This window comes from Micromonospora radicis (genome assembly GCF_003583405.1).
Taxonomy (GTDB): Bacteria; Actinomycetota; Actinomycetes; order Mycobacteriales; family Micromonosporaceae; genus Micromonospora; species Micromonospora radicis.
Map to the genome: position 1 here is coordinate 57672 of NZ_QXEC01000013.1, position 57671 is coordinate 115342.

Genomic DNA, 57671 nt, shown 5'->3' on the forward strand with positions numbered 1-57671 from the left:
AGAGCGCTCCCGCCGCCGCACTGCACGCCGGCACCAGCGACCCCCGTACGCTGATCCTGAACAACCTGCGACAGAGTGGCATCTTCGTCGCCCTCGTCGTCATCGTCGCGCTCTTCGCCTTCCTGACCGACGGCCTCTCGCTGAGCCCGGGCAACATCACCAACATCGTCCTGCAGTACTCGTACATCCTGGTGCTCGCCATCGGCATGGTCATCGTGATCATCGGTGGCCACATCGACCTGTCGGTCGGCTCGGTGGTGGCGCTGACCGGCGCGGTCTCCGCGGTGGTCGTCATCCGACAGGGCCAGCCCTGGTGGGTCGGCGTGCTGGCCGCGTTGGCCGTCGGGCTGGCGGTCGGCGCCTGGCACGGCTTCTGGGTGGCGTACGTCGGCATTCCCGCCTTCATCGTGACCCTGGCCGGCATGCTGCTGTTCCGTGGTCTCACCCTCCGGGTACTGGACAACATCTCGCTGTCGCCGTTCCCGACCGAGTACAACCAGATCGCCGCCGGGTTCCTCAACGGACTGCTGGGCGGCGACGGCTTCGACGCCTTCACCCTGCTCATCGGCGGCATCGCGGTGGCCGGCTACGTGGTGAGCTGCTTCCGTACCCGGGTGGCCCGGATCCGCTACCAGCAGCCCGTCGAGTCGTTCGTGCTGTTCGTCGCGCGGATGGCCCTGGTCGGCGGGGTGGTCATGTGGTTCGCCTGGCAGCTGGCCCACGCCCGCGGCCTGCCCATCGTGCTGATCATCCTCGCCGCGCTGGTGCTGGTGTACGGCCTGCTCACCCGCCGTACCGTGTTCGGCCGGCAGGTCTACGCGATCGGCGGCAACCTCTCCGCGGCGATGCTGTCCGGCGTGAAGGTCCGTACCGTCAACTTCTGGATCTTCGTCAACATGGGCTTCCTGTCCGCCGTGGCCGGCATCATCTTCTCCTCCCGCTCCAACGGTGCCCAGCCCGCGGCCGGCAACATGTTCGAACTCGACGCGATCGCCGCGGCGTTCATCGGCGGCGCGGCCGTCACGGGCGGCGTCGGGACGGTCGTCGGCGCCATGGTCGGTGGCCTCATCATGGCCGTGATGAGCAACGGTATGCAGATCATGGGCGTCGACCAGTCGATGCAGTCCGTGGTCAAGGGCCTGGTCCTGCTGGTCGCCGTGGCCTTCGACGTCTACAACAAACGCCGCGCCGCCGGGGCCTCCCGCTAAACCCCCTTCCCCCGCACCCCTTCCCCCGCCTCCGCCCCTCCACCCCCTCGATCTTGCACTCGTGGTCGCCGTTTCGTCCGGCATGGCGGCACTTGCCGGGACAGCAAGTGCAAGATCAGCGGGTCGGGCTGGGGTGGGGGCATCGGGGGAGGGGGAAGAGGGGTGGGGGGTGGGTTCAGGTGCGGGTCCAGCGCTGGTTGGGGGCGGTGTGGCAGGACCAGACGATGACGGGGGTGCCGTTGGCGGTGCCGTTGTTGTTGACGTCCAGGCAGAGGTTCGGGAAGCGACCGTTGCTGATGGTGCCGTTGGCGTTGAAGGTCCACTGCTGGTTGGTGCCGCCGTTGCAGTCCCAGATCTGTACCGGCGTACCGGACGTGGCGGTCGGCGCCAGGTCCAGGCACTTGCCGAGCACCTGCAACGCCTGACCGTTCTGGGTGAAGCTCTGGTTGCTGCCGGTGTGGCAGTCCCAGATCAGCGTGGCGGTGCCGTTGGCGGTGGCGCTGTTGTTGACGTCGAGACAACGGCCGGCCGACTCGCTGCGTAGCCGGAAGGTGGTCGGGGGTGGCGGGTTGGTCGTGCCGCCGCCGCTGACCCGGTAGACGACGGTGCCGTGCGCCGGCACGCTGGCGGAGATCGTACCGGTGCTGGTCGAGGTGCCGTTGGTCCACGCGTCGCGCAGAGTGAACGAGCTGCCCGACTTGCCGACCGCCGCCGCCGTGGTGGACACGGTGGTGGTGGCATTGCCCTGGTTGAACAGGGCGACCGCGACGTCGCCGTTGGCCAGCCGCTTGGCCAGCACCCGGCGGGTGCCGTCGTTGGAGACCTGCACGGCCTGCAACGCCAGGGGATCCTGGTTGATCGCGACGAGGTTCTGGTTGCGCAGGATGTTCAGCGTCGCGGTGCTGGCGTTGCGGATGTCGTTACCGGCGATCAGCGGTGCCGCCATGACGGCCCAGAGGGCGAAGTGGCTGCGCATCTCGGTGTCGGTCATGCCGCCGTTGCCGACCACGAGCATGTCCGGGTCGTTGAACGACCCGGGCGAGGCGTACGAGGCCAGCGGCACGTTGACGTTGACGATGTTCTGGATGCCCATCGGGTAGCCGTTGGTCTGGCCGGTGTTCCACGCGTTGGTGATGTCCTCGGTGGTGCGCCACATGTTGGCGATGTCGCCCCAGTTGCGTTGTGGGCCGGTCTTCTCGTGGATGCTGTTGGGGTTGATGCTGTAGACGATGGGTCGGCCGGTGGCCGCCAGGGCGTCGCGCATCAGGGAGAAACCGGCGATCTGGTCGTTGATGGTGCCCCAGGGCGAGCACCAGTCGTACTTGAGGAAGTCGACGCCCCAGGCGGCGAACTGCCGGGCGTCCTGGTACTCGTGGCCGAGGCTGCCGGTGGAACCGGGCCAGGCCCCGAAGTACTGGGCGCAGGTCTTCTCCCGGGGCACCTGGTACAGGCCGAAGAGCAGTCCCCGGGCGTGCAGGTAGTCGCCGAGGGCCTTCATCCCGCTGGGGAAGCGTCCCGGATCGGCCTGCAGGTTGCCCTGCGCGTCGCGGTTCGGGTTGAACCAGCAGTCGTCGACGACGACGTACTTGTAGCCGAGGTCGCGCATGCCGGTGCTGACGATGGCGTCCGCCATCTGCCGGATCAGTGCCTCGTTGATGTTGCAGCCGAAGGTGTTCCAGGTGTTCCAACCCATCGGCGGCGTGCGGGCCACGCCGTTGTTGAGGGCCTGGGCGGGTTGCGGGGAGTGCAGCCCGCCGACGACGCCGGCGGTGAGCGCCAACATCAGGACGCTCAGGACGGTCAGCCATCGTGGTCGTGCGCGCATTCGATCCTCCTCGGATCACGGGACGGGCGGTGCCGGTCTTCGCTGGCTGGACGCGATCGGGCGGCGGATTCCGGCATCGTCGAGGGGGAGTGGCGCGAGTTGCCTTGCCGGCCCGCCCTCAGGGTGAACGGTGCAACGGATCGTGGCGTAGTGGCCGCCGCCGACGGTCCGCTCGCGGTCGCGTCAGCCGTTACCGTCGCGCCGGCTGTGACCCGGTGACGGTGGTGGTACACCCGGACACGGGGGCGCATCGATGTCAGGGATGTTATCGCTGACATCTAATCCTGTAAATCGGCGCGGTTGGTCGCGGGTGGGTGCCGCGCCATCGTTGATCCGCCAGTCAGGAGCGAAGGAGCACGTCAGGGCGCTTGTGGCGCCTTCGAGGGCCGAGCCGATTCCCGGTCGGCCGGGACGGTGGGTGCTCCCGCCCGCCCGTCCTGCGGATCGACGATTGTTAACGCTCATGTGGATCCGGTCGGCCCGACGGCGGCTTCTGCTGGCGATGCCGCGCGACGCCGTGGGGCCGCATTGCGGCGGAGCGCGGGTCGGGGTGGCGACGGGGATCTCGATCACGACCCCGGCTTGCCGGGGTGGGTGCGGCGGCCGGTCGGTCGGCCGGCCGAAGCGGCCACTACGGGCGGCTGGACCAGGCAGTGCACTCCGTTACGGACCTGTTGCCGGCAGGTGTCTTGACGACGCGGGATGTGAGCGTTAACACTGAGGTCCGTCATCGGCCGGAGGTGAGCATGAGCGGTGTGGACGAAGCGGGCGACCGGTACGTCGTCGGGGTTGACTACGGCACCCTGTCCGGGCGGGCCCTGGTGGTCCGGGTACGCGACGGTGCCGAGCTGGGGACTGCGGTGCACGAGTACCGCAACGCGGTCATCGACCGCGCCCTGCCCGACGGCGGCACGCCCCTGCCACCCGACTGGGCGTTGCAGGACCCCGAGGACTACCGCGACGTGTTGCGGCACGCGGTGCCGGCGGCGGTCGCGGCCGCCGGCGTGGACCCGGCCGACGTGGTCGGCATCGGCATCGACTTCACCGCCTGCACGGTGCTGCCGACGCTCGCCGACGGCACCCCGCTGTGCGAGGTGCCCGAGCTGCGCCAGCGACCGCACTCCTGGGTGAAGCTCTGGAAGCACCACGCTGCACAGCCGCACGCCGACCGGATCAACGCGCTGGCCCACGAGCGCGAGGAGCCGTGGATCGGCCGGTACGGCGGCAAGATCTCCGCCGAGTGGCAGTTCGCCAAGGGCCTGCAACTCCTCGAGGAGGATCCGGAGGTCTACCGGCGCGCGGACCGCTTCATCGAGGCCGCCGACTGGATCGTGTGGCAACTCTGCGGTGTCGAGACCCGCAACGTCTGCACCGCCGGCTACAAGGGCATCCGGCAGGACGGGCAGTACCCGTCGAAGGAGTACCTGACCGCCCTCAATCCCGACTTCGGCGACTTCGTGGCCAAGCTGGACGGTCCGCTGCTGCCGCTGGGCGACAAGGCCGGTGAACTGACCGCGCAGGCCGCGACCTGGACCGGCCTGCCGGCCGGGATCGCGGTGGCCGTCGGCAACGTCGACGCCCACGTCACCGCCGCCTCCGCCCAGGCGCTGCACCCGGGGCGGCTGGTGGCCATCATGGGCACCTCCACCTGCCACGTGGTCAACGGCGCCCATCCGGCCGAGGTGGCCGGGATGTGCGGTGTCGTCGACGGTGGCATCAGTGCCGGAGCCTGGGGCTACGAGGCCGGGCAGAGCGGCGTCGGGGACATCTTCGGCTGGTTCGTCAAGCACGCCGCCCCGGCCGGTGCCGACTCGCACGAGCGGCTCACCGAACTGGCCGCGGCCCAGCCGGTCGGCGCGCACGGGCTGGTCGCCCTGGACTGGTGGAACGGCAACCGCTCCCTGCTGGTCAACCACGATCTCAGCGGAATGATCGTCGGGCTCACCCTGGCCACCCGCCCGGAGGACGTCTACCGGGCACTGCTGGAGGCCACCGCGTACGGCACCCGGATGATCATCGAGGCGTTCGTCGAGGCGGGGGTGACCGTCGACGACCTGGTGATCGCCGGTGGCCTCACCTCGAACGAGCTGCTGATGCAGATCTACGCCGACGTCACCAACCGGCCCCTGGGCATCATCGGCTCGGCGCAGGGCCCCGCGCTCGGCTCGGCCATCCACGCGGCGGTGGCCGCCGGTGCGTACCCCTCGATCCACGAGGCGGCGCAGGCGATGGGCCGCGTCGACGAGGCGGTCTACCGGCCGGACCCGGAGCGGGTACGCGCCTACGACGCCCTCTACGCCGAGTACCGAAGGCTGCACGACCACTTCGGTCGCGGCGCCAACGACGTGATGCTGCGCCTGCGGGCGATCCGGAACGCGGCCGTCGAGGCGACCGCGTCGCAGCAGGAGACCGCGTTGGAGGTGGTCGCATGACCGAGCGAGAGTTGCGCGAGACCGTCGCCCGCCTGCACGGCGAGCTGACCCGCTACGGCCTGGTCGCCTGGACCGCCGGGAACGTCTCCGCGCGGGTACCCGGCCGCGATCTCATGATCATCAAGCCCAGCGGGGTCGACTACGACGACCTGTCGGCGGACAACATGGTGCTCTGCGACCTCGACGGGTTACCCGTCGAGGGGGAACTGTCCCCGTCGAGCGACACCGCCGCACACGCCTACGTCTACCGGGCGATGCCCGAGGTCGGCGGCGTGGTGCACACCCACAGCACGTACGCGACCGCCTGGGCGGCCCGCGGCGAGTCGATCCCCTGCTGGCTGACCGCGCAGGCCGACGAGTTCGGCGGGGAGATCCCCGTCGGACCGTTCGCCCTGATCGGCGGCGACGACATCGGCAAGGGGATCGTCAGCACCCTCACCGGACACCGCTCACCCGCGGTGCTCATGCGCAACCACGGCGTCTTCACCATCGGACGTACCGCCCGCGCCGCCGTCAAGGCCGCGGTGATGTGTGAGGACGTCGCCCGTACCGCGCACCTGGCGCGCGCGCTCGGGCAACCGGTGCCGATGGCAGCGGCTGACATCGACGCCCTCTACGACCGCTACCAGAACGTCTACGGCCAACGTCCCTCGCCTCCGGCGAGCACCTAGCCGGGTCGCGGACCCCGGCGGTCCGCGACCGAGTTCGCACCATCACGCACAGGATCCACACCACCGGTAACACCACGCCGCCCCACTTCGGTGGGCGGCGCGGAGACCCGCACCCACCCGAGGAGATCCGATGAGAAACATGCGAATGTCCCTCGCGCCTCGGCGCGCTGTCGCGGCGCTCGCCGCCGTGCTGCTGGCCGGCAGCGTGGCCGCCTGCGGCAACAGCGACACCGGCGCCAGCGGAGGCGGCGACGACAAGATCGTCCTGGGCTTCTCCCAGGTCGGCGCGGAGAGCGGCTGGCGGACGGCCAACACCAACTCCATCAAGGAGGCGGCTGCCGAGGCGGGCATCGAGCTGAAGTTCGACGACGCCCAGCAGAAGCAGGAGAACCAGATCAAGGCCATCCGCAACTACATCCAGCAGAAGGTCGACGTGATCGGCTTCTCGCCGGTCGTGGAGTCGGGCTGGGACACGGTGCTCAAGGAGGCCAAGGACGCCGGGATCCCGGTCATCCTGACCGACCGCGCCGTGGACTCGGCCGACAAGTCGCTGTACAAGACCTTCCTCGGCTCGGACTTCGTCAAGGAGGGCCGGCTCTCCGGTGAGTGGCTGGTCGAGAACTCCAAGGACGCGACCGGCGACGTGAACATCGTCGAGCTGCAGGGCACCACCGGTTCGGCTCCGGCCAACGACCGCAAGAAGGGGTTCGCCGAGGCGATCGCCGCGGACCCCAAGCTGAAGGTCATCGCCTCCCAGTCGGGTGACTTCACCCGGGCCGGCGGCAAGCAGGTCATGGAGCAGTTCCTCAAGGCCCACCCGAAGATCGACGTGCTCTTCGCGCACAACGACGACATGGGTCTGGGTGCCCTCGAGGCGATCACCGCGGCCGGCAAGGAGCCGGGCAAGGACATCACCATCATCACCATCGACGCGGTCAAGGACGGCATGCAGGCCCTGGCCGACGGCAAGTTCAACTTCATCGCGGAGTGCAGCCCGCTGCTCGGCCCACAGCTGATGGAGCTGGCCAAGAAGGTGCACGCCGGTGAAGAGGTGCCGCCGCGGATCGAGACCGAGGAGACCACCTTCACCCAGGAGCAGGCCAAGGCGGCCCTGCCCGACCGCAAGTACTGATCGACGCCCGGGGCCGCCACGCTGACGGTGGCGGCCCCGCCGCGTCGGCCACCCGCCCGACGGACCGGGCACCCGGCCCGGCCATTCCGGTGCCACGTCCGCCCGATCGACCTCGCCGGTCGGTCGGGCGGACGCCACGGGCCCGCCGTAGCCCTCCGTATCGACATAACCCAGAAGAAGGTCTGATGGGATGACGGATACCCGTCCGGTCCTGACAATGACCGGGATCAGCAAGTCCTTTCCTGGGGTGCGCGCACTCCACAACGTCGACTTCCGGCTCTTCCCGGGTGAGGTGCACGCCCTGATGGGCGAGAACGGCGCCGGCAAGTCGACCCTGATCAAAGTGTTGACCGGGGTCTACGGCATCGACGAGGGCACCGTCACCCTGGGCGACGAGCAGGTGGCCTTCAGTGGGCCGATGCAGGCGTCGGCCGCCGGCGTGAGCACGGTCTACCAGGAGGTCAACCTCTGCCCGAACCTCTCCGTGGCGGAGAACATCTTCATCGGCCGGGAACCCCGACGCCTCGGCGCCGTCCGATGGGGCGAGGTACGCCGCCGGGCCCGGCAACTGCTCGCCCGGCTGGACCTCGACATCGACGTCACCGCCCCGGTGGCCAGCTACTCGCTGGCGGTGCAGCAGATGGTCGCCATCGCCCGCGCGATCGACGTGCAGGCCCGGGTGCTGATCCTGGACGAGCCGACCTCCAGCCTGGACGCCGGCGAGGTGGCACAGCTGTTCCGCATCATGCGTCAGCTGCGCGACGAGGGAATCGCCATCCTGTTCGTGACCCACTTCCTCGACCAGGTGTACGGCATGGCCGACCGGATCACCGTGCTGCGCAACGGCACCCTGGTCGGCGAGTACCCGACCGCGGAACTGCCACAGCTCGCCCTGGTCGAGAAGATGATCGGCAAGGAACTCGACGTCCTCGAACGGATCGAGGAAGAGCCTCGGCGGGAACTGGCGGTGCTGGAGGACGGCACGCCGTTCGTGGCGGTCTCGGAGCTGGGACGCAAGGGCGCGGTCGCCCCGTTCAGCCTGAGCATCCACGCCGGTGAGGTGGTCGGCCTGGCCGGCCTGCTCGGCTCCGGCCGTACCGAGGTGGCCCGGCTGTTCTTCGGCGCCGACCGCGCCGACCGGGGCGAGGTGGCGCTCAGCGGCAAACCGACCAGCCTGCGCAACCCGGTGCAGGCCATCGAGCACGGCATCGGGTTCTGCTCGGAGAACCGGCGCGCGGAGGGGATCATCCCCGACCTGACCGTCCGGGAGAACATGATCCTGGCGATGCAGGCCGCCCGGGGCTGGCTGCGGCCGATCCCCCGCCGCCGGCAGGACGAGCTGGTCCAGCAGTACATCAAGGCGCTGAGCATCCGCCCGGCCAACCCCGACCTGCCGGTACGCAACCTCTCCGGCGGCAACCAGCAGAAGGTCCTGCTGGCCCGTTGGCTGATCACCGAGCCCCGGCTGCTCATCCTGGACGAACCCACCCGCGGCATCGACATCGGCGCCAAGGCCGAGATCCAGAAGCTGGTGGTGCAGCTCTCCGACGGCGGCATGGCGGTGCTGTTCATCTCCGCCGAGCTGGAAGAGGTACTGCGACTGAGCCACAAGGTCGCGGTGATGCGGGACCGGGAGATGGTCGCGCAGCTCGACAACGACGACACCGTGGACGCCGACCGCGTCATGCAGACCATCGCCAGCGGATCCCAGGGGGAGGAGGCGAACCAGTGAACGAACGTTTCAAGACGGCCCTGAGTCACCGGCTGTTCTGGCCGGTGGCCGTCCTCGTGGTCATGCTGGCGGCGAACACGATCTACCGCCCCGGCTTCCTGGCCGTCGAGGTCAACAACGGTCACCTCTACGGCACCCCGATCGACATCCTCCGGCTGAGCGCCCCGCTGATCCTGGTCGCGCTGGGCATGACCCTGGTCATCTCCACCGGCGGCATCGACCTGTCCGTCGGCTCGATCTGCGCCATCAGCGGGGCCATCGCCTGCCTGCACATCAGCCAGGCGGCGGACCAGAACAACCCGGTCACCGTCTTCACCGCGCTCGCCATGGCGCTCGGTGCCGCGCTCGCGCTCGGTGCCTGGAACGGTGTGCTGGTCTCCGTGATCGGCATCCAACCGATCATCGCCACCCTGATCCTGATGGTGGCCGGCCGCGGACTGGCCCAACTGGTCACCGAGGGCCAGATCATCACCATCAACTCCGGGCCGTACCGGGCCATCGGCCTGGGGCACTTCCTGACCCTGCCGCTGGCGATCTTCATCGCCCTGGGCGCCGCCCTGCTCGTCGCGGCGTTGACCCGCCGTACCGCGCTCGGAATGATCATCGAGTCGGTGGGCGGCAACCGCGAGGCCAGCCGGCTGGCCGGTATCCGCTCAGGACGGATGGTCTTCCTCGTCTACGTGGTCAGCGCCGTGTGCGCGGCGATCGCCGGCTTCATGATGACCGCGAACGTCTCCAGCGCCGACGGCAACAACGCCGGCCTGTGGGTGGAACTCGACGCGATCCTCGCCGTCGTCATCGGCGGCACCTCGCTGGCCGGTGGCCGGTTCTACCTCAGCGGCACCATCCTCGGCGCGCTGATCATCCAGACCCTCACCACCACGGTGTACGCCATGAACATCTCCCCGCAGACGGCACTGCTGTTCAAGGCGGTCGTCGTCATCGCCGTCTGCCTGATCCAGGCACCGGCCTTCCGGGCCCGGCTCGCCCGACGCAGGCGCGGTAACCCACCCCCGTCGGCACCGACCCCGCAGCGGCAGAAGGAAGAGGTGACGGCGTGAGCACGACCTCGCTGACCGCCGGCCCGCGCTGGGCGCGACTGCCCCGACGGCACGTACCGGTGCTGGTCACCCTCGCCCTGCTGCTGGTCATGTACGGCGTCGGTGTCTCCCAGTACCGGGCTTTCTCCAACGTGCAGGTCATCTTCAACGTCTTCATCGACAACGGTTTCCTTCTCGTGGTCGCGGTCGGGATGACCTTCGTGATCCTCACCGGCGGAATCGACCTGTCCGTCGGTTCGGTGGTCGCGATGACGGCGATGGTCTCGGCATGGCTGCTCCAGTCCGGCCTGCCGGCGCCGCTGGTGCTGGTCATCGCGCTGCTCATCGGGCCGACCCTCGGCTTCCTGATGGGCTGCGCGATCCACTTCTTCGAGATCCAACCGTTCATCGTGACCCTCGCCGGGATGTTCTTCGCCCGCGGCATGTGCACCTTCATCAGCGGCGCGTCGATCCCGATCACCGACGGTTTCTGGACCACGATGTCGCAGTACCGGATCGGGGATCCACGCGGGAACTTCGTCTCGGTCAGCGTGTTGATCGCCTTCGCGGTGGTCCTGGTCGCCGCGTACGTGCTGGCCTACACCCGCCTGGGGCGCAACGTGTACGCGATCGGCGGCAACCCGCAGTCGGCGTTGCTGATGGGCCTGCCGCTGGGGCGGACCCGCATCGCCGTCTACACCATCAGCGGGCTCTGCTCGGCGATCGGCGGCATCCTGCTGTCCTTCTACACCCTCTCCGGGGCGCCGCTGATCGCGATCGGCATGGAACTCGACGTCATCGCGGCCGTGGTGATCGGTGGGACGGTCCTCACCGGCGGGGCCGGGTACATCTTCGGCACCGTGCTCGGTGTGCTGGTGCTCGGCGTGATCCAGACCCTGATCACCTTCGACGGCAGCCTCAACTCCTGGTGGACCAAGATCGTGATCGGCGGCCTGCTCTTCGCCTTCATCCTGTTCCAGCGCCTCATCGGCATCCGCTACAAGTGACCGCCCCTCTCGCGGAAGGCAACTCCCATGGCAGCACAAGCTGAACCCGAGGTCTGGTTCCTCACCGGAAGCCAGTCCATGTACGGCGAGGACACCCTCCGGCAGGTGGCCGAGCAGTCCCGGCAGATCGCCGCCCTGCTCGACGACTCGCCGCACGTCCCCGCCCGGGTGGTCTGGAAGCCCGTCCTGACCACCAGCGCCGACATCCTGAAGGTCTGCCAGGACGCCGCCGTACAGGGTGTGGTCGGGGTCATCGCCTGGATGCACACGTTCTCGCCGGCCAAGATGTGGATCACCGGCCTGGACGCGCTGCGTACGCCGCTGCTGCACCTGCACACCCAGGCGAACGTCCAGTTGCCGTGGGGCGAGATCGACATGGACTTCATGAACCTGAACCAGGCCGCCCACGGCGACCGGGAGTTCGGGTTCATCCAGACCCGCCTCGGTGTGGCCCGCAAGACGGTCGCCGGGCACGTCACCGACCCCCGGGTCGCCGCCCGGGTCGGTGCCTGGACCCGCGCGGCGATCGGCTGGTCGGCGATGCGGTCGCTGCGCCTGGCCCGCTTCGGCGACAACATGCGCGACGTCGCGGTGACCGAGGGCGACAAGGTGGAGGCGGAGCTGCGCTTCGGCGTCTCGGTCAACACCTACGGCGTCAACGACCTGGTCCTGGCCGTCGACCAGGTCGCCGAGGCGCAGATCGACGACCTGGTCAAGGAGTACGACGACACCTTCCGGGTGGCCGCCGAACTGCGACCCGGTGGTGACCGGCACGACTCGCTGCGCTACGCCGCCCGGATCGAACTGGGCCTGCGGACCTTCCTGGAGGCCGGCGGGTTCCGTGCCTTCACCACCAACTTCGAGGATCTGGGCGGACTGCGCCAGCTGCCCGGTATCGCGGTGCAGCGGCTGATGGCCGACGGCTACGGCTTCGGTGGCGAGGGGGACTGGAAGACCTCCGTGCTGGTGCACACCGTCAAGGCGATGTCGGCCGGCGCCCAGGGCGGTACCTCCTTCATGGAGGACTACACCTACGACCTCACGCCGGGCGAGGAGCTGATCCTCGGAGCGCACATGCTCGAGGTGTGCCCGACGATCGCCGCCGACGTGCCGAACGTGGAGATCCACCCGCTGGGCATCGGCGGCCGGGAGGACCCGGTCCGGCTGGTCTTCGACGCCGAGCCCGGCCCGGCGGTGGTGCTCGGCCTGGCCGACATGGGTGAGCGGTTCAGGCTGGTCGCCAACGAGGTCGACGTGGTGCCGCCGCCGCAGCCGCTGCCCCGGCTCCCGGTGGCCCGCGCCGTCTGGCGGCCCCGCCCGCACCTGGCCGGCTCGGCCGAGGCGTGGATCACCGCGGGCGCACCGCACCACACCGTGCTGTCCCAGGCTGTCGGGGTGGAGGAGCTGCACGACCTCGCCGAGATGGCACGTACCGAACTCGTCGTCATCGACGCGGACACCACCCCCCGTCGCTTCGCCGACGAGCTGCGCTGGAACCAGGCCTACTACCGGCTCGCCCGGGGTTTCTGAGCCGGCCCGCCCTGCCGGGTCGACCCTCGTCCGAGGGTGACCGGGCACGTCTGCCCACGGCCGCCACCAGGTCGGTGTCGTGGCCGGCACGACCGCGCCGGATGCCCGGCCGTCGCCTCGACGACGGCCGGGCATCCGTGTCCCTGACACGCTCCCCGCGCCCGACCTCGAAGCGGCTGTGTTACGTCTTGACTAACGGCGTGTTATCGCTCACAGTCGACAGTGAAGGCGGACGATATCTGTGGCTTGCCGGGCTGCTCGCGTCACTTCACCACCAGTGGATCACATTCATCCCCCCGGGCAAGCGGATGAATGTTAGCGATCACACGGTCGTTTGAAGATCACCACGACGCTCGCCGCAGTGGAGAAACCGTCCCCGGTCGTACGGCTCTTCGTTCCGGAAGGAGGATCATGGTTGCCATTGGCGAGGTCTCGTGGCCCGCGTCGAATCGGCGCGGCTGGTGGTCACGGGTGGTGGCCGCCGCGGCGGCGGTGGTGGTGGGTGGCACGTTGGTGGCGGTGGCACCGACACCGGCTGCGGCGGCGACGGTGGACACCAACGCCTGGTACGTGCTGCTCAACCGCAACAGCGGCAAGGCGTTGGACGTGTACAACCTGGCCACGAACGACGGCGCGCGGATCACCCAGTGGGCGCGCAACAACGGTAACCAGCAGCAGTGGCAGTTCGTCGACTCCGGCGGCGGCTACTACCGGCTGAAGTCCCGGCACTCGGGCAAGGTGCTCGACGTCTACAACTTCTCCACCGCCAACGGCGCGTCCATCGTGCAGTGGAGCGACGGCAACGGCACCAACCAGCAGTTCCGGCTGGCGGACTCGGACGGCGGATACGTCCGGCTGATCAACCGCAACAGCAACAAGGTGGTGGAGGTGCAGAACGCCTCCACCGCCGACGGCGGCAACATCGTCCAGTACGACGACTGGAACGGCGCCAACCAGCAGTGGCAGCTCGTCCGCGTCGACGGTGGTGGCACCAACCCGCCGCCGAGCGGGACCTTCACCAACCCGGTGGTCTGGCAGGACTTCGCGGACGTCGAGGTGATCAGGGTCGGCGAGGTCTACTACATGACCGCCTCCACCATGCACTACTCGCCCGGAGCCCCGATCCTGCGCTCCTACGACCTGGTGAACTGGGAGTTCGCCGGGCACTCGGTACCCCGGCTGGACTTCGGCACCAAGTACGACCTGCCCGCCGGACAACAGGCGTACGTGGACGGCATCTGGGCCTCCACGCTGGCCTACCGGCAGAGCAACCGGACGTACTACTGGGCCGGCTGCATCGACTTCTCCCAGACCCACATCTACACCGCCTCGGCCGTCGACGGCACCTGGAGCCGGCACGCCACCATCCCCAACTGCTACTACGACGCGGGGATGCTGATCGACGACAACGACACCATGTACGTGGCGTACGGCAACGGCACGATCAGCGTCGCGCAGCTCTCCGCCGACGGGCGCAGCCAGGTCCGGTCCCAGCAGGTCTACCAGACCCCGTCGAGCATCGGCACCCTCGAAGGAGCCCGCTTCTACAAGCGCAACGGCGCCTACTACATCTGGCTGACCCGACCCGCCAACGGCCAGTACGTGTTGAAGTCCACCAACGGCCCGTTCGGTCCGTACGAGCAGCGCCAGGTGCTGCTCAACATGCAGGGCCCGATCTCCGGCGGCGGGGTGCCCCACCAGGGCGGCCTGGTCCAGCTGCCCAACGGCTCCTGGTACTACATGGCCTTCACCGACGCGTACCCGGGCGGCCGGATGCCGACCCTGGCGCCGATCACCTGGACCGCCGACGGGTGGCCGCAGGTGCAGACGGTCAACGGCGCCTGGGGAGTGAACTACCCCAACCCGCTGCCGCTGCGCCCGGTCAAGCCGCTCACCGGCGTGGACACCTTCGCCGGTACCACCCTCGGCCCGCAGTGGGAGTGGAACCACAACCCGGACAACAGCCGCTGGTCGGTGAACAACGGCCTGCGCCTGCAGACCGCCACCGTGACCAACGACCTCTACCGGGCCCGCAACACGATCACCCACCGCATCCAGGGGCCGACCTCCACAGCGACCGTGGAGCTGGACTACTCGACCATGCGCGACGGTGACCGCACCGGCCTGGCCATGCTGCGCGACGTCTCCGCCTGGATCGGGGTCAGACGCGACAACGGGGCGACCCGGGTCGTGATGACCAACGGGCTGAACATGAACAGCAACTGGGACACCAGCAGCACGGGCAGCGAGATCGCCAGTGCTGCGGTCTCCGGCGGCCGGATCTGGCTGCGCGCCAACGCCGACATCCGACCTGGATCGGGCCGGCAGGCACGCTTCTCGTACAGCACCGACGGGGTCAACTTCGTCTCGCTGGGCAACGCCCTGACGCTGAACAACAACTGGACGTTCTTCATGGGATACCGGTTCGCCATCTTCAACCACGCCACCCAGGCACTGGGCGGCGCGGTGACCGTGCGACGTTTCGAGCTGGCCACGCCGTGACCTCGGTGCACAGGCGGCCCTCGGAACGGGTGCGGCGCTCTCCTCCGGCAGCGCCGCCCACCGGGAGGAAGGTCACCGGACACCGGTGACCCGCGGGTGGCGCCCGATGATGGGCGGGCGCCACCCGCGCACGTCGCGCGGGCCCGCGTCGCACCCCGGTCGGGGATGCGGCCCGGGCCCGTCGCGCGGGGCGGCGGCTCCGCCCGAGGTGTACCGATCATCCGGCGTCGATCCCGGCCCGGCCCGGCCGGGCCGGCCGCCCGTCGTCGGTGACCGGTATCCGCCACACCCGCCTGACCTGCCAGCGATCGATCTCGTCGCTGGCGTAGACTGTGCGTGATCTAGCGCCACCCCGGCGGGCACGGGCCGGCGTGGGCGCCGCGAGAGGGATCGTGAATTCAAGCCGCTCCGGTCAACGTCGACGGGCCGCGGCGACCCACGGGCATGCGGGAGTGTGAGATGGCCGTACGCGATCCTGCGATGACGGACGTGGCTCGCCTCGCTGGCGTCTCCCACCAGACGGTTTCGCGAGTGCTCAACGGCCACCCCAACGTGCGGGAACAGACCCGGCTGCGAGTCCAGGCGGCAATCGCCGAACTGGGCTACCGGCCCAATCGAGCGGCCCGGGCGTTGGTCACCGGGCGTTCCCAGGTGATCGGCGTGGTCGCGCAGAACACCACCCTCTACGGGCCGGCGTCGCTGCTCGCCGCCCTCGAACAGACCGCCGCCGAGGCCGGCTTCGCCGTCAGCGTCGGCAGCGTGCGGGACCTCGACCATCGGTCCATCTCGGCGGTGGTCGAGCGGCACCTGGCCCACCGGGTCGCCGGCATCGTGGTGATCGCCCCGGTGGAGTCGGCGGGCGAGGCGCTGGAGCACCTGCCGAAGGAGGTGCCACTGGTCACCGTCGACGGAGACCCGCGCCGGCCGATGCCGCTGGTGACCGTCGACCAGGCCGCCGGGGCCCGGGCCGCCACCCAGCACCTGCTCGACGCCGGCCACCGTACGGTCTGGCACGTCTCCGGGCCGTCCGACTGGTTCGACAGCGCGGGCCGCATAGAGGGTTGGCGCGCGGCGTTGCTCGCCGCGGGTGCGGAGATTCCGCCGCTGGTGCCCGCGGACTGGTCGGCCGCGGCCGGCTACCGCTGCGGGCAGATGCTGGCCCGGATGCCCGACGTCACCGCGGTCTTCACCGCCAACGACCACCTCGCCCTCGGGGTGCTGCGGGCGCTGCACGAACACGGCCGCCGGGTGCCCGACGACATCAGCGTGGTCGGCTTCGACGACGTGCCGGAGGCGGCGTACTTCATCCCGCCGCTGACCACCGTGCGGCCCGACTTCGACGCGGTCGCCCGGGCCAGCCTGGAGATGTTGCTGGCGCAGATCGAGACGGACAGCGGCGGCGCACTGCGGGAGACGATCGCCCCGTCCCTGGTCGCTCGCCAGAGCGTCGGCAAACCCCCGCGCCGCTGACCCCCGACCCGGCGCGCCCAAGCGCGGTGTTGATCAGGAGGTTCTGGTCGAGGAACGCTCCGGTCCCGACCAGAACCTCCTGATCAACCTGTTCCGGGGTGGTGCGGGTCAGGTCGCGGTGCAGGTGGGCGTGCCGGACGGGGCGGCGCCGGTGCCCTGGAAGCCGAACTCGGTGCTGCCGCCCGCGCCGACCTGGCCGTTGTAGCTGACGTTGCCGAAGTTCACCGTGCCGGTGCTGCCGCCGGCCTGGGCGTTCCAGGTGCCGGTGACCGCGGTGCCGCCGGGCAGCGTGATCCGTACCGTCCAGCCACGGATCGCGGCGTTACCGGCGGTGACCCGCACCGTGGCGACGAAGCCGCCGTTCCACGTGTTCAGCGACACCGAGGCGCTGCAGCCGGCCCCACCGGGCGGCGGCGGGGTGGTGGTCGGTGGCGGGTTGGTCGGCCCGGAGACGCTGTTCAGTGCGTTGAGCACCGAGTTGTACGCGGCCTTCTTGTTGCCGTTGGCGTCGAACAACAGCGGGTTCTCCCCGCGCCGCCACGAGTCGTTGTCCCGCACGCCCCAGACCGTGATGCCGTTGCAGCGGGCCACCGCGAGGCAGGCCCGGGTCACCCGCTCGTAGATGCTGGCCTGGCTGGAGCCCTGGGCGACGTCCAACTCGGTGATCTGCACGTCCACGCCCAGGTCGGCGAAGCGCTGCAGGTTGGCCTGGTAGTCGCTGGACAGCGTGGTACCCAGGTGGGACTGGAAGCCGACGCAGTCGATCGGCACCCCACGCGCCTTGAAGTCACGCACCATGTTGTAGATGCCGGTCGACTTCGCGTTGATCCCGTCGGTGTTGTAGTCGTTGTAGCAGAGCTTGGCGTTCGGGTCGGCCGTGCGGGCGGTACGGAACGCCACCTCGATCCAGTCGTTGCCGGTGCGCTGCAGGTTCGAGTCCCGCCGCCCGCCGCCGCCACCGTCGGCGAACGCCTCGTTCACCACGTCCCAGGAGTGGATCTGACCCCGGAAGTGGCCGGCGACCCGGTTGATGTGGTTGATCATGGCGTTGCGCAACGCCGTACCCGAGAGGTTCTGCGCCCATCCGGGCTGCTGGGCATGCCAGACCAGGGCGTGTCCGCGTACCGACATGCCGTTGGCGCGGGCGTGCGCCACCAGCCGGTCGGCGCCGGTGAAGTTGAAGACGTTCTGCTGGGGCTCGGTGGCGTCCCACTTCATCTCGTTCTCGGCCACGATCGAGTTGAACTCACGGTTCAGGATCGTGGTGTGCTGACTGTTGGAGAACATGAACGAGCTGGTGGCGGCGCCGAAGTAGCGCCCGCTCTGGGCCGCCGCGGCGCCCAACGTGGTGGCGGCGGCGTTGGCGGCGGGAACGACCAGCGCCGTCGGCGCGAGCAGCGCGGCACCCGCCGCGAGTGCCAGCAGGACGGTACGCGGACGAAGCCGCGACGAGCCGCCGTTACGGGATCTGAGGTCCATGGCCGGAACCTTTCCGTGGTGGTGGTGCGGTGGTGGTACGACACGTTGCGGGACGGACGACGAGCCCGGTCCGGGCGCGACGGGGCCGCGCCGAGGCGCAGACACGCGTCGGTGCCGGAACGAGCGAAGAGTTGTCGACCCGTCGTGACAGCCGGCTGCCACGAGACGAATCGGTGCTGCGTACCGTCGAGGTGGCCCCACCCGCGCGGAATGTCAGCGCGCGGCGCCTGACGGATGTGGACCCGGACAGGTCGCCGATGATCGGCGCAACGGCGGACGGCCCGCCTCGGCCTGACGGCCGGCAACCTCGGTGAACGGAGTTGTGCCCGTAACTCCTTGCCCGAAGTTAGCATGTTATCGATAACACTCTCAAGTGACGGCCATGGATCCGATGACAGTCATGGATCTGATGACGGCCATGGATCCGATGCGGCCGCCGTGGGTCCGCCCACTCCCGGTCGAGCGGAGAGCGGGCAGGGGACCGGCCGCGCAGACGCGCGGCCCGAGCCGAGGGCTCGGGCCGCGCGTCAGCGGGTGGTCAGATGAAGCGCCAGCGGTGGTCGCCGGCGCCGCTGTCGTCCCAGAGGACGATCTGGGTGCCCTGGCTCGACGAGGCGTTCAGCACGCCGAGCACCCGGCCGCCGTTGGCGGACTGGATCCGGAAGTATCCGTTGGCGCCGTAGCGCAGCCGCCAGCGGTTCGAGGCCGACCCGTTGTCCGCCCACTGGACGACCCGGGCGCCGTTGGCGCTGCCGCCGTTCTCCACGCCCAGCACCTTGCCGCTGTGGGAGTTGCGTAGCCGCAGGTAGCCGCCGCTGTCCACGATCGCGGTCCAGAGGTGGTCGGCGGTGCCGGTGTCACCCCACTGGATCACCAGGCCGCCGTCGGCGGTGGACATGTTCTGCACCCCGAGCACGAGGCCGGTGGCCAGGTTCTGGATCCGGCGCGCCCCGTTGGGTACGAACCGCCACTGGTTGTCCAGCGTGCCGTTGTCCGGGTCCTGCACCACCCGCGCGCCCTGGGCGGTCGAACCGTTGAGCACGCCGAGCAGCTTGCCGCTGTTGCCGTTACGGATCTTGTGTGAACCGTCGCCGACGTCGACGACGGTCCACCGGTGGTCGGCCGTGCCGGTGTCGGACCACTGCAGGACCTGGGCGTTGTCGGCGGTCGACATGTTCTGCACGCCGAGTACCTTGCCGCTGTTGGCGTTGCGGAACCGCAGCGCGGCGCCGTCGACCACCAGCTGCCAGTCGTGGTCCAGGGTGCCGTTGTCGGCCCACTGCAACGCCGGTGCGCCGTCGGCGGTGGACATGTTCTCGATCCCGAGCACCAGCCCGCTGGCGGCGTTGACCAGCCGGAAGGTGGCCCCGGTCGCCGTCGACGGGCCACCGGCGCCCCAGTAGACCGTGTAGTTGTGGCCGTGCGCGTCGTAGAACGGGATCAGGTTGACCTGGGCGCCGTTGGCGGTGGCGGTGAACGTCAACGCCGAGGTGCTGGTCCGGGTGACCGACGCGGTGGCCAGCGCGGGCAGCGCCGACAGGGCGGTGTTGCCGTAGTTGCCGGAGAGCACCGCCGGGCCGTACCGCAGCGCCACCACGTTCGAGTTGTCGTTGGCCGGCTCCACGACCACCCGCATCGGCAGCCGTACGGTCACCGTGTCACCGGAGGCCCAGGAACGGGTGAGGGCGGCGTACGTGCCCGGGTTGGCGGCGATGTTCTGCACCGCGCCGTTGACGCTGACCGTGGCGCCCTGGGTCCAGCCCGGGATGCGGATGCGCATCGTCCACGAGCCGGCGACACTGCCGGTGACGGTGATCGTGCTGGTGTCGCCGGCCGGGAAGGTGGTGGACTGGGTCACCGTGATCCCGCGTTGCGACCAGTTCAACACCGACGGCATGAACAGGTTGACCGTCAGGGTGCTGCCGTTGTGGAAGTAGATCGAGTCCATCAACGTCGTGTTGCTCTCCAGTCCGGTGCCCTGGCAGCACCAGAAGGAGTTGTAGTCCGTACTCCAGGTGCCGCCGCCCCAGGCCGGTCCCACGCCGCGCCGGCCACCCGGCTGCAGCGGGGTGAAGTAGGTGATGTGGCCATGGTTGTCGGCCGGGTTCTGCGCGCCGATCAGGTGGTTGAGCAGGGCGCGCTCGTAGAAGTCGAAGTAGGCGACCCGGTTCGGGTCGAGCAGCCACAACTCCCGGGTGAGCCGGAGCATGTTGTGGGTGTTGCAGTGCTCGCAGGTGTCGTTGCGCAGGTACCCGGAGATCGCGTTGGGCGCCCGGAAGTGCTCGGCCTGGCTGTTACCGCCGATGGCGTACGTCCGGGTGTTGACGGTGAGGTTCCAGGCGTTGCTGGCGATGTCGCGGTAGCGGGTGGTGCCGGTGGCCTTGAACTCGCGGGCCGCACCGATCCACTTCGGGATCTGCGTGTTGGCGTGCAGGCCGTTGAGCTGGTCGGTGTTGCTGGCGAGCGGGTTGAACACGGCGGCGTGGTCGAACCGCTGGGCGGCGGTCAACCAGCGGGCGTCGCCGGTCTGCTGGTACAGGTCGGTCAGTACGGCGTTCATTCCGCCGAACTCGGTGCCGAGCATGGACTGCATCTGGGCCGAGGTGAGCCGGCCGGTACGCCAGTCGACCCAACCGGCGAGCGCCAGCAGGACGTCACGGGCCTCGGTGTTGCCGATGTGCCGCCACACGTCCAGCAGCCCGACCAGCGTCTTGTGGATGGTGTAGTACGGCACGTTGCCGTTGTTCAGGGTGCGGGCCTCCACGGCGGTGAAGTCGGACTCGGGATAGCCACACAGGTAGCCGGTGTTGAATCCGGCGGCGGCGTTGTTGGCCTGGCACTTGGCCAACTCGGCCACCATGTGGTTGGCCTTGTCCCGGCACGTGGTGTCGCCCAGCACCGCCCACATGTGCGACCAGGCGGTCAGGAAGTGCCCCTGGGAGTGGGTGCGGAACGGGAAGCTGGGCGCCTCCCAGCCGCCGAGCGCCGCGGCGCCCCCGGTGGAGAGCCGGTGGTTGGCGCGGAAGTTGTAGAGCAGCCGGTCCACGTCGACGAAGCGCAGGTAGTTCAGGGTGCGATTCTGGTTGTCCAACCAGCGACTGGCGGTCAGCCGTACCTGGCCCAGCTCGAACGCGTACGCGGACACGCCGATGTCGGGCCGGGCCGGCGGGATCGCCGCGGCGGCGGGGCCGCCGCGCAGCGCGGATCCGACCGTGGTGGCCAGTGCGGCCGCGCCGGCGGCCTGGAGCACGTGTCGACGGTTGAGCGACGGGTGGGGCATGACGGCCTCCGGGCTGTCTGGTGGTGGGCGGAAGGCCGGGGCGGGCGGTCCCTCGGTCGTGGTGGGCCGGCTGCGTCACCGGTGGGGGGCACGACCGCGCACCGGGACCACCCGCCCCGGCGGCGTGGCACCGGGGGGACGGGTGCTGCCACGCGGGGTGGAGGTACGGCGGACCGGGCGGGCGGTGTGACCGCCGCCCGCCCGGGGTCGGCCGGGGCGACGCGCGCCCCGACCGGGTGGACCGTTACGAGGTGACGCGGAAGGTGGCGTCCTGCCGGTCGGCGGCGGCGGAGGATGCGCTGAGCGGGTCGATGCGCAGCACGTACCCGGCATGCCGCAGGTAGTACGTGGGGAAGTTGTACGACCGGAACGACGACCAGGAACTGTCGGCCAGCCCGGCGGTGCGGTAGAAGGTGGCGTCGGCGCGGAAGGTGGCGCTGTTGTCGTTGGGGTCCAACCGGGCCACGTAGCCGCTGTGCCGCAGGAAGCTGCCGGGCACGTTCACCGACTCGAACGACACTCCGGCCGGGTCGGCGAGCCCGGGCACCATCCGCCACATCTGGTCCCGGTGCGGGTCGAACGGGTACGGGTCGATGCGGATCGCGCGGTTGGAGTGCCGGACGAAGTAGTCCGGGAAGTTGGACGACTTCAGCCGTACCCAGTTCGGCAGGCCCCAGCGGCTGACCGCCGCGTTGTACTCGGCCTCGGTGATACCGACGATCGACCCGTGCTTCGAGTTCAGCGGCGGGGTGTAGTCGCGCTGGTTCGCCACCGTCCACGAGTTGCCGCCGACGTTGCTCGTCGACCAGAGGTACATGTCGTTGTTGATCGGGCCGAACGAGTCACCCCACAGCCACCACCCGGTGCCGTCGTTGCGCGGCACCAGGTGCGCGCCCTCGATGGCGGTGCCCTGCCGCAGGCCGCTGGTGTAGGTGGTGAAGCTGTTCGGGGCTCCGGTGCTGGAACGCGCGCCGTACAGGTTTCCGTTGGCCAGGTTCTTGTAGAACATGTACGTCACGCCGCCGCTGACCCGGATGTCGGCGTCGAGGACCGGGAAACCCGGGCTGAAGTAGGTCTGCGGGGCGCTCACGGTGCGGAAGTCGCTGGTGTAGTTGACCAGGAACAGGTCCGTGGTGGTGTTGGCCGAGTAGACGATGCCGTACTGGCCGCGGGCGGCGTCCCAGAACACGGTCGGCGCCCAGGTGTGCACATTGCTGTAGGTGTGCATCTGGATCCGGCGGTACCCGGTGAAGCTGGTCAGGTCCACCGAGTCCCACACGTGCAGGTACTGGCTGTTGCGGCCGAAGTTCAGCCCGAACAGGTCGGTGGCGACCACCACGAACGTGCCGTCCTGCTTGCGGTGGATGTACGGGTCGCGCAGTCCCAGGTCACCGGCGGTCGGGGTGACGACCGGATTGTTCTGGTTCAGCGGGCTCCAGTTCAGACCGTCCCGGCTGACCGCGAGGTGCAGGCCGTAGTTGGCCGCCGACTGGTTCGGCGACTCGGTGAAGTAGGTGTTCAGGTACGCGGTGTAGGTGGCTGCCGAGGCGGGCCGTGGGCTGATCGCCAGCCCGGTCGCGGTGAGTCCGGCGCTGGCCAGCGCTCCCAGGGTGAATGCTCGTCGGCTCAAGGCCATGGGGGTGGGCCTTTCTGGCGGGGGAACGGGTGTGGTTCCGGCGTGTCCGGGGCTGGGGCGGTCCGGGGGTGCCGGCGGTGGTGGACGTGGAAACGTCTGCGCGCGGACGCCTGTCGTGGGTGCTCAGGTGCCGACCGGCGGGGGCCGGGGGACGGTGGAGCGGTGGGCGATCGTCGGCGCTGCGGGCGTGGCATTGTGTGCTGCCCGCGTGTCAGCCGGCCGTCGCCCGTCTCCATGGCACCGGAGCCGGACCTACGTCATGCGTACCGATGAATGTTATCGCTAACATACCGGCCCAGTTAACAGGTACGCAACCCTCCCGTCTCGACATGACACGACCCGGAAACCGTCACGCCGCGGTGACGACTTGACCTTCGACCCGGTCGAGGCCGGACAGTGCCGACCGGATGACGCCCGCCGGGCGTCACACCGGCACGGACAACGGGCGCCGCACCGGCGCGGCTCGGCGGCCGGCTGGCCGCCCTGGTGATCACCGCCATCACCCTGCCCCGGGTCCTGCTGCTCGTGCTGGTGCAGAGCCTGCCGCTGGTGGTCACCGGCAACGCGCTCGGTGCGCTCGCCGAGGTGGGATCGGCCGCCGCGGTGCCGTACGGCTGCGCCGGTGTGCTGGTCGGGGCCGCCGCGGCGGCGTCGGCCGCCCTTCGGGGGGCCCCTACCGGAGGAGGTAAAGGCTGACTAAGGTCAGCAATCGTGGATCGGGATCTGGTTGACGTGGTGCGGCGGTTCAATCGCACGGTGACCCAGCGTGTCGGCGCGCTGGACGACGGCTATCTCGCCCGCGACCGGCCGCTGGCCCAGTCGCGGCTGCTGTGGGAGATCGGCCCGGCCGGTGCCGAGGTCGCCGCCCTGCGGGCCCGGCTGGACCTCGACACCGGGTACCTCAGCCGGCTGCTGCGCGCCCTGGAAGGCGCGGGCCTGGTCGTGGTGGGTCCGGCCGACGGCGACGGTCGGGTGCGCGCCGCCCGGCTGACCGAGGCCGGCCACGCCGAGTGGGCCCTGCTCGACCGGGAATCCGACGCGCTGGCCTGGTCGATGCTCGCGCCGCTCACCGACGGTCAGCGCGGCCGACTCACCGCCGCGATGGCGCAGGTGCAGCGGCTCTTGATGGCCTCGCTGGTCGGCGTGGAGCCCTGCCCGCCGACCGATCCGCGGGCCCGGGCCTGCCTGCGGGCGTACGCGGGCGAGCTGGCCGAACGCTTCGAGACCGGCTTCGAGTTGGCCCCCGGCGACGACGGCGAGACCGGCCTGTTCCTGGTCGCCACCCTCGCCGCCGAGGCGGTGGGTTGCGGCGCGCTGCGGCTGGCTCCGGACGAACCCGCCGAGATCAAACGCCTCTGGGTGTCCCGGTCGGTACGCGGCCTCGGCGTCGGCCGGCGGCTGCTCGGCGAGCTGGAACAGCGAGCGCGGGCAGCGGGAGCCGAGACGGTCCGCCTCGACACCAACCGCAGCCTCACCGAGGCGATCCGGCTCTACCGCAGCGCGGGCTACCACGAGATCCCGCGCTACAACGCGAACCCGTACGCCCACCACTGGTTCGCCAAGCGGCTGGACGCGCCACCGACCAGAACTGAATGATGGCGCGATGGTCCATCTTCGGAAGACGGAGCCGGGGGAGTCCCGATGACCACGCACGAGGTGTTCAACCAGGTACCCCCGCTGGTCGGCCACGACCTCGCCGACGACCCGGCGCTGCTGGACGGGCTCACCCGCGAGGGCGCCGGCTGGGCCACCGCGCAGGTGCGCGCGCTCGGCCGGCTCGCCGGCACCGAAGCGGCGATCGAGCACGGTCGACTGGCCAACGAGTACCCGCCGGTGCTGCGTACCCACGACCGCTACGGCAACCGCGTCGACGAGGTGCAGTTCCACCCCGCCTGGCACGAGCTGATGCGTACCGCCGTGGCGCACGGCCTGCACGCCGCGCCCTGGGCGGACGACCGGGTCGGCGCGCACGTCGCCCGGGCCGCCAAGTTCTACACCTGGCGGCCCGACGCCGGACACGGCTGCCCGATCTCGATGACCTACGCGGCGGTGCCCGCCCTGCGGCACGCCCCGGAGCTGGCCGCGCGCTACGAGCCGCTGCTGACCGCCACGACGTACGACTTCGGGCTGCGGGCACCGCAGACCAAGCGGGGCCTGCTGGCGGGCATGTCGATGACGGAGAAGCAGGGCGGCTCCGACGTCCGGGCCAACACCACCGTCGCCCGGCCGCAGGCCGACGGCGGCTACCGGCTGGTCGGGCACAAGTGGTTCACCTCCGCGCCGATGTCCGACCTGTTCCTCACCCTCGCGCAGGCGCCGGATGGACTCACCTGTTTCCTGGTCCCGCGCGTGCTGCCCGACGGCGCCCGCAACGGGATGCGGCTGATGCGGCTGAAGGACAAGCTCGGCAACCGGTCCAACGCCTCCGGCGAGGTCGAGTACGACGACGCGGTCGCCTGGCGGGTGGGCGCGGAGGGCCGGGGCGTACCCACCATCATCGACATGGTCAACCTGACCCGCCTCGACTGCGTGATCGGCGCCGCGGCCGGCATGCGGCAGGGTCTGATCACCGCCGCGCACCACGCCGCGCACCGGCGGGCCTTCGGCCGCCGCCTGGCCGACCAGCCGCTGATGCGTAACGTCCTGGCCGACCTGGCGGTGGAGTCCGAGGCGGCGACGACTCTGATGCTGCGGCTCGCCGGCGCGACCGACCGGGCGGCCCGGGGCGACGCGGCGGAGGCGGCGTTCAAGCGCCTCGCCCTGGCCGTCGGCAAGTACTGGGTCTGCAAACGCTGGCCGGGGCACGCCGCCGAGGCGCTGGAATGCCTGGGCGGCAACGGCTACGTCGAGGAGTCCGGGATGCCGCGGCTGTTCCGCGAGTCACCGCTGAACTCGATCTGGGAGGGATCCGGCAACGTGGCCGCGCTGGACGTGCTGCGGGCCCTCGCCGGCCGACCCGAGGTGGCGGCGGCGTTCCGTGCCGAGGTGGGCGCGGCGGCCGGCGCCGACCGGCGCCTGGACGCCGCGGTGCGCCGGCTCGACACCGCCCTGGCCGACCAGACCGACCTGGAGGTACGGGCCCGACGGCTGGTCGAACAGCTGGCCCTGGTGTTGCAGGGTGCGTTGCTGGTACGGCACGGGCCTCCGGCCGTGGCCGACGCCTTCTGCGCCTCCCGGCTCGGCGACGACCGGGGCCAGGCGTACGGCACCCTGCCGGCCGGGGTCGACTTCGCCGCCATCCTCGACCGGTCCACCCCGCAGCCGGCCTGACCGCCGGTCCACTTCGGAGCTTGGACAGAATGTGCCCTTCGAGGAGCGCTCTCGCGCCACGATCCCCGGCCTGACGATGGAGTGACGGATGCAGCACTGGACGTACGAGAACATTCCCGACCAGCGTGGGCGTACGGTGATCGTCACCGGGGCCAACAGCGGGCTCGGTCGGGAAACCGCGCGCGCCCTGGTCGGCCGCGGTGCCCGGGTGGTGCTGGCCTGCCGGGACCTGGCCAAGGGCGAGGCCGCCGCCGGGGACATCCGGCAGCGGCACCCGGACGGCGAGGTGCGCTGCCTTCCGCTCGACCTGGCCGACCTGGACTCGGTCGCCGCCTTCGCCACCGCCTACCGGGCCGAGTACGACCAGCTCGACCTGCTGATCAACAACGCCGGGGTGATGTATCCACCGCTGCGGCGCACCCGGCAGGGCTTCGAGCTGCAGTTCGGCACCAACCACCTCGGTCACTTCGCGCTCACCGGCCGGCTGCTGCCGATGCTGCTGGCCACCGAGGGGGCGCGGGTCGTCGCGGTGGCCAGCAACGCCTACCGCACCGGGCGGATCGACTTCGACGACCTCAACTGGGAACGGCGGCGCTACTCCCGGTTCGGCGCCTACTCGCAGAGCAAACTGGCGGTCCTGCTGTTCGTCCTGGAACTGCACCGCCGGCTCACCGGGGCCGGCGCGGCGTTGCGGGTCACCGCCGCGCACCCCGGGTGGACGTACACCGGGGAGAGCCAGGGACGGGACCGCTTCGTCACCGTGGTCAACGCGATCGGTCGGTACGTCGCGATGCCGCTGGAGCAGGGGGTGCTGCCGACGCTGCGCGCGGCGACCGACCCCGACGCCGACAGCGGCAGCTACTGGGGGCCGGCGCACCGGATGGAGAACGCCGGCCCGCCGGTACCCGCCGGCCGCGCCCCCCGGGCCCTCGACGCGGACGTCGCCGGCCGGTTGTGGGCCGAGAGCGAACGGCTGACCGGCGTGCCGATCAGCCTGGCGCCCGTCGAGGGCGGCTGAGCGACGCACCGGTGCCCCGGCCGCGATGGGTCGGGGCACCGGGGCGGGCTCAGCCGCAGGCGGCGCCGTTGAGGGTGAACTGGCCCGGTGGCGGGTTGCTGCCGGTGTGGGTGGCCTGGACACCGAAGCTGACGCTCTGGTTGGCCGCGATCGTGCCGTTGTAGGAGACGTTGCGTGCGGTCACCTGGTTGCCGGTCTGGGTGACCGTGGCGTTCCAGGCGCTGGTGACCTGCTGGCTGCCCGGCCAGGTCCACTGCACCGTCCAACCGTTGACCGCGCTCGGGCTGGTGTTGGTGACGGTGATGTTGGCGACCAGGCCGTTGTTCCAGGAGTCGGCGGCGTACTGCACCCGGCAGGAGGTCGACCCCGGCGGCGGGGTGGTCGGCGGCGGGGTGGTCGGGGGCGGCGTGGTGGGCGGTGGGGTGGTGCCGCTCAGGCCGAAGAAGTCGATCGCCGCCCGGGCCATGCCGGTCGACGGCAGGCTGTGCCCGGCGCCCTGGATGGCGTACGCCTCCACCCGCACCGTGCCGGAGGAGTCGGCGAAGCGGCGGCGGTTCCAGTTGGCCTGCGGGGTGTCGCTGGACGTGGGGGTCTGGCTCAGCCCGGCCACGTTCGTCCACTGCTCGACGGACTCCTGCAGCAGCTGGAAGGGGATCAGGTTGTCGGCGGTGCCGTGCCACAGCTGGACCCGGGGGCGCGGACCGTTGTAACCCGGGTACGCCTGCCGGACGGCGTCGCCCCACTGCTGCGGCGTGCGGTCCATCCGGCCGTTGACGCACTGGCTGTTGGTGGGCGGGAAGTCGGCGGCGTTGGCGAAGCAGTTGAACGGCACCCCCATGAACGCGGCGCCGGCCTTGTAGACGTCCGGGTAGAGCGCCATCAGGGCCTGGGTCATCATCCCGCCCGACGAGCTGCCGGTGGCGTACACCCGTTGCGGGTCGCCGCGGTACTGCTGCTGCGCGTAGTTGACCATCGACATGATGGAGACCGGGTCGCTGCCGCCGTTGCGCTGCTTCGCGGCGGCGGACCACACGTCGAAGCAGTTGCCGAAGCCGGCCTGCTGGGTCGCGGTGGGGTAGATGACCAGGAAGCCGTACTGGTCGGCGAGCCGGGCGAACTCACTGCCCGAGTAGAAGCCCTGGCCGGAGCCGCCACAACCGTGCATGGCGACCAGGATCGCCGGGTTCGCCGGCCGGTTGTCCGGTGCGTAGATGTGCATGCGCATGTTGCCCGGGTTGCTGCCGAAGTTCGTCACCTCGACAAGTGACGCGGCGGCGGCCGGGGGCGGGGCCAGCACGATGCCCGCCACGGCGAAGAGGAGTGCGGCGGCCAGGGAGCCCAGCGCCGCTACGGTTCGGTTCACGTCCACCTCCATGGACTACGGGTCGACACCGGAGCGGCCACGGTGAACCAGACGGCGGTCACCCGGGCCGACGAGGACGGTGTCGCGATGCGGGAGGTGCTGCCCTACGGAACCGGTGTCCGTTCACCTCGCCGTGCCAACGGTGCATTTCATGCCAATCCGCAGCTCGCGCGTAGCCAAAGTATGGGCTCGCGGCGGCGACCCGGCAAGATGCTTGTAGATATCGATAGTTTCGGTTCACCATGATCGCGCTTCTCCACGATCGAGCGGGCGAGCCGGTCGCCCGGGCCGGGACCGTTCGACGGCCGCCGGTCTGCCACCATGCAACGCATGACGGGGGAAGTGCGGACGGAACCGGCGGCGAGCCGCGAGCGCGTCGGCCTGGGCGGCCGGTACTGGCGGCTCTGGTCGGCCTCGGCGGTGTCCAACCTCGCCGACGGCATCGTCAAGATCGCGCTGCCGTTGATCGCAGTCCGGTACACCGACTCGCCGGTGCTGGTCGCCGGGGTCGCGGTCGCGTTCAGCCTGCCGTGGCTGCTCTTCGCGCTGCCGGCCGGCGCGCTGGTCGACCGGCTCGACCGACGTCGGGTGATGCTGGCCGCCAACACCGTGCGCGCGACGTTGCTCGGCGCGCTGGCGTTGGCCGTGGCGCTCGACGTCGGCGCGATCTGGCTGCTGTACCTGGTGGCGCTCGGCGTGGGTGCCGCCGAGACCCTCTACGACACCTCCGCCCAGTCCATCCTGCCGCAGGTCGTGTCACGTGCGGCACTGCCGGCGGCCAACGGCCGGCTGCACGCCGTCGAGTTGGCCGCCAACCAGTTCGTCGGCCCGCCGCTGGCCGGCTTCCTGGTCGCCGCCGGTGCCGCCGTGGCGCTGGCCGGTCCGGCCGGCCTCTGGGCGGTGGCGGTCGCCGCGCTGCTGCTGGTCGGCGGCCGGTTCCGGATCGACCGCGACGGCCAGACCTCGGTACGCGCCGACATCGCCGAAGGGCTGCGCTTCCTCTGGCGACACCGGCTGCTGCGGACGCTGGCGACGATGGTGGGAGTCAGCAACTTCTGCACCAACGCGATCTTCGCGGTGCTCGTCCTCTACGCGGTCGGGCCCGGCTCGGCGATCGGGCTCACCGAACCCGGCTTCGGGCTGCTGCTGACCACCATCGCCGCCGGCATCGTGCTCGGTTCGCTGGCTGCCGCCGGGATCGAGCGCCGGCTCGGGCGGGCCCGGGCGCTCGCCCTCTCGGTCGTGGCCATGGCGGCCGTGGTCGGGGTGCCGGCGCTGAGCACCAACCCGTACGTCATCGGCGCGGTCTTCTTCTGCGGCGGGATCCTGCTCGCCGCCTGGAACGTGATCACCATCTCGCTGCGTCAGCGGATCACGCCGGACCACCTGCTCGGCCGGGTCAACAGCAGCTACCGGCTGCTGGCCTGGGGCAGCATGCCGGTGGGCGCGCTGGTCGGCGGCCTGCTGGCCGAGTTGTTCGGCCTCCGCGCGGTCTTCGCCGTGATGGGCGTGCTGGCGTCGACCCTGCTGCTCGGCATGCTCCGGGTGACCGACGCCAACATCGAGGCCGCCGAACGCGAGGTCAGCACCTGACCGTCCACCGGTCGGCCCCCCGCGACCCGAAACGAGCCCGTACTCCGCAGCGGCCCGGGTCCGCCCCCGCGTCGTCTCGCCCATCGGATGGCCGCCCGGCAACGTCGAGGTGCACCGGAGCGTGCCGCAACTGGTGGTGCTGGCGCACGCGTCGGCCTTCGTCACCCACGCCGGCATGGGAAGCTGTGCCGAGGCGCTCTGGTTCGGGGTGCCCACGGTCGCGATCCCCCGGGCGGTCGACCAGTTCGGCAACGCCGATCGGCTGGTCGAGGCCGGCGCCGGCCGGCTGCTGCCCGCCGAGCAGGTCACGCCCGGGCGCTGCGTACGGCGGTCGACGCGGTCGCCGACGACGCACTGCTACGCGGCCGGCTGGCCGAGATCCGGTCCGAGGTACGGGGCAACGGCGGAGCCCGCCGTGCGGCCGACGCGGTCGAGGACTTCCTCGCCCCGGGCTGACCCGAGCGGTGGGCCGCCCGAGGGGGCGGGGAACCGCCCGCCTGCTGCTCGACGCGGTGATCGCCTCGACCGAGGCGGCGGGGATTCCGCGGTGCCGTGGCGGCCCTTCCTCGGCGGCTGCCGGACATCCGCCGAGGAGGGACACCGGTGACGACGGTGGTTACGGGTACCGCCTGACGTAGACCGGTGCGCCGACCCGGTCCATGTCGGCCGCCTCGCCGACGCCGTTGACCACGTGGTCGATGGCACCCGCGCTGAGGTTGACGGTCATGATGTGGTGCAGCCGCACGCCCGGCCGCTTCGGCACCTCGAAGCCGTTCTCGGTGCGGATCGACGGGTTGTTCTGGTTGAAGACGTACACGCCGCCGCCGTGCAGGGTGTGGTGGCGTACCCGGTCACCGACCTTGTAGCCGGCCCACCCGTTGACCTTGCCGTTGTGCCAGTCGGCCTGCGTGGGCGGGTCGTACGGCAGCTCGTTCTGGTAGAGGACCGTGGTGCCGTGCTCGCCGTTCCAGACCGTGTTGTAGCGCTGGAAGTGCTCCACGAACAGGCCGGTGGCGGTGACGTGGTCGCCGTTGATGACCACGCCGTAGCGTCCGGTGTTGGTCCGCCAGCGGTCGGTGTCGCCGTTGACGCCCTCGGTGAAGCCCTCGACGCCGTGGTCGCCGCGCCACACCCAGGTGTGGTCGATCAGGACGTGGTCGCTGTTGACCTCCAGCGCGGTGTCGGTCCTGCCGATGTGCGGGCCACCGACCCGGAAGTACACGTCGGAGAGGGTCGTCGGGTTCTTCGCGGTGCTCTGGTCGCGGCCGTGTCGTTGGCCGACCCGCAGCAGCACCGGTGACTCCCTGAGCCCCGCGTCGATGGTGACCCCGGCGACCACCACACCGGGTACCCCGGCGACGTCGAGCGGCACCGCCCCGTTCACCGCGGTGAGGGTGGCGTGCCCGATGCCGAGGACGACCGTGTCTGGCCGGCGGATCTCGATGCTGCGGGCCACGTCGTACACCCCGGGGGTGAGCAGCAGGTGCTTGCCGCGGGCGAGTTGGGAGTTGATGGTCTGCACCGAGTCGGACGGCTTGGCGACGAAGAACCTGTCGATCGGGATGCTCTGCCCCGGCGTGCTGCCGTCGGCCCAGGTTACGCCGCGGGTGTCGCGGCGCGCGGCGGGCACCCGGACCTGGTACTTGCCCTTGGCGTCGACGAACAGGTACGGCTTCTCCCGGCTGACCGGCGTGGTGTCCAGGGTGGTGTACGGCGGGTCGGGGAAGTCCGCGTCGTCGGGGGCGCCCACCACCCCGGCGAAGACCTGGTTCCACACCCCGTTGGACCAGCTCTCGACCTCGCTGTTGCGGGTCAGCCACTGCTGCTGGGAGCCGTTGGTGGTGGCCGGCAGCCGGGAGTCGGCGATGAAGCCGCCGCTGGCGTACTGCGGACCGTTGGTGCAGTAGTCCATCAGCGACAGCCCACCGCCGCTGATGTCGAGCCGGCGCATCGACACCGCCTGCGACACCGCCCAGAAGTTGGCCGAGGCGCGGCAGTCGTCCTGGCCGGCGGCGTCGACGCGCAGCGACAGGTTGGACAGGGTGCGCCAGAAGTTGACAAGCGCGATGCAGTTGCCGGTGCCGCCCTCGGTCAGGCAGCGGTTGTACGCCTCGATCTTCCCGTTGACCGTCACGTCGGTGGGGGAGGCGCCCAGCCCGGAGATCTCGGTGTAGTAGCCGACCTTGACCTGCAACGGTTCGGCGGCGGTGCCGTAGCTGCCCGGCCGGAACAGGTACGCGTGCCGGCTGGTACCCATCTCGTTGTCCACCTGGGCGGCGTGGGCCGCGTCGAGGATCGCCTGGATCTGTCCGACCGGCATGCTCGGGTCGAAGATCGTGACGTTGGGGCCGAAGTCCGGCGTCGCCGGTCGGGGCGGGCCGGCGCTGACCGGTGTGTTCGTAGCGACGGCGGCGGTGGCCAACACGAGACCGAAGGCCAGGGCCCGGCCGAGTGGTCGGCGGTGCGGTGTGGGCGGCATGTGGTCGTCCTTCCCGTCGGGCGCGGGGTACGGGCATCGACCCGACGACGTGGCGAACCCCGCTGTGAGAGCGCTCTCTCAGTGAGGCGGGCGGATGTCCCGCGGTGCAGAATCGGGACTCAGATGTTTCTACCGCGTAACTCCGCACCGCGCCATGGTTCGCCGGGCATCGATTCGCCCCGGCACGCCGGTCGGCGCGGTCACGGCGTGACGGGGCAGCTGGTCGAACCCGTTTCGGCGTAACGACCGGGTACCGAGGCGCAGGAGGCCACCGTCACGCCGTAACGGAGCCGACGGCGGTGTGCACGGACCCGGCACACCGCCGTCGGCGCCGGAACGGGGTCGACCAGCTGCGTCAGCCCTCGGAGGGCGTGGGGTGGGCGCCGCGTCGCCCGGCCAGCCGGCCCAGGACGACGTCGACGACGAGGAAACCGAGCAGCGTCACGCCGAACCACGGCAGCGCCCAGCCGAGCGCGGCGACCACCGGCACGCCGACCGCCAGCGCCCACCAGGGCAGTGCACGCAGCGCGCCGCGGGCCGGCGGGGCACCGGCCGGCGCCCGTCGGTCCGACCGGGTGGGGCGCCGCTGCCACCACATCCGGTACCCCCAGACGATGACGCAGAGCAGGCCGATGGCGAGCGCGGCGAGCAGGATCTGGTTGACCGCCCCGAAGAGCAGCCCCATGTGGGCCTGCACGCCGAGCGCGCTCAGCTTGGCCAGCAGCGGCCAGTCGGCGAAGTCGTTACGCGCGGTCACCGCGCCGGCAGCCGGGTCGACGGCGACCTGATCGCGCCCCACCGGCCAGAGGTTGTCGGTCTGGGTCACCGTCCAGGCGGTGCCGGGCTCGCCGGGAACGATCTCGACCGGCCCGGACAGCCCGGCGTCGCGGGCCACCGACAGGACCCGGTCGAAGGTGACCGGGTCGGCCACGGCCGACGACGGCGCCCCGCCGTGCTGGTGTTCGCCGCCGCCGGTGGCGGGTGCGCCGTCCAGGGCGGTGGAGACCGCCGGACGACGGGCGTCCAACGCGTCCAGCCCGGCGCCGAAGTTCTCACCGGCGAAGCGGGACCAGGTCAGCCCGGTGGCGGCGAGGAAGAGCAGACCGACGGAGAGCCAGACGCCGGTGGTGGCGTGCCAGGCCCGGGTCCGCCGTACCCCCTTGCCGGCCGACAGGTCCGGCACCAGCAGATGCTTGGCACGGCCGCGGCCGGTGCGCCGTCGACGCCACCACAGGACGATGCCGCCGAGCGCCAACACCCACAGCCAGCTGGCGGCGATCTCGGAGTAGTGCCGCCCGTACTCGCCCAGGTGCAGGTTGCGGTGCAGGTCGTCGAGCCAGGTGGTGGCGGGCGTGGAGCCGAACCAGGTGGTCAACTGCCCGCGAACCTCGGCGGTGTACGGGTCGACATAGACGGTGTGCTGCTTGTCGCCCAGCTCCGGCAGGGCGAACACCACCTCGGTGGTCCGGTCGCCGACGCCCGGCGACACGCCGACCAGGCTGCCCTCCGGATGGCTGGCCCGGGCGGCGGTGATCTGTTCGGCCAACGACCGCGCCTGCTCCCCGGCGGCGGGCACGAAGAGCTGGTCGCCGTAGAGCGCCCGGTCCAACTGCGGCGTCACGGTGTACGCCAGTCCGGTCAGCGCGGCCACCACCAGGAACGGCGCGACCAGCACTCCGGCGTAGAAGTGCAGCCGGACCAGCAGCGCGGCCAGCGGCGCGGCGCGCCGCTGGGGCCGGGCGGTGGTGGCGACGGACGGCTCCGGGCCGGGGGTGGACTCCGGCGCGCCGGAGAGTTCGGTCAGAGACATGCACAGTTCCGATCGATCTAGGAGGTCGTGATGCGGACCTGGCCCGTGCCCTTCGGGTCAGTGCTGCTGCCGTCGCCCGGATGCCCGCCGCTCGAGCACCTAGTCGGACGGCAGGTCGCCGTGGTTCCCGGGCCCGGCCGGCAGGTTCGCGCCGGGCCGTGGGTCCGGGTACGCGCCCCGCTAGTCGTTCGGTAGCCGGTCGCCCTGCCGGACCAGACCGCCCTGGTAGGCCAGCACCACGAGTTGGGCGCGGTCGCGGGCGTTGAGCTTCGTCATCGCCCGGTTCACGTGGGTCTTGGCGGTCAGCGGCGAGACGAACAACCGGTCGGCGATGTCGTCGTTGGACAGGCCGTGTGCGACCAGCACCAGCACCTGCTGCTCCCGTTCGGTGAGCAGGTCCAGCCCGGGTATCCGGTGTGGCGACGACGATCGCAACTCGGTCAGGAAACGGCTGACCAGCGCGGTGGTCGCCTGCGGTGAGAGCAGGGCCTCGCCACCGGCGACCACGCGGATGGCGCGCAGCAGCTCCGCCGGCGCGACGCTCTTGCCGAGGAAGCCGCTGGCCCCGGCCTGCAGCGCGAGGACCACGTTGTCGTCGTTCTCGAAGGTGGTCAGCACCAGGACGCGGACCCCGGCCAGGTCGTCGTCGGCGCCGATACGGCGGGTGGCCTCGATGCCGTCCAGCCGTGGCATCCGGATGTCCATGAGCACCACGTCGGCTCGGCGGCTGCGGGCCAGGTCGACGGCCGCCTGCCCGTCACCGGCCTCGGCGACCACCTCGAAGCCGGGCTCGGAGTCGATGATCAGGCGGAAACCGGCCCGGATCAACGCCTGATCATCGGCGAGTACGACGCGGATCGTCACCGCGCCCCCTCGGCGGACGGCATCGCCCGGGCCAGGGCGACCGCCCCACAACCCGACTGCTGCCGGGCATCCTCGGTGGGCAACACGGCGCGGACCCGGAACCGGCCGTCGTCGGTGGGCCCGGCGGTGACGCGGCCGCCCGCCGAGGATGCCCGCTCGTGCATGCCCACCAGCCCGTAGCCGGCTCCGCTGCCGCGCTGGAAGGGCCGGATCTCGTTGTGCACGTCGAGTACCACCTCGTCGGGCGTGTACTCGACGAGCAGGTGGGCGACCCGCGGCCCGTAGCGGTGGGCGTTGGTCAGCGCCTCCTGCACGATCCGGTACGCGGCGAGGTCGACCAGCGCGGGAACCTCGCGCGTCGCCCCGCGTTGTTCGTGGTGCACCCGGAAACCGGCCGCGGCGAGCCCGGCGAGCAGTTCGGGAAGATGGGCCAGACCGGGGGTCGGCTCGGTACTCTCCGGCTCACCGGGCCGGCGCAACATGCCGACCACCGCCTGGATCTCCTTGAGCACGGTGTCCGAGGCGTCCCGGATGTGGGCGAGCACCGGGCCGACCTCTTCCGGCCGGCGTTCCAGCACGTGGGCCGCGGCACCGGCCTGCACGCTGATCACGGCGATGTGGTGGGCGACCACGTCGTGCAACTCGCGGGCGATCCGCAGCCGTTCGTCCATGACCCGCCGCCGGGCCTCCTCGTCGCGGGTCTGTTCGGCGCGCAGGGCACGGGCCTCCACCTCCCGCACGTACGCCCGTTGGGTGCGCCTGCTGTCGCCGACCGCCGCGGCGAGGAAGATCCACGCGAAGACACCGAGGACCTCCAGGCGCCACCAGTTGTCCGGGGCCACCACCAGACCGGTGAGGTAGACCAGGAAGGAGGAGGCGACGGCGCAGATCCAGCCCCTGCGGCGGTCGGTGTGCGCGGCGATCGAGTACGTGATCACGCCGATCACGACGATCAGGCCGGGATTGCTCACCCCGTGCCAGATCGCCCCCGCCGCGGCGAAGGTGGCGATGCCCAGCGCCGGCGAGGGCCGGATCCGCCGCAGCAGCAGGGCGACGAAGGCCACCGTGGCGACGAGGACGTCACCGAACGCCGGTCGCCCGTCCTCGGCCGCCTTGCGCAGCACGGCGACGGACAGCACCACGGCCAGCAACAGGTCGAGCAGCAGGGGGTTGGTCACCACCTGCCGGACCGCGCTGAACGGCGTGCCACTTCTGGTCTCCATCACCCTGAACGGTACGTGCCGCGACCGCGCAGCACCTCCTGCACGGGTAGTAGCTGGATCAGTGGCGAGTACCGCGCCCGTAGTACGGTCCGGCCTGCGTACGGACGACGACTTCCGGCGATCCGGATGGCAGCGTGAACACGTTCCGTAGTCGGCGCACTGGAGACTCGATGGCTACCTATCTGTATCGGCTCGGCAAGTTCAGCTTCCGCCGCCGAAGGCTGGTACTGGCGCTGTGGATGGCGCTGCTGGCGTCCCTGGGGGTGGGCGCGTTCACGCTGTCCGGCCCGGCCGCCGAGAGCTTCTCGATCCCGGGCACCGAGGCACAGCAGGCCCAGGACCTGCTCGCCGAGCGGTTCCCCCAGGCGGCGGCCGGCAACGCCCAGGCCCGGGTCGTCTTCGGCGCGCCGGCCGGCGAGCAGCTGACCGATCCGCAGAACCGGGCGGCGGTGGCGGCGACCCTGGCCGAACTGCGCGCCGGGGGACAGGTCGCAGACGTCACCGACCCCTTCGCCCGGACGGTCAACCCGGCGGGGACGGTCGCCTTCGCGCAGGTCACCTACCAGGGGCAGGCCGAGGCGCTGACCGACGCGGACCGGGCGGCACTGCTCGACGCGCTGGAGGTCGGGCGGGCCGCCGGGCTGACCGTCGAAGCCGGCGGCGACGCGGTGCGGGAACGCGGCGGCGGGCAGAACGCCAGCGAGGTGATCGGCCTGGCGGTCGCCGCGGTGGTCCTGCTGATCACCTTCGGCTCCCTGGTCGCCGCCGGGCTGCCCCTGCTGACCGCGATCATCGGGGTGGCGACGGCGCTGGCCGCGATCCAGATCGCCTCCGGCTTCGTGGAACTCGGTTCCGCCACGCCGACGCTGGCGTTGATGCTCGGGCTCGCGGTCGCGATCGACTACGCCCTGTTCATCGTCTTCCGGTACCGGCAGGAACTGCTCCAGGGCCGCAGTGGGGTCGAGGCGGCCGGGCGTGCCGTCGGCACGGCGGGCTCCGCGGTGACCTTCGCCGGCATGACCGTGGTGATCGCGCTCGGGGCGTTGGCCGTGGTGAACATCCCGTTCCTGACCCAGATGGGTCTGGCCGCCGCGGGTGCGGTGGTGGCCGCCGTACTCATCGCGTTGACCCTGCTGCCCGCCTTGCTGGGCTTCGTCGGCCCGCGTGCCCTCGGCCGCCGGCAGCGTGGCGCCCTCGCATCGCCGGCCGCCCCGGTCCGCCGTACGGCCGGGCGGCGCTGGGCGGAACTGGTGACCGGGCGTCCGGTCGTGGCCCTGCTCGCCGCCACGGTGGGTCTGCTGGTGATCGCCATCCCCGCGCTGGACCTGCGGCTGGGCCTGCCCAGCGACAACGCGGGCACGGCGGAGAGCACCCAGCGCAAGGCGTACGACCTGCTCACCGAGGGCTTCGGTGCGGGCTTCAACGGTCCGTTGCTGGTCGCCGTGGACGCGGCGGGCAGCGCGGACCCGCAGGCCGCCGCGGCGGAGGCTGCCGCGACGGTGCAGGCGCTGCCCGGGGTGGCCACGGTCACCCCGCCGTCGTTCAACCCGGCCGGTGACACGGCGATCCTCCAGGTCATCCCGACCGGTGGGCCGGACAGCGAGGAGACCACCGACCTCGTGTACGCGATCCGGGACCAGGCCCCGGCACTGGCCGACCGGACCGGCGCCGAACTGGCCGTGACCGGCGCCACCGCGATCAACATCGACATCTCGGCGCGGATGGGTGGGGCGTTGGTGCCGTACCTGACGGTCATCGTGTTGTTGGCGTTCCTGCTGCTGACCGTGCTGTTCCGCTCGCTGCTGGTACCGCTCAAGGCGATCGTCGGGTTCCTGCTCAGCGTGGCGGCGACCTTCGGTGCGCTGGTCGCGGTCTTCCAGTGGGGCTGGCTGTCCGGGCTGCTCGGAGTCGAACAGACCGGACCGATCGTGAGCCTCATCCCGGTCCTGCTGATCGGCATCGTCTTCGGTCTGGCCATGGACTACGAGGTCTTCCTGGTCACCCGGATGCGCGAGGAGTTCGTGCACGGCGCCGAGCCGACCCAGGCGGTGGTCAACGGCTTCAGCCACGGCGCACGGGTGGTCACCGCGGCGGCGATCATCATGATCAGCGTCTTCGCCGGGTTCATCCTTGCCCCCGAATCGATGATCAAGTCGATCGGTTTCGCGCTCGCGGCGGCGATCCTCCTCGACGCGTTCGTGGTGCGGATGACGCTGGTGCCGGCGGTGATGACGCTGCTCGGCAAGCGTGCCTGGGCACTGCCGGCCTGGCTGGACCGGATCCTGCCGGACGTGGACGTCGAGGGCGACCGGATGCGTACGGAGGAGCCGCGACCCGAGCGGGCCCTGGTCGAGGCCGCGCGCTGATCCGTGCCGGAAGCGCGAACTGCCACCGGGTGCGGCCGGTGGCGGTTCGCGCTTCCTGGTCGCGGTGATGATCTGTTCGGTGACCAGCGGGCCGTAGGAGTCGGCGGCGGACGGCACCACGCGCCGGGGTCAGACCTCCGGCAGGCCCACGTAGTTCTCCGCCAGGCTGGTGGCGTACGCGGGTGAGGTGGTCACGTACCGCAGCGTGGCCGACTGCAGCTTCGCCTCGTACGGGTCGTCGGCGTCGAGCCGGTGCAGCATCGAGGTCATCCACCAGGAGAACTGCTGTGCCCGCCAGACCCGACGCAGCGCGGTCCGCGAGTAGTCGTCCAACAGTCCGGTGCCGCCGTCGGCGTACCAGGCGGCGAAGGCGGCACCGAGCAGCGCGACGTCGGCGAGGGCGAGGTTCATGCCCTTGGCCCCGGTCGGCGGCACGATGTGCACCGCGTCGCCGGCCAGGTACAGCCGCTGCCACTGCATCGGTTCCACGACGAAGCTGCGTAGCGGCGTGATCGCCTTCTCCAGGATCGGTCCCTCGTTGAGCGTCCAGCCGGGCACCGTCTCCAACCGGGTCCGCAGTTCGGCCCAGATCCGCTCGTCGGGCCAGTCGGCGATGTCCTCGTCGGCGGGAACCTGCAGGTACAGCCGGGAGATCTCCGGCGACCGCATGCTGTAGAGGGCGAAGCCCCGTTCGTGGTGGGCGTAGATCAGCTCGTGCACCGCGGGCGCGGCGGCGGCGAGGATGCCCAGCCAGGCGAACGGGTACGTCCGTTCGTAGGTGCGCAGCACACCGTCGGGTACCGCCGCCCGGCTGACCCCGTGGAAGCCGTCGCAGCCGACCACGAAGTCGCAGTGCAGTTCCTCGTCGCGGCCGTCGCGTCGCAAGTGCACCACCGGCGCCGACTCCAGTCCGGACAGGCGGTGCACCTCGGCCTCGAAGTGGATCTTGCCGCCGGCGGCGAGCCGGGCGGCGATCATGTCCTTGACCACCTCCTGCTGCCCGTACACGGTGATCGCCCGGCCGGTCAGCTCGGTCATCGGCACCCGGTGCGACTCGCCGTCGAAGCGCAGTTCGATCCCCTCGTGCCGCATTCCCTCCCGGTCCAGGCGGGCACCCAGACCGGTCTCGCGCAGCAGATCGACCGAGCCCTGTTCGAGGACTCCGGCGCGGAGGCGGTGCTCCACGTACTCCCGGCTGCGGCTCTCCAGCACGACCGAGGAGATGCCGTGGCGGTGCAGCAGGTGCGAGAGCATGAGACCGGCCGGTCCCGCTCCGACGATGCCGACCTGGGTACGCATCGGTGCCTCCTTGACCTGGGTGGTGGTGTGGACCTGGGTGTTGGTGCGACGGCGTCGCCGCCCCAGCCTGCCGGTTACCGGCCGGTGGCGCCGCTGTCGGTTTCCGCCCAGTGGAAGTCCGGCCGGCACACCGGCCGGTTCAGGCGCTCACCCGCTGCGGCGGGTGTGGCTGCCGGGCCGCGACCAGCCGGGCCGCCACCTGGTCGGCGGCCACCCGCAGCGCCGGCACCAGCCGTTGTGGCGCGGCACCGAGGCTGTGCCCGACGACGCCGATCGCGGCCAGCGCGGCCCCGTCGGGACCGGGCACGGTCACCGCCACCGAGCAGGAGCCCAGGGTCATCTCCTCGTGGGTGCGCGCCCAGCCGCGGGTGCGGACCGCGGCCAACTCGCCGGCCAGCCGGCCCGGTTCGGTGATGGTGTACGCGGTACAGCGGGACAACGGCCGGCGCAGGTACGCGGCGATCACCTCCGGCGGAGCGTACGCCAGCAGTGCCTTGCCGACTCCGGTGGCGTGCAGCGGCAACCGGCCGCCGGCCCGGGAGATGGTGGGCACCGAGCGGTGCCCGGTGACCTTCTCCACGTACAGCGCCTCGTCGCCGTCGCGCACCGCCAGGTGCACGTTCTCCCGGACCGTGGTGTACAGCTCCTGCAGGTACGGCAGGGCCACCTCGCGCAGCTGGGTGTGCAGCGGCGAGAGCAGCCCGACCTCCCACAGCCGTACCCCGATGCGGTACGTGCCGTCGGCGGCGCGCGACAGGGCCCGGCCGGTCACCAGTTCGGCGACCAGCCGGTGCGTGGTGGCCAGTGGCAGGCCGCTGCGCCGGGCGACGTCGGTGAGGGTCAGCGCCGGATGCGCCCTGTCGAAGGCACCGAGGACGGCCAACACCCGGGACGTCACCGACGCGCCGGGGGAGCGGCTTCCGCCCGCCATCGCCGTACCCCGGCTCAGAACGGGTAGCGGGCGATGTCGCCCCGCACGGTCAGCCACTGCGTCTCGGTGAACGCCTCGACGTTCGCCGCCGGCCCGCCGAAGCGGGCGCCGGTGCCGGAGGCGCCCACGCCACCGAACGGAGCCACCGCCTCGTCGCCGCCGGACGACTCCACCCAGCCGTGGCGGTAGAGCGTGCCGTGCCAGGTGCCGTTGTCGAGCAGGGACATCGTGCTCCTCCTTTACGGGGCGGGTGCGGGTCCGGAGGAAGTTCCCAGCCTGTTCGCAGGCCGAACGTTCGTTCTCATTCAGAACGCTTGCATGCCTGGTGGTGCGAGTCAACCGGTCTCCGCAACATTTCTGAAACCAGCCGTCCCGTCGCTCGGGGGGCCGTTGACGCGAGCCGACGTCGGACGTTACGTTCGAGATGAGTACGCCAGTCCGCATAGCGAACACCGCCTGCGGGCCTTCGACAACGCGGGAGGTGACCAACCCATGGCGAAGCTCGTCTCGCTGGCCGACGGTGTCGCGGAGCTGGTCCGCGACGGTGACGTGGTGGCGATGGAAGGGTTCACCCACCTCATCCCGTTCGCCGCCGGCCACGAGATCATCCGGCAGCGGCGGCGCGACCTGACCCTGGTCCGGATGACCCCGGACGTCATCTACGACCAGCTCATCGGCGCCGGCTGCGTAGGCCGCCTGGTCTTCTCCTGGGGCGGCAACCCGGGGGTGGGATCGCTGCACCGGTTCCGCGACGCCGTGCAGAACTCCTGGCCGGTGCCGCTGGAGTTGGAGGAACACAGCCACGCCGGGATGGCCAACCGCTACGTCGCCGGTGCCTCCGGCCTGCCGTTCGCGGTGCTACGCGGCTACACCGGCACCGACCTGCCCCGGCACACCCCCAACATCCGCACCATCGACTGCCCGTTCACCGGTGAGACGCTGACGGCGGTCCCCGCGCTGCGGCCCGACGTGACCGTGGTGCACGCCCAACGCGCCGACCGCGCCGGCAACGTGCAGATCTGGGGCATCACTGGTGTGCAGAAGGAGGCGGTGCTGGCCGCCCGCCGGTCGCTGGTCACCGTCGAGGAGATCGTCGACCGGCTGGAACCCGTACCGGGACAGGTGGTGCTGCCCGGCTGGGCGGTCACCGCGGTGGCGCCCGTCCCCGGCGGGTCGCACCCCTCGTACACCCAGGGCTACTCGGTCCGCGACAACGACTTCTACCTGGCCTGGGACGCGATCAGCCGGGACCGGGACAGCTTCAAGCAGTGGCTCGACCGGCACGTCCGGAAGGCGGAGGCGCAGGCATGACCGACTACACCGCCGACGAGATGATGACCGTGGCCGCCGCCCGGCAGTTGCGCGACGACACCGCCTGCTTCGTCGGTATCGGGCTGCCCAGCACCGCGGCGAACCTGGCCCGCGCCACCCACGCCCCGAACCTCGTGCTCGTCTACGAGTCGGGCTGCCTCGGCGCCAAGCCCGACCGGCTGCCGCTGTCCATCGGCGACGGCATTCTCGCCGACACCGCCGACGCGGTGGTCTCCGTGCCCGAGGTGTTCAACTACTGGCTGCAACCCGGCCGCATCGACGTCGGGTTCCTCGGCGCCGCGCAGCTCGACCGGTACGGCAACATCAACACCACCGTCGTCGGCGGCGACTACACCGACCCCAGGGTACGGCTGCCCGGAGCGGGCGGGGCACCGGAGATCGCCGCCTCCTGCGGCGAGGTCGTGGTCATCGTCCGGCAGAGCCTGCGCACGTTCGTCGAACGCGTCGACTTCGTCACCTCGGTCGGATACGGCAGCGGCCCCGGCGACCGGGCCCGCCTCGGGCTGCGCGGCGGCGGGCCGCGTACCGTCATCACCGACCTCGGCGTCCTCGAGGCCGACCCGCGGACCTGCGAACTCACCCTCACCCGGCTGCACCCCGGCGGCACCGTCGAGCAGGCCCGGGCGGCCACCGGCTGGCCGCTCGCCGTGTCGGACGACCTGTCCACCGGCGAACCGCCCACCGACGACGAACTCGCCGTGCTCCGGGCGTTGGAAGCGACCAAGAAGGCCGTCCGATGACCGGGCGGCCGGGCGGCGGCAGCACCCGCGAGGTGTACGTGCTCGACGCCGTGCGTACCCCGATCGGACGCTACGGCGGCGGCCTGGCCGGCGTCCGCCCCGACGACCTCGCCGCCCACGTGCTCCGCGAGATCGTCGCCCGCAACCCCGGCCTCGACCCGACCCGCATCGACGACGTGCTGCTCGGCGACGCCAACGGCGCCGGTGAGGACAACCGCAACGTGGCCCGGATGGCGGTGCTGCTGGCCGGACTGCCGCCGTCGGTGCCCGGCGCCACCGTCAACCGGCTCTGCGGCTCCGGACTGGAGGCGGTGATCGGCGCGTCCCGGGCCATCGCCCTCGGTGACGCCTCGATCTGCCTGGCGGGGGGAGTGGAGTCGATGAGCCGGGCCCCGTGGGTACTCGGCAAACCCGAGCAGGGCTACCCGCGCGGGCACGAGACGCTGCACTCCACCACGCTCGGCTGGCGGCTGGTCAACCCCCGGATGCCGCAGCAGTGGACGGTGCCGCTGGGGGAGAGCGCCGAGATCCTCGCCGAGCGGTACGGCATCACCCGCGCGGCCCAGGACGAGTTCGCGCTGCGCAGCCACCAACTCGCCGACCAGGCCTGGGGCGACGGCCGGTACGCCGACGAGGTGGTCCCGGTGCCCGATACCGACGTCGAGCGGGACGAGAGCATCCGGGCGGACAGCACCCTGGCGGCGCTCGGCCGGCTCAAGCCGGTGTTCCGGCCCGACGGCACCGTCACCGCCGGCAACTCCTCACCGCTCAACGACGGGGCGAGCGTCCTGCTGCTGGCCGACGCCGCCGGAGCCGAACGGATCGGCCGCGCGCCACTGGCCCGGATCGTGTCCCGGGCGGCGACCGCGATCGAGCCGCACCTGTTCGGCATCGGCCCGGTGGCCGCCGCCGAGGAGGCGCTGCGGCGGGCCGGTCTCGGCTGGGGTGACCTCGACGTCGTCGAACTCAACGAGGCGTTCGCCGCACAGTCCCTGGCCTGCCTGGCCCAGTGGCCCGAGCTCGATCCGAAGATCGTCAACCCGCGGGGCGGCGCGATCGCCCTCGGGCATCCGCTCGGCTCCTCCGGGTCGCGGATACTCGGATCGCTGGCCTGGCAGCTACACCGTCGGGGCGGCGGCCGCGGCCTCGCCGCGATCTGCATCGGGGTCGGTCAGGGCCTGGCCGTCGTACTGGAAGCCTGAGGGGAGCCAACCCAGATGAGTGACACCACCGGGAAGCTGGTGCTGCCGGGGTACCGACGCGACGACGTCGACGCCCACCCGCCGCTGCTCAGCCCCGGCTACAAGTCCACGGTCGGCCGGGCACCCCGGCAACCGCTGAGCTACCTGCCGCAGCGGCTCACCGAGATCACCGGCCCGCTGCTCGGCGAGGACCGGCTCGGCGAACTCGACCACGACCTGACCCGCCAGCACGAGGGCGAACCGCTCGGCCAGCGGATCGTCGTGCACGGCCGGGTCGTCGACGGCGACGGCCGCCCGGTACCGCACAGCCTGGTGGAGATCTGGCAGGCCAACGCCGCCGGCCGGTACCGGCACGCGATCGACAACTGGCCGGCCCCGCTGGACCCCAACTTCACCGGCGTCGGGCGTACCGTCACCGACGCGCAGGGCCACTACGAGTTCGTCACCGTGCAACCCGGCGCCTACCCGTGGCGCAACCACGACAACGCCTGGCGGCCCGCGCACATCCACTTCTCCCTGTTCGGGCGGGCGTTCACCCAGCGGCTGGTCACCCAGATGTACTTCCCGGGCGACCCGCTGTTCTTCCAGGACCCGATCTTCAACTCGGTCCGCGACCCGCAGGCCCGCGAGCGGATGGTCGCCCGCTACGACCACGCCGCGACCCGCCCCGAGTGGGCGCTGGCCTACCAGTTCGACATCGTGCTGCGCGGCCGGGAGGCCACCCCCTTCGAGGACGAGGACACCGACGACGATGAGTGAGCGCCGGGGCGTCACGCCCGCCCAGACCGTCGGGCCGTACCTGCACATCGGCCTGCACTGGCCCGACGGCCCGTACGTGGTGCCCGAGGGCACCCCGGACGCGTTCTGGATCCGTGGCCGGATCGTCGACGGTGCCGGCGCGCCGGTGGTCGACGCGATGGTGGAGAGCTGGCAGGCCGACCCGGACGGCCGCTTCGACCACCCTGACGACCCGCGCGGTGCCCGTCCGGCCTCGGTACCCGGCTTCCGTGGCTTCGGCCGCACCGACACCGACGCGCAGGGCCGGTACGCCCTGCACACCGTGCGCCCCGGACCGTTGCCCACCCCGCAGGGCGAGACCGAGGCACCGCACCTGACCGTGTCGGTGTTCGGCCGCGGCCTGCTGCACCGCCTGGTCACCCGGATCTACTTCCCGGACGATCCGGCCAACGCCACCGACCCGGTGTTGCGTACCGTCGACGCCAGCCGCCGCGACACCCTCGTGGCGCGTCCGTCCGCGGACGGGTTCCAGTTCGACATCCGTCTGCAGGGAGAGCATGAGACCGTCTTCTTCGCCGTCTGAGGCGCTGCTGCGCGGACTGTCCGGCACCCCCGACGTCGACGCCGAACTCGACGACCAGCACCTGCTACAGGCCATGCTGGACGTGGAGGCCGCGCTGGCCCGCGCCGGCGCCGACGTCGGCCTGCTGCCCGGGCCGGTCGCCGACGAGATCACCCGACACTGCCGCGCCGAACGGTACGACCCGGCGGCGCTCGGCGCGGCGGCCGACGCCGCCGGCAACCCGGTCGTACCGCTGGTCCGGGAACTGACCGCCGCCGTCGCCGAACCGGCCCGCCCCTGGGTGCACCACGGCGCCACCAGCCAGGACGTGCTCGACAGCGCGTTGTCGCTGGTGGTGACCCGAGCCGCCGCGGTGTTGCTGCGCCAGCTCGACGCCGCCGCCGACACCGCCGCCGACCTGGCCCGGACCCACCGTGACACCGTCATGGTCGCCCGGACCCTCGGCCAACAGGCCGCCCCCACCACCTTCGGTCTCAAGGCGGCCGGCTGGCTGCTCGGCCTGGTGGCGGCCCGCAGCCGGCTGGTACGTGCCCGGGAGACCCTGCCCGCCCAGCTCGGCGGGGCCGTCGGCACCCTCGCCGGGTACGGCCCGGACGGCCCGGCGGTGGTGCGCAGCTTCGCCGCCCAGCTCGGCCTGGCCGCGAGCCCGCTGCCGTGGCACACCCGTCGCCAACCGATCCTCGACCTCGCCGCCGCCCTCGGCGGACTGGTCGCGGCCGCCGGCAAGATCGCACTGGACGTCGGCCTGCTGGCCCAGACCGAGGTCGGCGAGGTCACCGAGGGCGGCGCGGGCCGGGGTGGCTCCTCGGCGATGCCGCACAAGCGAAACCCGGTCGACTCCGTCCTGGTCACCGCCGCCGCGCGCCGCGCGCCCGGCCTGGTGGGCACCCTGTTCGCCGCCGCCGGCCAGGAGCACGAACGCGCCACCGGTGGCTGGCACGCCGAGTGGGAGCCGCTGCTCGAACTGGTCCACCTGGCCGGCGGCGCCACCGCCCGCACCGCCCGGATGCTGGCCGACCTGCGGGTACACCCGCAGCGGATGCGGGCCAACCTGGACGCCACCGGCGGCCTGCTGCTCGCCGAGGCGGTGGCCACCCGGCTGGCCCCGGCCCTGGGCCGGGCGGCCGCCCACGACCTGGTCCGCCGTGCCGCCGCGCGGCCGCAGTTCCGGGACGCCCTGCTGGCCGACCCGCAGCTGCGGGCCCACCTCACCGAGTCCGACGTCGACGCCGCGCTGAACCCGGCCGGTTGGCTCGGCTGCGCCGGGCAGCTGGTCGACCTCGCCCTGGACCGACATCGGGAGCAGCCGTGACCAGCGACCTGCACGCCGACCTCGACGGCCCGCCCGACGCGCCGCTGCTGCTGCTCGGTAGCTCCCTGGGCACCACCGGCGCGATGTGGCAGCCGCAGCTCGCCACGCTGACCCAGCGCTTCCGGGTCGTCCGGTACGACCACCTCGGCCACGGCCGTTCGGCGGCCCCACCCGGGCCGTACACCATCGACCTGCTCGGCCGGCAGGTGCTGGCGCTGATCGACGACCTCGGCGCCGACCGGGTGCACTACGCGGGCCTGTCGCTGGGCGGCATGGTCGGCATGTGGCTGGCCGCGCACGCCCCCGACCGGATCGACCGGCTCGCGCTGGTGTGCACCTCCGCCGCGCTCGGCCCGGCCGACGGCTGGCGGGCCCGCGCCGCCACCGCCTACGCCGGCCGGCTCGACACCATCGCCGACACCGTCGTGCAGCGCTGGTTCACCCCCGCCTTCGTCGCCGCCCGGCCGGAGATCGTCGCCGCGTACCGGAGCATGCTGACCGCCACCCCCGCGGCCGGGTACGCCGGCTGCTGTGAGGCCATCGCCGGCATGGACCTGCGTGCCGACCTCACCGCGGTACGCGCCCCGACGCTGGTGATCGCCGCCGCCGACGACCCGGCGACCCCGCCGGAGCACGCCGCCGACATCGCCGAGCGGATCCCGTCGGCGCGACTGGTCGTGCTCGACGACGCCGCGCACCTGGCCAACGTCGAACAGCCCGAACAGGTCGGCCGCCTGCTGGCCGCCCACCTCGACCCGGAAGGCGCGGTGACCACGTGACCGACCAGCAGCGACACGACGCCGGCATGGCGGTACGCCGGCAGGTGCTCGGCGACGCGCACGTCGACCGGGCCGTCGCCAACACCGACGAGTTCACCGCCGACTTCCAGGACCTGATCACCCGGTACGCCTGGGGCGAGATCTGGACCCGCGACGGCCTGGACCGGCGTACCCGCAGCTGCATCACCCTCGCCGTGCTGGCCACCCTGCACCACGACGAGGAGCTGGCGATGCACGTGCGGGCCGCACTGCGCAACGGCCTGACCGCGCAGGAGGTCGGTGAGGTGCTGCTCCAGGTGGCCGTCTACGCTGGCGTACCGGCGGCGAACCGGGCGTTCAAGGTGGCCCAGGAGACGCTGCGGCAGGAGGCCCAGTGACCGAGGCGGCGCGATCCGGCGAGTTCGTCCAGTCGCTGGAACGTGGCCTCGCGGTGATCCGCGCGTTCGACGCCGAACACCCGCAGCTCACCCTCAGCGAGGTCGCCCGGTCCACCGGGCTGACCCGGGCCGCCGCCCGCCGCTTCCTGCTCACCCTGGTCGAGCTGGGCTACGTGCACACCGACGGGCGACTGTTCTCGCTGCGACCGCGGATCCTCGACCTCGGCTACGCCTACCTGTCCAGCCTGAGCCTGCCCGAGATCGCCCAGCCGCACCTGGAGGCGCTGGTGGCCCAGGTGCACGAGTCCTGCTCGGTGTCGGTCCTCGACGGCGACCAGGTGGTCTACGTCGCCCGGGTACCCACCAAACGGATCATGACGGTGGGGATCAGCGTCGGCACCCGGTTCCCCGCGTACGCCACCTCGATGGGCCGGGTGCTGCTGGCCGCCCAGCCCGCCGGCTGGCTGGACGACTACCTCGCCGCCGCCCGACTGCGCCCGTTGACCCGACGCACCATCACCGACCCGGCCAAACTGCGCACCACCCTGACCCGGATCGCCGTGCAGGGGTACGCGATCGTCGACCAGGAGTTGGAGGAGGGGTTGCGCTCGCTGGCCGCCCCGATCCACGCCGACGACGGGTCGGTGGTCGCCGCGGTGAACGTCTCGGCCCACGCCAGCCGGGGCTCCTTCGAGATGATCCGCAAGGAACTGCTGCCGCCGTTGCTGGCCACCGCCCGGCGCATCGAGGAGGACCTCGCCGCCGGCCCCCGCCGGTAACCGCCGCCCCTCGCTCGCCGGCCGGCGACCCTGATCGGGGCGGGTGGACCGGCCATCCGCCGAATCGGCCCGGCACCGCCGCCCGACATACCACCATGTGGTGGGACGAACGGGGGCGACGTGAACGAGCTACTGCTGATCATCACGCTGGGCCTCACCGTGCTGGTCGGCACCACCATCGGCGGGCGCTACCGGGTCGCGCCACCGGTGCTGCTGATCTCCTTCGGTGCCCTGCTGGCGTTGCTGCCGCCGCTGTCGCACGTGGTGCTCGACCCGGAGGTGGTGCTGCTGCTGTTCCTGCCGGCGATCCTCTACCGGGAGAGCCTGACCACCAGCCTGCGCGAGGTCCGGGCCAACATCGTGGTGATCACCCTGCTGGCCGTCGGACTGGTCGGCGTCACGATGGTGGCGGTGGCGCTGGTCGTGCAGCGCTTCGGCATCGACCCGGCGGTCGCCTGGGTGATCGGCGCGGTGCTCGCACCCACCGACGCGGCGGCGGTGGCCGGGCTCGCCAAGCGGATGCCCCGGCGGCTGCTCACCACCCTGCACACCGAGAGCCTGATCAACGACGGCACCGCGCTGGTGCTGTTCGCCGTGGCGCTCGGCCTGCTCGGCGGGGGCGCGGCACCGAACGCCCTCGAACTGGTCGAGCGGATCGGCCTGTCCTTCGGCGGCGGCATCGCCGCCGGCCTGCTGGTCGGCACGGTGGTGATCCTGCTCCGCAAGCGCATCGACGACCCGCTCCGCGAGGGCGCGATCAGCGTACTGACCCCGTTCGCCGCGTTCTTCGTCGCCGAGAGCATCCACGAGAGCGGTGTCCTCGCGGTGGTGGTCGCCGGACTGATGGTCGCCTTCGCCAGTTCCCGGGTGGTCCGGGCCCGGTCGCGGGTGCTGGCCCTGTCGTTCTGGGACCTCACCACCTTCCTCATCAACGGTGGACTCTTCGTGCTGGTCGGGATGCAGATCCCCCGGGCGGCACGCAACGTGACCAGCCTCTCGCTGGCCCGCGCGGTCCTGGTCGCGGCGGTGGTGGCCGTCGTGCTGGTGGTGGTCCGGATGCTCTGGCTGCACCTGATCGCCATCGCCGCCCGGCTGCTGGACCGGCGCCGGATCGGCCGCGAGCGCCGGGTGAACTGGCGGATCCGTACGGTCGCCGGCTGGGCCGGATTCCGCGGTGCGGTCTCCCTGGCGGCGGCGCTGGCGGTCCCGTTGACCGCCCGCGGCGAGCCCGTCCCGGACCGGGACTTGATCATCTTCTGTGTCGCGGCGGTGATCCTGCTGACCATGCTGGTGCAGGGCACCACCCTGCCGCTGGTGATGAAGTGGGCCCACCTAACCGGCGATCCCGAACGCGCCGACGAGCACCGGCGGGCGCAGCTGCACGCCACCCGGGCCACCCTCGACGCGCTGCCCGGCATCGCCGACCGGGTCGGTGCCGACCAGGAGACCCTGCAACGGCTCCAGGACGAGTACTCCGGCCACCTCGATGCGGTGCGCTCCGACCCGCAGGACGAGACCGCGGCCGCCCAGGAGGTCGAACGCCAACTACGCCTGGCCGCGCTGGACCACAAGCGGCGGGAGATCACCCGGTTGCGGGACACCCGGCAGATCGACGACGCCGTGCTCCACGAGCTGGAGGCCCGGCTGGACATCGAGGAGATCCGGCTGCTCGGACCGCGAACCCTCGAATGAACCGCGGGCCCCGGTCAGCCCGCCCCGGTGTCGCCGACCGGCAGCGCCAGCGCGACCGTGAGGTCGAGCAGGCTACGCGGATCGGTGAGTCGGTCGCCGTACAACTGGCGCAGCTGGCCCATCCGGTACCGCACCGTCTGCGGGTGGACGAACAGGTCGGCGGCCACGTCGTCGCGCCGCCCCTGGTGCAGCAGCCAGCAGCGCAACGTCTCGGTGAGCCGTTCGGCGGTGGCCGCGGGCAACGCGGCGAGGGGCTGCAGCACCCGGGCCCGTAGGTCCGTCAGGGCCTCCACGTCGGCGCTGAGCAGCAGTTCGGTCAGATGCTGCTCGGTGTCCAGCGGCTCACCCTCGGCCGGGTGGGCGATGCCCAGCTCGACCACCCGCAGCACCCGGCGGTAGGACGAGCAGACCCGGGCCCACGGGCGGGCCGGACCGAGCACCGCCCGCCGGCCGCGCAACACCCGGGCCAGCTGGCGCCGCCGGTCACCGTGCGCGTCCGGGACCAGCAGCACCGCCGTCTCCTCGCCCGGTTCACCGGCCGGCAGTTCCTCGCTGCTCTCCAGCGTGCGCTCGTCGAGCAGCGCGAGCGCGCCACGCAGCTTGGCCTGCGGCAGCAGCGCGACGGTGAGGGTCTCCGGCACCGGCCAGTCCGCCCGCTCGGCGCTGCGCGACAGCACCTCCTCGGGCTCACCGGCGAGCAACTGTTGGGTGAGCCGCTCCACGTTGCGGCGCCGGGCCCGGCCCACGCTGGCCAGCTCGTCGGCGTGGCCGGCCACGCTCGCCGCGGAGAGTTCGTCGATGTAGGCGAACATCAGCTCGGCGAACTCGGCCACGGTCGCGGCGGGCAACCCGATCTCCACGGTCGCGGCGGCCAACTCCCGCCAGGAGACCCGGGCACCGATCCGGTAGGCGGCCAGCAGCGCGTCCACACTGCGGCCGGACCGGGCCTCACCGCTACCCAGGGCGTACGCCGCCTCCAGCGCCGGGACCAGCGGTGTGCTGGGGTCGTTGCCACCCTGGGAGCGTTCGAGCAGTTGCAGGAAGGTGCCCAGGGCGATCCGCACCGCGTTCTCGATCTTGTCGCGCATCTGGCCGGTCAGCGTGCCCGAGTAGCTGGGCACCTCGGCCGTGATCGCGCTGACCGTCCGCTCCGCGACCAGCGGTAGCCGGTCACGCAACTCGCGGGCCACCCGCTGGTCCAGCTCGAGACGGGCCGCCCGGTTGGTGGTCCCGGAAGAATCCGCCACGTTGTTCTCCCCGCACAAAAGGGATGGATCGCTTTACCTTCGCTGGCCAAGATTTTATGCCAGCGCGCGGCGACCATCGTCTTATGACCGCCACTGTTCCGCGACCGGACACCAGTGGATCCCTCCGGCGCCGTCTGTGGCGGCTCGCCGAGACGGTGACCACCCCGGTACTGCCCGGTGACTACCTCGACCTGGTCGCCCCGCTACGAGCCGGCGCCGACCTGCGGGGCCGGATCCTCGACGTACGCCCGGAGACCCCGGACGCGGCGACCGTGCTGATCCAACCCGGCCGCAGCTGGCGGGGACACCGGCCGGGCCAGTACGTCCGGCTCGGCGTCGACGTCGACGGTGTGCGCCAGTGGCGGGCCTACTCGGTCACCTCCGCGCCGGGACGGCGCGGCGACCCGATCTCGGTGACCGTCAAGGCGATCCCCGACGGGGTGGTCAGCAACCACCTCGTCCGCCGGATCCGCCCGGGCACCATCGTGCAGCTCGACCAGGCGTGCGGCGACTTCGTACTGCCGCAGCCGGCACCGCCCCGGGTGCTGTTCCTGACCGCGGGCAGCGGCATCACCCCGGTCGCCGGGATGCTGCGCGGCGGCGCGCTGGCCGGCACCGACGTGGTGCTGGTGCACTCCGCGCCGACCGCCGACGACGTGGTCTTCGGCCCGGAACTGCGCGACCTCGCCGAACGCGGCGCGATCCGGCTGGTCGAACGGCACACCACCGTCGACGGCCTGCTCGACGTGGCCGAACTCGACACCCTGGTCCCCGACCACCTGGAGCGCGAGACCTGGGCCTGCGGCCCGGTCGGGCTGCTCGACGCGGTCGAGCGGCACTGGTCGGCGCGGGACCGCGTGGACCGGCTGCACACCGAGCGGTTCCGGCCCACCGTGATCACCGCCGGAGAGGGCGGCACGGTCACCTTCACCCGTTCGTCGGTGACCGTCGAGGCCGCCGGCGCCACCCCGCTGCTCGACGCCGGAGAGAACGCCGGGGTGCTGATGCCCTCGGGCTGCCGGATGGGCATCTGCTTCGGCTGCGTGCTGCCGCTGCGTCAGGGCGCGGTCCGCGACCTGCGCAACGGACAGCTCACCACCGCCCTGCCGGGTGACGGCGTACGCGTGCAGACCTGTGTGTCAGCCGCCGCCGGCCCGTGCGAACTCGAGATCTGATCGGAGAACCGCCGACGTGACCGTCATCCAGAAGAAGGCCGACAACCCGATCGCGCACCTGAGCGCCGAGGACATCGAGACGCTCGGCAAGGAACTCGACGCCATCCGGGAACGGGTGATCGCCGACCGGGGCGAGCGGGACGCCGCGTACATCCGCAAGGTCATCTCGACCCAGCGCAAGCTGGAGGTCAGCAGCCGGGTGGTGCTGCTGTTCTCGCTGTTCCCGCCGGCCTGGCTCGTCGGCACGGCCGGGCTCGCAGTGGCCAAGATCCTGGAGAACATGGAGATCGGGCACAACGTCCTGCACGGCCAGTGGGACTGGATGCGCGACCCGAAGATCCACTCGACCGCCTGGGAGTGGGACCACGCCACCCCCGCCGAGCAGTGGAAGCAGTCGCACAACGAGCTGCACCACCGCTACACCAACGTGGTCGGCAAGGACAACGACCTCGGCTACGGCATCATGCGGGTCGACGAGGACCAGCCCTGGCACCCGGCGTACCTGGGCCAGCCGTTCTACAACTTCCTCAACGCCTGCTTCTTCGAGTACGGCGTGGCCGCGTACGACCTGGACCTGGGACAGAAGCTGAAGAACGGCGGGCACAAGGATCCGGTGTTCCGGGCCCAGCTCCGCGCCGCCGGCCGGAAGATCCGCCGCCAGGTCCTCAAGGACTACCTGCTGTTCCCGCTGCTGTCCGGTCCGTCGTTCTTCCACACCATGGCCGCCAACTTCACCGCGAACCTGATCCGCAACCTGTGGAGCCACTCGGTGATCATGTGCGGGCACTTCCCGGAGGGCGTGGAGACCTTCTCGAAGACCTCGATCGAGGGCGAGACCCGCGGCGAGTGGTACCTGCGGCAGATGCTCGGCTCGGCCAACATCAGCGGCAGCCGGCTGATGCACATCATGACCGGCAACCTGTCGTACCAGATCGAGCACCACCTCTTCCCGGACCTGCCCAGCAACCGCTACCAGGAGATCGCCCCCGAGGTACGCGCGCTGTTCGACCGGTACGGGCTGAGGTACACCACCGGCTCGCTGCCCCGGCAGGTCTTCTCCGCGTGGAAGAAGGTCTTCCGGCTCGCCCTGCCGAACCGGCGTCGGCCCGGCGTCTCCGACGACCGCCCGAACGGGCCCGCCACCGGGCCGTCCGCGCCCCGCACCCTCGCCACCGTGGGCGCCTGACCCCGCCGCCGACGGATCCGGCTCAGCCGACCGCTGCCCGCACCCACTCCAACGCCGACTCCGCATGACGCAGCACCGAGATGTGCCCGTCGCGCGGTGACCGGCGCAGGGCGGCGGTCGGGCAGTGGCCCGCCAGCCACTCGGCGTGCGCTACCGGCGCGATGCCGTCCCGGTCACCGTGCAGCAGGAGCAGGGGCGCACCGATCCGGGCCGGCGCGACGCCCCACGGCGAGACGTAGGCGAGGTCGTCGTCGACCAGCCCGCCCGGATCGCCCTGCTGGGCCGGCCCGACCACGCTGCCGAACCACGACCAGGCGCCGGCCAGGGCCGCCTCGTCCGCCTCGGTGAACTCCGGGTCGTACTCGGCGCCGGAGGCCTCGTGCCGCTCCTTCGCGTCGCGTCCCGCGGCGGCGGCCCGCAGCGACGCCACGCCCGAGGCGATCATGCCGGCGTACCAGTCCAGCCCCTCGGCGTCGTACGGCGCCAGCGACGCGGCGGCGACCACCGCCGTCACCCGGTCGGGCAGCAGCGCCGCGCAGGCCAACGCGTGCGAGGCGCCCCCGGAGTGACCCATCACCGCGAAGCGCGCGACGTCGCGGGCGTCGGCGACGGTCGCGGCGTACCCGGCGGCGTCAGCGAGTCGGCGACCGGGGCGGCGCGGCGACCCGCCGTAGCCGGGGCGGTCGTAGGAGAGCCACCGCAGGCCGAGCCGATCCGCGGCGGCGAAGAGCGGCGCGGGCGGCGAACCGATGTTGGGGGTGCCGTGGTGCCAGAGCACCGCCGGCCGGTCGCCGCCGGTGTCGTAGCCGTGCAGCACACCGCCGTCGGGCAGTTCGGCATCGAACTCGATCACCACGGCGTGAGCATAGCCGCTCGCGTCGCGGCCGGGCCGTCCGCGGCGAACAGGTCCGCCGCAACGGCGGCCACCCGCGCCTGCGGTGACCGCTGTTCCGGCGGCGTGGCGACGATCAGCGTCCGGTCAGCGGCGGCTGGGATGGTGCTGCATCGACCGCCGACCCTTGACGAACGCCAGGATGATCACCCCGGCGAGGGCGATCAGCCCGATGATGACCAGCCAGCGGACCGCCTCGAGGAGTAGCCCGAGCAGGATGATCACGCCGGCGATCACGCCGACGACCCAGAGCAGCGCGCGCATCTCCACCTCCTGAACCGGCCACCGGGTCGGTCCGGGCGGCCTGCCGACACTGCTACCCGAAAGTGACCAGGTCATGCCGGGGTCCGCGAGACATCGACGCAACGCATATCCTGTCCGCCGAGCGCATCGCCGGAGGGAAGCCCATGCCGTCGCGGCAGGACCAGCTGCACTCGTACCAGTTCACCATCCAGCGGGTGGTCGCCGCCCTGGTGCTGCGGGAGACCGATCCGCCGCAGTCGCCGTTGCGCCGGCTCGCCGGAGCGGCCCTGGCCAGCGTGCTGGTGGCGGCGATCGGGCTCGGTGGTTCCGCCCTCTACGGCCTGTTCGTCGGTGGCGGCGCGAAGTGGCGCGACAGCGGTGCGGTCATCGTGGAGAAGGAGTCGGGCGCCCGGTTCGTCTACCGCGACGAGAAGCTGCACCCGGTGCTCAACTACGCCTCGGCGCTGTTGATAACCGGCGCGCAACGACCGCGGACGGTGCTGGTGTCCCGCCGGTCGATCGACGGCGTACCCCGTGGCCTGCCGTTGGGCATCGCCGACGCACCCGACTCACTGCCCGCGCCCGGGCGACTGGCCACCGCACCCTGGACGGTCTGCTCGGTGCACCCGCCCCCGGCCGGCGGGGGCCGACCCCGGTCGGTGCTGACCGTCGGCGCCGCCGCCGACGGTCGCCCGCTGGGCGCGGAGGCGCTGCTGCTGCGCGATCCGGGCGGCCGGCTGCACCTGGTCTGGCAACAGCGCCGGCACCTGATCCGCGACGCCGACCGGGTGCTCGCCGCGCTGGCGACCACCCGGTCCCGCGCCGTCCCGGTCGCCGCAGCGCTGCTCAACACCGTCCCGGCCGGACGGGACCTGGCCCCACTGGACCTGCCCGACCTCGGTGAGCCCTCCACCCGGGTCACCGACGCCCGGATCGGTGACGTGCTGCTGGTGACCAACTCCGGCGGCGCCCGGCAGTACGCGGTGGTGCTGCGCGACGGGCTCGCCGGGATCACCGAGTTGCAGGCGGCCGTGCAACTGGCCCGGACTGGCCAACGCGAGCCGGAACAGATCAGCCTCGGCCGGTTCGCCACCCTGCCCCAGTCGGCCGACCTCGCCCCCGGTGGACCGGACGCGCCACCGGGCACCCCGCCCCGGCTGGCCACCGTGGACTCGCCGGTACTCTGCGCCCAGGTCGGCGACGACACCGGCGCGGTCGACCTGCGCCTCGGCGGCGACCTGCCGGACCTGACCACCGCCGCGCCCACCGGTCGCGGGTCGGGCGGCCCGGTCACCGCCGAGCAGGTGCTGGTGGAGCCGGGCCGGGGCGCCCTGGTCGAATCCGTGGCCTCGCCCGGCGCCACCGGCGGGGCGATCTCCGTGGTGACCGATCTGGGCCGCCGGCACGTACTGGCCGACGCCGAGGTGTCGGCCATGCTCGGCTACGGGCAGGTGCGCCCGGTGCGGCTGCCGGCGGGCCTGGTCAGCCTGATCCCCGCCGGGGCGGCCCTGGACCCACGGGCCGCCCGGCAACCGGCCACCCCCTGACCCAGTGGGGGGCGGCCGGCCGCCGGGCCTCGTCGAACCGACGTCACAGGTTCGCGCAGTACCCGACGCTGAAGGTGCTCGCACCGGGGGCGAGGGTCCTGTTCCAGTCGACACCCCGGATCCGGTACGTGTCACCGGTCAGCCGCTCCCGCCGGAAGTTCCACGCGTCGTAGACGTCGCCCTCGAGGTCGACCACGGCGGCCCACTCGACCGGCCGGTCGCCGGTGTTGGTGGCGGTGATGGTGGCGCAGTAACCGCCACCGCTGTCGGAGTTCCACCGGGCGACCGTGGTCAGCTGCACGTCCACGTTGGAGCCCACGACCAGCTGGCCGACCCCCCAGCGGGCGGTGCTCTGGTAGCCCGCACCCTCCTGTTCGGCCCAGTTGCGGATCGACGTACGGGCACCGTTGGACGCGTCGTTGACCTGGAAGTCCAGGCCGTGGAAGGTGTCGAGGCCGCCGTACTCGAGCAGGCTGATCGCCGCCTCGACCGTGTAGCCGGTCGCGGTGCGTACGGCCGCGCTGTCCAGCCGAGCCGCCTGGAACGCCTCGTCGCCGGTGCCGAACGACACCACGTTGTCGGCGTTGATCCGGATCTGCGTGTCGTCGTAGCGGTAGCTGCCGTTCTTGGCGTTGCCGGCGTCGACGTAGATCTCGACCGAGTCCTGGGTCCACGGATCGGAACCGG

At 71.7% G+C, this 57671-nt stretch carries 47 protein-coding genes (2 of these 47 cut by a window edge); 31 read left to right on the forward strand and 16 right to left on the reverse strand.

The window, feature by feature from the left end; translation table 11 throughout:
• Positions 1 to 1208, forward strand: the 3' portion of a protein-coding gene (gene mmsB, locus D2L64_RS15230; RefSeq protein ID WP_119576998.1) for a multiple monosaccharide ABC transporter permease. 40 nt of this gene lie to the left of the window's left edge; only the last 1208 of its 1248 coding nucleotides appear in the window; the start codon falls outside the window, past its left edge; it ends in the stop codon at positions 1206 to 1208.
• 175 nt (positions 1209 to 1383) lie between these two features.
• Here mmsB and D2L64_RS15235 read toward each other — a convergent pair whose 3' ends face one another.
• Entirely contained in the window at positions 1384 to 3033 is a 1650-nt protein-coding gene (locus tag D2L64_RS15235; RefSeq protein WP_119577001.1) for a glycoside hydrolase family 27 protein, read from the reverse strand.
• 746 nt (positions 3034 to 3779) lie between these two features.
• On the opposite strand from D2L64_RS15235, the gene araB reads away from it, so the two are divergent.
• From araB to D2L64_RS15280, 9 genes are all read left to right on the forward strand, one after another.
• Positions 3780 to 5465 (forward strand): ribulokinase, encoded by a 1686-nt coding sequence (gene araB, locus D2L64_RS15240; RefSeq protein WP_119577004.1) that lies wholly within the window; start codon positions 3780 to 3782, stop codon positions 5463 to 5465.
• On the forward strand, positions 5462 to 6136 hold the full coding sequence (locus D2L64_RS15245; protein WP_119577007.1) for an L-ribulose-5-phosphate 4-epimerase: 675 nt from the start codon (positions 5462 to 5464) through the stop codon (positions 6134 to 6136). Before araB ends, D2L64_RS15245 begins: the two co-directional genes overlap by 4 nt.
• A gap of 130 nt (positions 6137 to 6266) precedes the next feature.
• Positions 6267 to 7268 carry an ABC transporter substrate-binding protein gene (locus tag D2L64_RS15250; RefSeq protein WP_233558964.1) on the forward strand — a complete coding sequence of 334 codons (1002 nt, stop codon included), beginning with the start codon at positions 6267 to 6269 and terminating at the stop codon, positions 7266 to 7268.
• A 190-nt stretch (positions 7269 to 7458) separates the two neighbouring features.
• A complete protein-coding gene (locus D2L64_RS15255; protein WP_119577013.1) occupies positions 7459 to 9000 on the forward strand; it encodes a sugar ABC transporter ATP-binding protein in 1542 nt (513 codons plus the stop codon).
• Positions 9001 to 9062: 62 nt separating this feature from the next.
• A complete protein-coding gene (locus tag D2L64_RS15260; protein WP_407663108.1) occupies positions 9063 to 10061 on the forward strand; it encodes an ABC transporter permease in 999 nt (332 codons plus the stop codon).
• On the forward strand, positions 10058 to 11047 hold the full coding sequence (yjfF, locus tag D2L64_RS15265) for a galactofuranose ABC transporter, permease protein YjfF (protein ID WP_119577018.1): 990 nt from the start codon (positions 10058 to 10060) through the stop codon (positions 11045 to 11047). The genes D2L64_RS15260 and yjfF overlap by 4 nt, the downstream gene beginning before the upstream one ends.
• Before the next feature lie 27 nt (positions 11048 to 11074).
• Positions 11075 to 12577 (forward strand): L-arabinose isomerase, encoded by a 1503-nt coding sequence (araA, locus tag D2L64_RS15270; protein WP_119577021.1) that lies wholly within the window; start codon positions 11075 to 11077, stop codon positions 12575 to 12577.
• A gap of 411 nt (positions 12578 to 12988) precedes the next feature.
• A complete protein-coding gene (locus D2L64_RS15275; RefSeq protein ID WP_119577024.1) occupies positions 12989 to 15079 on the forward strand; it encodes a family 43 glycosylhydrolase in 2091 nt (696 codons plus the stop codon).
• Positions 15080 to 15559: 480 nt separating this feature from the next.
• Positions 15560 to 16549 (forward strand): LacI family DNA-binding transcriptional regulator, encoded by a 990-nt coding sequence (locus D2L64_RS15280; protein ID WP_199714540.1) that lies wholly within the window; start codon positions 15560 to 15562, stop codon positions 16547 to 16549.
• Positions 16550 to 16657: 108 nt separating this feature from the next.
• Here the strand turns inward: D2L64_RS15280 and D2L64_RS15285 are convergent, their stop codons facing one another.
• The 3 genes from D2L64_RS15285 to D2L64_RS15295 form a co-directional block, all read right to left on the reverse strand.
• Positions 16658 to 18028, reverse strand: a complete 1371-nt coding sequence (locus tag D2L64_RS15285; protein WP_119577027.1) for an endo-1,4-beta-xylanase — start codon at positions 18026 to 18028, stop codon at positions 16658 to 16660.
• Positions 18029 to 18566: 538 nt separating this feature from the next.
• Complete coding sequence (locus D2L64_RS15290; protein WP_119577030.1) at positions 18567 to 21308, reverse strand: beta-L-arabinofuranosidase domain-containing protein; 2742 nt, start codon at positions 21306 to 21308, stop codon at positions 18567 to 18569.
• Positions 21309 to 21552: 244 nt separating this feature from the next.
• Entirely contained in the window at positions 21553 to 22944 is a 1392-nt protein-coding gene (locus D2L64_RS15295; protein ID WP_119577033.1) for a glycoside hydrolase family 43 protein, read from the reverse strand.
• A 486-nt stretch (positions 22945 to 23430) separates the two neighbouring features.
• Between D2L64_RS15295 and D2L64_RS15300 the strand changes: the two genes are divergently transcribed.
• From D2L64_RS15300 to D2L64_RS15315, 4 genes are all read left to right on the forward strand, one after another.
• The gene (locus D2L64_RS15300) at positions 23431 to 23640 is read left to right on the forward strand and encodes a hypothetical protein (RefSeq protein WP_119577036.1); all 210 of its coding nucleotides are present in this window, start codon (positions 23431 to 23433) and stop codon (positions 23638 to 23640) included.
• A 60-nt stretch (positions 23641 to 23700) separates the two neighbouring features.
• Positions 23701 to 24540 (forward strand): bifunctional helix-turn-helix transcriptional regulator/GNAT family N-acetyltransferase, encoded by an 840-nt coding sequence (locus D2L64_RS15305; protein ID WP_233558965.1) that lies wholly within the window; start codon positions 23701 to 23703, stop codon positions 24538 to 24540.
• Between the two features lie 45 nt (positions 24541 to 24585).
• Positions 24586 to 26214: an isovaleryl-CoA dehydrogenase gene (locus D2L64_RS15310; protein ID WP_119577042.1), complete on the forward strand. Its 1629-nt coding sequence runs from the start codon at positions 24586 to 24588 to the stop codon at positions 26212 to 26214.
• An 88-nt stretch (positions 26215 to 26302) separates the two neighbouring features.
• Positions 26303 to 27232: an oxidoreductase gene (locus D2L64_RS15315; RefSeq protein ID WP_119577045.1), complete on the forward strand. Its 930-nt coding sequence runs from the start codon at positions 26303 to 26305 to the stop codon at positions 27230 to 27232.
• A gap of 49 nt (positions 27233 to 27281) precedes the next feature.
• On the opposite strand, the gene D2L64_RS15320 is transcribed toward D2L64_RS15315, so the two are convergent.
• Entirely contained in the window at positions 27282 to 28607 is a 1326-nt protein-coding gene (locus D2L64_RS15320; RefSeq protein WP_119577048.1) for an extracellular catalytic domain type 1 short-chain-length polyhydroxyalkanoate depolymerase, read from the reverse strand.
• Between the two features lie 30 nt (positions 28608 to 28637).
• On the opposite strand from D2L64_RS15320, the gene D2L64_RS27295 reads away from it, so the two are divergent.
• From D2L64_RS27295 to D2L64_RS28515, 3 genes are all read left to right on the forward strand, one after another.
• Positions 28638 to 28841, forward strand: coding sequence for a hypothetical protein (locus D2L64_RS27295; protein WP_158603508.1), 204 nt, complete (start codon positions 28638 to 28640; stop codon positions 28839 to 28841).
• Positions 28842 to 28916: 75 nt separating this feature from the next.
• A complete protein-coding gene (locus D2L64_RS15325; protein ID WP_199714541.1) occupies positions 28917 to 30188 on the forward strand; it encodes an MFS transporter in 1272 nt (423 codons plus the stop codon).
• Between the two features lie 82 nt (positions 30189 to 30270).
• Positions 30271 to 30795, forward strand: coding sequence for a nucleotide disphospho-sugar-binding domain-containing protein (locus D2L64_RS28515; RefSeq protein ID WP_456080978.1), 525 nt, complete (start codon positions 30271 to 30273; stop codon positions 30793 to 30795).
• Between the two features lie 9 nt (positions 30796 to 30804).
• Here D2L64_RS28515 and D2L64_RS15335 read toward each other — a convergent pair whose 3' ends face one another.
• The 4 genes from D2L64_RS15335 to D2L64_RS15350 all read right to left on the reverse strand — a co-directional run bounded on the left by D2L64_RS15335 (position 30805) and on the right by D2L64_RS15350 (position 36564).
• A complete protein-coding gene (locus D2L64_RS15335) occupies positions 30805 to 32667 on the reverse strand; it encodes an adenylyl cyclase (RefSeq protein ID WP_119577054.1) in 1863 nt (620 codons plus the stop codon).
• Positions 32668 to 33022: 355 nt separating this feature from the next.
• Positions 33023 to 34477, reverse strand: a complete 1455-nt coding sequence (locus D2L64_RS15340) for a PepSY-associated TM helix domain-containing protein (RefSeq protein ID WP_119577057.1) — start codon at positions 34475 to 34477, stop codon at positions 33023 to 33025.
• Positions 34478 to 34657: 180 nt separating this feature from the next.
• Positions 34658 to 35341, reverse strand: coding sequence for a response regulator (locus tag D2L64_RS15345; protein ID WP_119577060.1), 684 nt, complete (start codon positions 35339 to 35341; stop codon positions 34658 to 34660).
• Positions 35338 to 36564 carry a sensor histidine kinase gene (locus tag D2L64_RS15350; protein ID WP_119577063.1) on the reverse strand — a complete coding sequence of 409 codons (1227 nt, stop codon included), beginning with the start codon at positions 36562 to 36564 and terminating at the stop codon, positions 35338 to 35340. Before D2L64_RS15350 ends, D2L64_RS15345 begins: the two co-directional genes overlap by 4 nt.
• Positions 36565 to 36734: 170 nt before the next feature.
• Here D2L64_RS15350 and D2L64_RS15355 point away from each other — a divergent pair, with 170 nt between their 5' ends.
• Positions 36735 to 38930 carry an MMPL family transporter gene (locus D2L64_RS15355; RefSeq protein WP_119577066.1) on the forward strand — a complete coding sequence of 732 codons (2196 nt, stop codon included), beginning with the start codon at positions 36735 to 36737 and terminating at the stop codon, positions 38928 to 38930.
• 129 nt (positions 38931 to 39059) lie between these two features.
• Here D2L64_RS15355 and D2L64_RS15360 read toward each other — a convergent pair whose 3' ends face one another.
• From D2L64_RS15360 to D2L64_RS15370, 3 genes are all read right to left on the reverse strand, one after another.
• Positions 39060 to 40229 carry a 4-hydroxybenzoate 3-monooxygenase gene (locus tag D2L64_RS15360; protein WP_119577185.1) on the reverse strand — a complete coding sequence of 390 codons (1170 nt, stop codon included), beginning with the start codon at positions 40227 to 40229 and terminating at the stop codon, positions 39060 to 39062.
• A 139-nt stretch (positions 40230 to 40368) separates the two neighbouring features.
• The gene (locus tag D2L64_RS15365) at positions 40369 to 41160 is read right to left on the reverse strand and encodes an IclR family transcriptional regulator (RefSeq protein ID WP_119577069.1); all 792 of its coding nucleotides are present in this window, start codon (positions 41158 to 41160) and stop codon (positions 40369 to 40371) included.
• Between the two features lie 14 nt (positions 41161 to 41174).
• Positions 41175 to 41387, reverse strand: coding sequence for a hypothetical protein (locus D2L64_RS15370; RefSeq protein ID WP_199714551.1), 213 nt, complete (start codon positions 41385 to 41387; stop codon positions 41175 to 41177).
• A 265-nt stretch (positions 41388 to 41652) separates the two neighbouring features.
• Here D2L64_RS15370 and D2L64_RS15375 point away from each other — a divergent pair, with 265 nt between their 5' ends.
• From D2L64_RS15375 to D2L64_RS15420, 10 genes are all read left to right on the forward strand, one after another.
• Positions 41653 to 42471, forward strand: a complete 819-nt coding sequence (locus D2L64_RS15375; RefSeq protein WP_119577072.1) for a CoA transferase subunit A — start codon at positions 41653 to 41655, stop codon at positions 42469 to 42471.
• Positions 42468 to 43232 (forward strand): CoA-transferase subunit beta, encoded by a 765-nt coding sequence (locus tag D2L64_RS15380; protein WP_119577075.1) that lies wholly within the window; start codon positions 42468 to 42470, stop codon positions 43230 to 43232. The genes D2L64_RS15375 and D2L64_RS15380 overlap by 4 nt, the downstream gene beginning before the upstream one ends.
• Positions 43229 to 44434, forward strand: coding sequence for a thiolase family protein (locus D2L64_RS15385; RefSeq protein ID WP_119577078.1), 1206 nt, complete (start codon positions 43229 to 43231; stop codon positions 44432 to 44434). The genes D2L64_RS15380 and D2L64_RS15385 overlap by 4 nt, the downstream gene beginning before the upstream one ends.
• Positions 44435 to 44449: 15 nt before the next feature.
• The gene (gene pcaH / locus D2L64_RS15390) at positions 44450 to 45193 is read left to right on the forward strand and encodes a protocatechuate 3,4-dioxygenase subunit beta (protein WP_119577080.1); all 744 of its coding nucleotides are present in this window, start codon (positions 44450 to 44452) and stop codon (positions 45191 to 45193) included.
• Complete coding sequence (gene pcaG / locus D2L64_RS15395) at positions 45186 to 45755, forward strand: protocatechuate 3,4-dioxygenase subunit alpha (RefSeq protein ID WP_119577083.1); 570 nt, start codon at positions 45186 to 45188, stop codon at positions 45753 to 45755. Before pcaH ends, pcaG begins: the two co-directional genes overlap by 8 nt.
• Positions 45730 to 47067 (forward strand): 3-carboxy-cis,cis-muconate cycloisomerase, encoded by a 1338-nt coding sequence (gene pcaB / locus D2L64_RS15400; protein WP_119577086.1) that lies wholly within the window; start codon positions 45730 to 45732, stop codon positions 47065 to 47067. Before pcaG ends, pcaB begins: the two co-directional genes overlap by 26 nt.
• Positions 47064 to 47846, forward strand: a complete 783-nt coding sequence (pcaD, locus tag D2L64_RS15405) for a 3-oxoadipate enol-lactonase (RefSeq protein ID WP_119577089.1) — start codon at positions 47064 to 47066, stop codon at positions 47844 to 47846. Before pcaB ends, pcaD begins: the two co-directional genes overlap by 4 nt.
• The gene (pcaC, locus tag D2L64_RS15410) at positions 47843 to 48223 is read left to right on the forward strand and encodes a 4-carboxymuconolactone decarboxylase (RefSeq protein ID WP_119577092.1); all 381 of its coding nucleotides are present in this window, start codon (positions 47843 to 47845) and stop codon (positions 48221 to 48223) included. Before pcaD ends, pcaC begins: the two co-directional genes overlap by 4 nt.
• Positions 48220 to 49002 (forward strand): IclR family transcriptional regulator, encoded by a 783-nt coding sequence (locus D2L64_RS15415; RefSeq protein ID WP_119577095.1) that lies wholly within the window; start codon positions 48220 to 48222, stop codon positions 49000 to 49002. Before pcaC ends, D2L64_RS15415 begins: the two co-directional genes overlap by 4 nt.
• 120 nt (positions 49003 to 49122) lie before the next feature.
• Positions 49123 to 50694, forward strand: a complete 1572-nt coding sequence (locus tag D2L64_RS15420; RefSeq protein ID WP_199714542.1) for a Na+/H+ antiporter — start codon at positions 49123 to 49125, stop codon at positions 50692 to 50694.
• A 14-nt stretch (positions 50695 to 50708) separates the two neighbouring features.
• Here the strand turns inward: D2L64_RS15420 and D2L64_RS15425 are convergent, their stop codons facing one another.
• The gene (locus D2L64_RS15425) at positions 50709 to 51941 is read right to left on the reverse strand and encodes a PucR family transcriptional regulator (protein ID WP_119577098.1); all 1233 of its coding nucleotides are present in this window, start codon (positions 51939 to 51941) and stop codon (positions 50709 to 50711) included.
• A gap of 83 nt (positions 51942 to 52024) precedes the next feature.
• Here D2L64_RS15425 and D2L64_RS15430 point away from each other — a divergent pair, with 83 nt between their 5' ends.
• Together D2L64_RS15430 and D2L64_RS15435 are read left to right on the forward strand one after the other, a co-directional pair.
• Entirely contained in the window at positions 52025 to 53116 is a 1092-nt protein-coding gene (locus D2L64_RS15430) for a ferredoxin reductase (protein ID WP_119577101.1), read from the forward strand.
• A 16-nt stretch (positions 53117 to 53132) separates the two neighbouring features.
• On the forward strand, positions 53133 to 54302 hold the full coding sequence (locus D2L64_RS15435; protein WP_233558966.1) for a fatty acid desaturase family protein: 1170 nt from the start codon (positions 53133 to 53135) through the stop codon (positions 54300 to 54302).
• Positions 54303 to 54324: 22 nt separating this feature from the next.
• Here D2L64_RS15435 and D2L64_RS15440 read toward each other — a convergent pair whose 3' ends face one another.
• Together D2L64_RS15440 and D2L64_RS27580 are read right to left on the reverse strand one after the other, a co-directional pair.
• A complete protein-coding gene (locus D2L64_RS15440; RefSeq protein ID WP_119577104.1) occupies positions 54325 to 55158 on the reverse strand; it encodes an alpha/beta fold hydrolase in 834 nt (277 codons plus the stop codon).
• Between the two features lie 123 nt (positions 55159 to 55281).
• The gene (locus tag D2L64_RS27580; protein ID WP_199714543.1) at positions 55282 to 55458 is read right to left on the reverse strand and encodes a hypothetical protein; all 177 of its coding nucleotides are present in this window, start codon (positions 55456 to 55458) and stop codon (positions 55282 to 55284) included.
• Positions 55459 to 55601: 143 nt separating this feature from the next.
• Here D2L64_RS27580 and eccB point away from each other — a divergent pair, with 143 nt between their 5' ends.
• Positions 55602 to 56984, forward strand: coding sequence for a type VII secretion protein EccB (eccB, locus tag D2L64_RS15450; protein ID WP_119577110.1), 1383 nt, complete (start codon positions 55602 to 55604; stop codon positions 56982 to 56984).
• 43 nt (positions 56985 to 57027) lie between these two features.
• On the opposite strand, the gene D2L64_RS15455 is transcribed toward eccB, so the two are convergent.
• Positions 57028 to 57671, reverse strand: the end of a protein-coding gene (locus D2L64_RS15455) for an endo-1,4-beta-xylanase (RefSeq protein WP_119577113.1). Its footprint extends 2725 nt past the window's final position; the window shows 644 of its 3369 coding nt (coding positions 2726-3369); its start codon lies beyond the right edge, outside the window; it ends in the stop codon at positions 57028 to 57030.

Coding starts and splice junctions, on each gene's coding strand:
- D2L64_RS15380 (WP_119577075.1), top strand. CDS start 42,468: ATGACCGACTACACCGCCGACGAGATGATGACCGTGGCCGCCGCCCGG.
- D2L64_RS15275 (WP_119577024.1), top strand. CDS start 12,989: ATGGTTGCCATTGGCGAGGTCTCGTGGCCCGCGTCGAATCGGCGCGGC.
- pcaB (WP_119577086.1), top strand. CDS start 45,730: ATGAGACCGTCTTCTTCGCCGTCTGAGGCGCTGCTGCGCGGACTGTCC.
- pcaG (WP_119577083.1), top strand. CDS start 45,186: ATGAGTGAGCGCCGGGGCGTCACGCCCGCCCAGACCGTCGGGCCGTAC.
- D2L64_RS15360 (WP_119577185.1), bottom strand. CDS start 40,229: ATGCGTACCCAGGTCGGCATCGTCGGAGCGGGACCGGCCGGTCTCATG.
- D2L64_RS15250 (WP_233558964.1), top strand. CDS start 6,267: ATGAGAAACATGCGAATGTCCCTCGCGCCTCGGCGCGCTGTCGCGGCG.
- D2L64_RS15320 (WP_119577048.1), bottom strand. CDS start 28,607: ATGGAGGTGGACGTGAACCGAACCGTAGCGGCGCTGGGCTCCCTGGCC.
- D2L64_RS15235 (WP_119577001.1), bottom strand. CDS start 3,033: ATGCGCGCACGACCACGATGGCTGACCGTCCTGAGCGTCCTGATGTTG.
- D2L64_RS15285 (WP_119577027.1), bottom strand. CDS start 18,028: ATGGACCTCAGATCCCGTAACGGCGGCTCGTCGCGGCTTCGTCCGCGT.
- araB (WP_119577004.1), top strand. CDS start 3,780: ATGAGCGGTGTGGACGAAGCGGGCGACCGGTACGTCGTCGGGGTTGAC.
- D2L64_RS15310 (WP_119577042.1), top strand. CDS start 24,586: ATGACCACGCACGAGGTGTTCAACCAGGTACCCCCGCTGGTCGGCCAC.
- pcaH (WP_119577080.1), top strand. CDS start 44,450: ATGAGTGACACCACCGGGAAGCTGGTGCTGCCGGGGTACCGACGCGAC.
- D2L64_RS15355 (WP_119577066.1), top strand. CDS start 36,735: ATGGCTACCTATCTGTATCGGCTCGGCAAGTTCAGCTTCCGCCGCCGA.
- D2L64_RS15370 (WP_199714551.1), bottom strand. CDS start 41,387: ATGTCCCTGCTCGACAACGGCACCTGGCACGGCACGCTCTACCGCCAC.
- D2L64_RS15295 (WP_119577033.1), bottom strand. CDS start 22,944: ATGGCCTTGAGCCGACGAGCATTCACCCTGGGAGCGCTGGCCAGCGCC.
- araA (WP_119577021.1), top strand. CDS start 11,075: ATGGCAGCACAAGCTGAACCCGAGGTCTGGTTCCTCACCGGAAGCCAG.
- eccB (WP_119577110.1), top strand. CDS start 55,602: ATGCCGTCGCGGCAGGACCAGCTGCACTCGTACCAGTTCACCATCCAG.
- D2L64_RS15350 (WP_119577063.1), bottom strand. CDS start 36,564: ATGGAGACCAGAAGTGGCACGCCGTTCAGCGCGGTCCGGCAGGTGGTG.
- D2L64_RS15365 (WP_119577069.1), bottom strand. CDS start 41,160: ATGGCGGGCGGAAGCCGCTCCCCCGGCGCGTCGGTGACGTCCCGGGTG.
- D2L64_RS15375 (WP_119577072.1), top strand. CDS start 41,653: ATGGCGAAGCTCGTCTCGCTGGCCGACGGTGTCGCGGAGCTGGTCCGC.
- D2L64_RS15340 (WP_119577057.1), bottom strand. CDS start 34,477: ATGTCTCTGACCGAACTCTCCGGCGCGCCGGAGTCCACCCCCGGCCCG.
- D2L64_RS15245 (WP_119577007.1), top strand. CDS start 5,462: ATGACCGAGCGAGAGTTGCGCGAGACCGTCGCCCGCCTGCACGGCGAG.
- D2L64_RS15335 (WP_119577054.1), bottom strand. CDS start 32,667: ATGCCGCCCACACCGCACCGCCGACCACTCGGCCGGGCCCTGGCCTTC.
- D2L64_RS15280 (WP_199714540.1), top strand. CDS start 15,560: ATGACGGACGTGGCTCGCCTCGCTGGCGTCTCCCACCAGACGGTTTCG.
- D2L64_RS15325 (WP_199714541.1), top strand. CDS start 28,917: ATGCAACGCATGACGGGGGAAGTGCGGACGGAACCGGCGGCGAGCCGC.
- D2L64_RS15430 (WP_119577101.1), top strand. CDS start 52,025: ATGACCGCCACTGTTCCGCGACCGGACACCAGTGGATCCCTCCGGCGC.
- D2L64_RS15260 (WP_407663108.1), top strand. CDS start 9,063: ATGCTGGCGGCGAACACGATCTACCGCCCCGGCTTCCTGGCCGTCGAG.
- D2L64_RS15385 (WP_119577078.1), top strand. CDS start 43,229: ATGACCGGGCGGCCGGGCGGCGGCAGCACCCGCGAGGTGTACGTGCTC.
- D2L64_RS15315 (WP_119577045.1), top strand. CDS start 26,303: ATGCAGCACTGGACGTACGAGAACATTCCCGACCAGCGTGGGCGTACG.
- D2L64_RS15255 (WP_119577013.1), top strand. CDS start 7,459: ATGACGGATACCCGTCCGGTCCTGACAATGACCGGGATCAGCAAGTCC.
- D2L64_RS15290 (WP_119577030.1), bottom strand. CDS start 21,308: ATGCCCCACCCGTCGCTCAACCGTCGACACGTGCTCCAGGCCGCCGGC.
- D2L64_RS27580 (WP_199714543.1), bottom strand. CDS start 55,458: ATGCGCGCGCTGCTCTGGGTCGTCGGCGTGATCGCCGGCGTGATCATC.